The 57,671-nt window shown below is 67.6% G+C and carries 47 protein-coding genes (2 of these 47 only partly in view); 9 read left to right on the top strand and 38 right to left on the bottom strand.

The features are described 5' to 3' along the window. The 3 genes from ACPXCG_RS11280 to treY form a co-directional block, all read left to right on the top strand. Positions 1 to 378: the 3' end of an acyltransferase family protein gene (locus ACPXCG_RS11280; protein ID WP_425792001.1), read on the top strand. Its footprint begins 1,818 nt before the window's first position; 378 of the gene's 2,196 nt are visible here — the last part of the coding sequence; the start codon falls outside the window, past its left edge; it ends in the stop codon at positions 376 to 378. Positions 379 to 523: 145 nt separating this feature from the next. Further along, a complete protein-coding gene (glgX, locus tag ACPXCG_RS11275) occupies positions 524 to 2,971 on the top strand; it encodes a glycogen debranching protein GlgX (RefSeq protein ID WP_425791999.1) in 2,448 nt (815 codons plus the stop codon). 14 nt (positions 2,972 to 2,985) lie between these two features. Beyond that, complete coding sequence (gene treY, locus ACPXCG_RS11270) at positions 2,986 to 5,316, top strand: malto-oligosyltrehalose synthase (protein WP_425792113.1); 2,331 nt, start codon at positions 2,986 to 2,988, stop codon at positions 5,314 to 5,316. 21 nt (positions 5,317 to 5,337) lie between these two features. Here the strand turns inward: treY and ACPXCG_RS11265 are convergent, their stop codons facing one another. Genes ACPXCG_RS11265 through ACPXCG_RS11225 form a run of 9 tightly spaced genes read right to left on the bottom strand, consistent with a single transcriptional unit; the run spans position 5,338 to position 14,797 of the window. Beyond that, a complete protein-coding gene (locus ACPXCG_RS11265; protein WP_425791997.1) occupies positions 5,338 to 6,267 on the bottom strand; it encodes a hypothetical protein in 930 nt (309 codons plus the stop codon). 14 nt (positions 6,268 to 6,281) lie between these two features. Beyond that, positions 6,282 to 7,466, bottom strand: a complete 1,185-nt coding sequence (locus ACPXCG_RS11260) for an MlaD family protein (protein ID WP_425791995.1) — start codon at positions 7,464 to 7,466, stop codon at positions 6,282 to 6,284. Further along, positions 7,463 to 8,614, bottom strand: coding sequence for an MlaD family protein (locus ACPXCG_RS11255; protein WP_425791993.1), 1,152 nt, complete (start codon positions 8,612 to 8,614; stop codon positions 7,463 to 7,465). Before ACPXCG_RS11255 ends, ACPXCG_RS11260 begins: the two co-directional genes overlap by 4 nt. After that, entirely contained in the window at positions 8,611 to 9,726 is a 1,116-nt protein-coding gene (locus ACPXCG_RS11250; protein ID WP_425791991.1) for an MCE family protein, read from the bottom strand. Before ACPXCG_RS11250 ends, ACPXCG_RS11255 begins: the two co-directional genes overlap by 4 nt. After that, complete coding sequence (locus ACPXCG_RS11245) at positions 9,720 to 10,709, bottom strand: MCE family protein (protein ID WP_425791989.1); 990 nt, start codon at positions 10,707 to 10,709, stop codon at positions 9,720 to 9,722. Before ACPXCG_RS11245 ends, ACPXCG_RS11250 begins: the two co-directional genes overlap by 7 nt. Then, positions 10,706 to 11,740 carry an MlaD family protein gene (locus ACPXCG_RS11240; RefSeq protein ID WP_425791987.1) on the bottom strand — a complete coding sequence of 345 codons (1,035 nt, stop codon included), beginning with the start codon at positions 11,738 to 11,740 and terminating at the stop codon, positions 10,706 to 10,708. The genes ACPXCG_RS11245 and ACPXCG_RS11240 overlap by 4 nt, the downstream gene beginning before the upstream one ends. After that, positions 11,737 to 13,062, bottom strand: coding sequence for an MlaD family protein (locus ACPXCG_RS11235; protein ID WP_425791985.1), 1,326 nt, complete (start codon positions 13,060 to 13,062; stop codon positions 11,737 to 11,739). The genes ACPXCG_RS11240 and ACPXCG_RS11235 overlap by 4 nt, the downstream gene beginning before the upstream one ends. A gap of 12 nt (positions 13,063 to 13,074) precedes the next feature. Next, on the bottom strand, positions 13,075 to 13,941 hold the full coding sequence (locus ACPXCG_RS11230; RefSeq protein WP_425791983.1) for an MlaE family ABC transporter permease: 867 nt from the start codon (positions 13,939 to 13,941) through the stop codon (positions 13,075 to 13,077). 1 nt (position 13,942) lies between these two features. Continuing rightward, a complete protein-coding gene (locus ACPXCG_RS11225; protein ID WP_425791981.1) occupies positions 13,943 to 14,797 on the bottom strand; it encodes an MlaE family ABC transporter permease in 855 nt (284 codons plus the stop codon). A 372-nt stretch (positions 14,798 to 15,169) separates the two neighbouring features. On the opposite strand from ACPXCG_RS11225, the gene treZ reads away from it, so the two are divergent. Continuing rightward, positions 15,170 to 16,891, top strand: a complete 1,722-nt coding sequence (gene treZ / locus ACPXCG_RS11220; RefSeq protein ID WP_425792112.1) for a malto-oligosyltrehalose trehalohydrolase — start codon at positions 15,170 to 15,172, stop codon at positions 16,889 to 16,891. Positions 16,892 to 16,915: 24 nt separating this feature from the next. Here treZ and ilvA read toward each other — a convergent pair whose 3' ends face one another. Further along, complete coding sequence (gene ilvA, locus ACPXCG_RS11215; protein ID WP_425791979.1) at positions 16,916 to 18,301, bottom strand: threonine ammonia-lyase IlvA; 1,386 nt, start codon at positions 18,299 to 18,301, stop codon at positions 16,916 to 16,918. Positions 18,302 to 18,470: 169 nt separating this feature from the next. Here ilvA and ACPXCG_RS11210 point away from each other — a divergent pair, with 169 nt between their 5' ends. Both ACPXCG_RS11210 and ACPXCG_RS11205 read left to right on the top strand, forming a co-directional pair. After that, positions 18,471 to 19,499 carry an SMP-30/gluconolactonase/LRE family protein gene (locus ACPXCG_RS11210; protein ID WP_425791977.1) on the top strand — a complete coding sequence of 343 codons (1,029 nt, stop codon included), beginning with the start codon at positions 18,471 to 18,473 and terminating at the stop codon, positions 19,497 to 19,499. A gap of 153 nt (positions 19,500 to 19,652) precedes the next feature. Next, positions 19,653 to 20,666, top strand: a complete 1,014-nt coding sequence (locus ACPXCG_RS11205; protein ID WP_425791975.1) for an SMP-30/gluconolactonase/LRE family protein — start codon at positions 19,653 to 19,655, stop codon at positions 20,664 to 20,666. Positions 20,667 to 20,765: 99 nt separating this feature from the next. Here ACPXCG_RS11205 and ACPXCG_RS11200 read toward each other — a convergent pair whose 3' ends face one another. The 4 genes from ACPXCG_RS11200 to lspA all read right to left on the bottom strand — a co-directional run bounded on the left by ACPXCG_RS11200 (position 20,766) and on the right by lspA (position 26,398). Beyond that, positions 20,766 to 21,017, bottom strand: a complete 252-nt coding sequence (locus ACPXCG_RS11200; protein WP_425791973.1) for a hypothetical protein — start codon at positions 21,015 to 21,017, stop codon at positions 20,766 to 20,768. A gap of 127 nt (positions 21,018 to 21,144) precedes the next feature. Beyond that, complete coding sequence (gene dnaE, locus ACPXCG_RS11195; protein WP_425791971.1) at positions 21,145 to 24,684, bottom strand: DNA polymerase III subunit alpha; 3,540 nt, start codon at positions 24,682 to 24,684, stop codon at positions 21,145 to 21,147. Between the two features lie 141 nt (positions 24,685 to 24,825). Then, the gene (locus ACPXCG_RS11190; protein ID WP_425791969.1) at positions 24,826 to 25,752 is read right to left on the bottom strand and encodes an RluA family pseudouridine synthase; all 927 of its coding nucleotides are present in this window, start codon (positions 25,750 to 25,752) and stop codon (positions 24,826 to 24,828) included. Next, complete coding sequence (gene lspA / locus ACPXCG_RS11185) at positions 25,745 to 26,398, bottom strand: signal peptidase II (protein ID WP_425791967.1); 654 nt, start codon at positions 26,396 to 26,398, stop codon at positions 25,745 to 25,747. The genes ACPXCG_RS11190 and lspA overlap by 8 nt, the downstream gene beginning before the upstream one ends. On the opposite strand from lspA, the gene ACPXCG_RS11180 reads away from it, so the two are divergent. Next, the gene (locus ACPXCG_RS11180) at positions 26,390 to 27,424 is read left to right on the top strand and encodes a hypothetical protein (RefSeq protein WP_425791965.1); all 1,035 of its coding nucleotides are present in this window, start codon (positions 26,390 to 26,392) and stop codon (positions 27,422 to 27,424) included. The two genes, lspA and ACPXCG_RS11180, sit on opposite strands and share 9 nt — an antisense overlap. A 99-nt stretch (positions 27,425 to 27,523) precedes the next feature. On the opposite strand, the gene ACPXCG_RS11175 is transcribed toward ACPXCG_RS11180, so the two are convergent. Beyond that, positions 27,524 to 28,081: a hypothetical protein gene (locus ACPXCG_RS11175; RefSeq protein ID WP_425791963.1), complete on the bottom strand. Its 558-nt coding sequence runs from the start codon at positions 28,079 to 28,081 to the stop codon at positions 27,524 to 27,526. 214 nt (positions 28,082 to 28,295) lie between these two features. On the opposite strand from ACPXCG_RS11175, the gene ACPXCG_RS11170 reads away from it, so the two are divergent. Next, on the top strand, positions 28,296 to 29,228 hold the full coding sequence (locus tag ACPXCG_RS11170; RefSeq protein WP_425791961.1) for an asparaginase: 933 nt from the start codon (positions 28,296 to 28,298) through the stop codon (positions 29,226 to 29,228). A gap of 46 nt (positions 29,229 to 29,274) precedes the next feature. On the opposite strand, the gene ACPXCG_RS11165 is transcribed toward ACPXCG_RS11170, so the two are convergent. Both ACPXCG_RS11165 and ACPXCG_RS11160 read right to left on the bottom strand, forming a co-directional pair. After that, positions 29,275 to 30,735: a DNA polymerase IV gene (locus tag ACPXCG_RS11165; protein WP_425792111.1), complete on the bottom strand. Its 1,461-nt coding sequence runs from the start codon at positions 30,733 to 30,735 to the stop codon at positions 29,275 to 29,277. A 101-nt stretch (positions 30,736 to 30,836) separates the two neighbouring features. Beyond that, positions 30,837 to 31,283, bottom strand: coding sequence for a nitroreductase/quinone reductase family protein (locus ACPXCG_RS11160; RefSeq protein WP_425791959.1), 447 nt, complete (start codon positions 31,281 to 31,283; stop codon positions 30,837 to 30,839). Positions 31,284 to 31,395: 112 nt separating this feature from the next. On the opposite strand from ACPXCG_RS11160, the gene ACPXCG_RS11155 reads away from it, so the two are divergent. Next, positions 31,396 to 32,082: a TetR/AcrR family transcriptional regulator gene (locus ACPXCG_RS11155; protein ID WP_425791957.1), complete on the top strand. Its 687-nt coding sequence runs from the start codon at positions 31,396 to 31,398 to the stop codon at positions 32,080 to 32,082. 17 nt (positions 32,083 to 32,099) lie between these two features. Here ACPXCG_RS11155 and ACPXCG_RS11150 read toward each other — a convergent pair whose 3' ends face one another. The 21 genes from ACPXCG_RS11150 to ACPXCG_RS11050 all read right to left on the bottom strand — a co-directional run. Further along, complete coding sequence (locus ACPXCG_RS11150; RefSeq protein ID WP_425791955.1) at positions 32,100 to 32,597, bottom strand: MarR family winged helix-turn-helix transcriptional regulator; 498 nt, start codon at positions 32,595 to 32,597, stop codon at positions 32,100 to 32,102. A 267-nt stretch (positions 32,598 to 32,864) separates the two neighbouring features. Further along, a complete protein-coding gene (gene sigJ, locus ACPXCG_RS11145) occupies positions 32,865 to 33,782 on the bottom strand; it encodes an RNA polymerase sigma factor SigJ (RefSeq protein ID WP_425791953.1) in 918 nt (305 codons plus the stop codon). Then, on the bottom strand, positions 33,779 to 34,984 hold the full coding sequence (locus ACPXCG_RS11140) for an NAD(P)/FAD-dependent oxidoreductase (protein ID WP_425791951.1): 1,206 nt from the start codon (positions 34,982 to 34,984) through the stop codon (positions 33,779 to 33,781). Before ACPXCG_RS11140 ends, sigJ begins: the two co-directional genes overlap by 4 nt. Positions 34,985 to 35,069: 85 nt before the next feature. After that, positions 35,070 to 38,438, bottom strand: coding sequence for an isoleucine--tRNA ligase (gene ileS / locus ACPXCG_RS11135; protein ID WP_425791949.1), 3,369 nt, complete (start codon positions 38,436 to 38,438; stop codon positions 35,070 to 35,072). Positions 38,439 to 38,772: 334 nt separating this feature from the next. Then, a complete protein-coding gene (locus ACPXCG_RS11130; protein WP_425791947.1) occupies positions 38,773 to 39,555 on the bottom strand; it encodes a hypothetical protein in 783 nt (260 codons plus the stop codon). A 24-nt stretch (positions 39,556 to 39,579) separates the two neighbouring features. Continuing rightward, entirely contained in the window at positions 39,580 to 40,425 is an 846-nt protein-coding gene (locus ACPXCG_RS11125) for a DivIVA domain-containing protein (protein WP_425791945.1), read from the bottom strand. 322 nt (positions 40,426 to 40,747) lie between these two features. Further along, positions 40,748 to 41,068: a YggT family protein gene (locus ACPXCG_RS11120; RefSeq protein ID WP_164309288.1), complete on the bottom strand. Its 321-nt coding sequence runs from the start codon at positions 41,066 to 41,068 to the stop codon at positions 40,748 to 40,750. A gap of 276 nt (positions 41,069 to 41,344) precedes the next feature. Further along, positions 41,345 to 42,079 carry a cell division protein SepF gene (locus ACPXCG_RS11115; RefSeq protein ID WP_425791943.1) on the bottom strand — a complete coding sequence of 245 codons (735 nt, stop codon included), beginning with the start codon at positions 42,077 to 42,079 and terminating at the stop codon, positions 41,345 to 41,347. A 95-nt stretch (positions 42,080 to 42,174) separates the two neighbouring features. Next, positions 42,175 to 42,936, bottom strand: coding sequence for a YggS family pyridoxal phosphate enzyme (locus tag ACPXCG_RS11110; RefSeq protein WP_425791941.1), 762 nt, complete (start codon positions 42,934 to 42,936; stop codon positions 42,175 to 42,177). After that, positions 42,929 to 43,657, bottom strand: a complete 729-nt coding sequence (pgeF, locus tag ACPXCG_RS11105) for a peptidoglycan editing factor PgeF (RefSeq protein WP_425791939.1) — start codon at positions 43,655 to 43,657, stop codon at positions 42,929 to 42,931. Before pgeF ends, ACPXCG_RS11110 begins: the two co-directional genes overlap by 8 nt. An 8-nt stretch (positions 43,658 to 43,665) precedes the next feature. Then, on the bottom strand, positions 43,666 to 44,838 hold the full coding sequence (ftsZ, locus tag ACPXCG_RS11100) for a cell division protein FtsZ (RefSeq protein WP_425791937.1): 1,173 nt from the start codon (positions 44,836 to 44,838) through the stop codon (positions 43,666 to 43,668). A 220-nt stretch (positions 44,839 to 45,058) separates the two neighbouring features. Continuing rightward, the gene (locus ACPXCG_RS11095) at positions 45,059 to 45,766 is read right to left on the bottom strand and encodes a cell division protein FtsQ/DivIB (RefSeq protein WP_425791935.1); all 708 of its coding nucleotides are present in this window, start codon (positions 45,764 to 45,766) and stop codon (positions 45,059 to 45,061) included. Next, positions 45,763 to 47,373, bottom strand: a complete 1,611-nt coding sequence (gene murC / locus ACPXCG_RS11090; RefSeq protein ID WP_425791933.1) for a UDP-N-acetylmuramate--L-alanine ligase — start codon at positions 47,371 to 47,373, stop codon at positions 45,763 to 45,765. Before murC ends, ACPXCG_RS11095 begins: the two co-directional genes overlap by 4 nt. A 73-nt stretch (positions 47,374 to 47,446) precedes the next feature. Next, positions 47,447 to 48,643 (bottom strand): undecaprenyldiphospho-muramoylpentapeptide beta-N-acetylglucosaminyltransferase, encoded by a 1,197-nt coding sequence (murG, locus tag ACPXCG_RS11085; RefSeq protein ID WP_425791931.1) that lies wholly within the window; start codon positions 48,641 to 48,643, stop codon positions 47,447 to 47,449. Positions 48,644 to 48,709: 66 nt separating this feature from the next. Continuing rightward, complete coding sequence (gene ftsW, locus ACPXCG_RS11080; protein ID WP_425791929.1) at positions 48,710 to 50,401, bottom strand: putative lipid II flippase FtsW; 1,692 nt, start codon at positions 50,399 to 50,401, stop codon at positions 48,710 to 48,712. Next, entirely contained in the window at positions 50,398 to 51,990 is a 1,593-nt protein-coding gene (gene murD, locus ACPXCG_RS11075) for a UDP-N-acetylmuramoyl-L-alanine--D-glutamate ligase (protein ID WP_425791927.1), read from the bottom strand. The genes ftsW and murD overlap by 4 nt, the downstream gene beginning before the upstream one ends. After that, positions 51,983 to 53,077, bottom strand: a complete 1,095-nt coding sequence (gene mraY, locus ACPXCG_RS11070) for a phospho-N-acetylmuramoyl-pentapeptide-transferase (RefSeq protein WP_425791925.1) — start codon at positions 53,075 to 53,077, stop codon at positions 51,983 to 51,985. Before mraY ends, murD begins: the two co-directional genes overlap by 8 nt. A gap of 37 nt (positions 53,078 to 53,114) precedes the next feature. Next, complete coding sequence (locus tag ACPXCG_RS11065; RefSeq protein ID WP_425791923.1) at positions 53,115 to 53,675, bottom strand: UDP-N-acetylmuramoyl-tripeptide--D-alanyl-D-alanine ligase; 561 nt, start codon at positions 53,673 to 53,675, stop codon at positions 53,115 to 53,117. Then, positions 53,672 to 55,300, bottom strand: a complete 1,629-nt coding sequence (locus ACPXCG_RS11060; RefSeq protein ID WP_425791921.1) for a UDP-N-acetylmuramoyl-L-alanyl-D-glutamate--2,6-diaminopimelate ligase — start codon at positions 55,298 to 55,300, stop codon at positions 53,672 to 53,674. Before ACPXCG_RS11060 ends, ACPXCG_RS11065 begins: the two co-directional genes overlap by 4 nt. Positions 55,301 to 55,461: 161 nt before the next feature. Then, positions 55,462 to 57,387, bottom strand: a complete 1,926-nt coding sequence (locus ACPXCG_RS11055; RefSeq protein WP_425791919.1) for a peptidoglycan D,D-transpeptidase FtsI family protein — start codon at positions 57,385 to 57,387, stop codon at positions 55,462 to 55,464. A 21-nt stretch (positions 57,388 to 57,408) separates the two neighbouring features. Beyond that, positions 57,409 to 57,671: the final stretch of a hypothetical protein gene (locus ACPXCG_RS11050; protein ID WP_425791917.1), read on the bottom strand. It continues 646 nt past the right edge of the window; the window shows 263 of its 909 coding nt (coding positions 647-909); the start codon falls outside the window, past its right edge; its stop codon occupies positions 57,409 to 57,411.

Genomic DNA, 57,671 nt, shown 5'->3' with positions numbered 1-57,671 from the left:
TTCGACGATTTCATCGCCGCGGGCATCCAGGTGTTCGGTATCCGCGATACGCCCTGGCCACACAACGCCGCGGGTCTGATCGACACGCCGACGTGTCTCGCCGACGGCGGGTCGGCCACGAGTTGCGCGACTCGACGGGCCGCAGCGCTGGCTCCCGAGGACCCGGCGAAGGCGTTGTCGGCGACCAGGCCGATGTTCCACGCTCTCGACCTCTCCAACGGGGTCTGCGATCCGGAGTTGTGCCCAGCGATCGTCGGCAACGTGGTCGTCTACAAGGACTGGCATCATCTCAGCGCGACCTTTGTCCGCAGCCTGACCGATGAGTTGGGCCGACAGATGGCGGCAGCGGCACCGTGGACGGGCCAGTCGCCCCGGTGACCCCCTCGCCCGTTGACCCCCTCGCCCGTTGACCCCCTCGCCCGTTGACCCCCTCGCCCGTTGACGCTGTGTGACGTCGACGGTCACACATCGTAGGCGTGCTCTCCGAGATGAACCCGGGGCCGTTGACGGCTAGTGTCGTCTCATGGAATCGCCGAAGGTCGCAGTGACTGAGTCACCGGCCCCCGATGCCGGAGGTTCGCCCCCCGCCCAGTCCGCGGAGGTCACCAACGTTCCCGATCCGTTCGACTTCGCGGCACCACCGGACGACCGGGAACCCTTCATCGTCTGGCCGGGCAGCGCGTATCCGCTCGGCGCGACGTATGACGGTGTGGGGACCAACTTTTCGTTGTTCTCCGAGGTCGCGACCGCGGTCGATCTGTGTCTCGTCGACGACGCCGGGACGGAACGTCGGATCCGCCTGGAGGAGGTCGACGGATACTGCTGGCACTGCTACCTCCCCAACGTCGGACCGGGTCAGTTCTACGGCTTCCGGGTGCACGGTCCCTACGATCCCGTGCAAGGCCTCCGCTGCGATCCGAGCAAGCTGCTGCTCGACCCTTATGGGAAGGCGTTCCACGGCGAGTTCGACGGGGATGCGTCGCTGTTCTCGTACCCCATGGTCGACGAAGAGTCGGCGGAGGTGTCCGCCGACGACGGGACCGCCCAAGCAGACGTCGACTCGACGGCCGGCGGCACCGTCACGGCGCCGCGCGGCGATTCCGCGACCGGGCCCACCAGAACACCGGACACCGACACCGACGACACCGAGACTGCGGCCGAATCGGTCGCCGACACCGAGTCGTCGCTGACCCTCACCACCCGCGCGCCGACCGACATGCCGCAACTCGACTCGCTGGGCCACTCCATGGTCTCCGTGGTGATCAATCCGTATTTCGACTGGCAGAGCGACCGATCGCCGCGCCGGCCGTATCACCAGACGGTCATCTACGAGGCCCACGTGAAGGGGATGACCGCCACTCATCCGGATGTTCCGGAACATCTGCGCGGAACGTATGCGGGGCTGTGTCACCCCGTGATCATCGATCATCTGCAGTCACTGGGGGTCACCGCGATCGAGCTCATGCCGGTCCACCAGTTCATGCAGGATTTCGTCCTGCACGACAAGGGCCTCCGGAACTACTGGGGGTACAACACCTTCGGGTTCCTCGCACCCCACGTCGAATATGCGTCAAAGGCCGATCAGCCGGCAAGCGCGGTCACCGAGTTCAAGGCGATGGTCCGCGCATTCCACAAGGCGGACATCGAGGTGATCCTCGACGTGGTCTACAACCACACGGCCGAGGGCAACCATCTCGGCCCGACGGTATCGTTCCGCGGGATCGACAACGCGGCCTACTACCGGCTCGTCGACGGCAACCCCGAGATGTACATGGATTACACGGGAACCGGGAACAGCCTCAACGGGCGCCACCCGCACACGCTGCAGCTGATCATGGATTCGCTGCGGTACTGGGTACTCGAGATGCATGTGGACGGCTTCCGTTTCGACCTCGCTTCCACCCTCGCCCGTGAGCTGCATGACGTGGACCGGCTGTCGGCGTTCTTCGATCTGGTGCAACAGGATCCGGTGGTGAGCCAGGTCAAGCTCATCGCGGAGCCCTGGGATGTCGGCGAGGGCGGCTACCAGGTCGGCAACTTCCCGCCGCTGTGGACCGAATGGAACGGCAAATACCGCGACACCGTCCGGGACTACTGGCGAGGCGAACCGGCCACCCTCGGAGAGTTCGCGTCGCGGCTGACGGGTTCGTCCGATCTGTACGAGGCAACCGGCCGCCGCCCCCTGGCCAGCATCAACTTCGTCATCGCCCACGACGGCTTCACGTTGCGTGATCTCGTGTCCTACAACGAGAAACACAATATCACCAACGGCGAGGACAACCGGGACGGCGAGAGTCACAACCGATCCTGGAACTGCGGCGTCGAGGGCCCCACCGACGACCCGGACATCCTCACCCTCCGCGCACAGCAGCAGCGCAACATCCTGGCCACCCTGTTCCTCTCGCAGGGCACGCCCATGCTGGCGCACGGTGACGAGATGGGCCGGACGCAACAGGGCAACAACAACGTCTACTGCCAGGACTCCGAACTCTCGTGGATGGACTGGTCGCTCGCCGAGAAGAACGCCGACCTGCTCGACTTCACCCGCCGGGCCATCGCGCTGCGCCACGACCACCCTGTGCTGCGGCGCCGAAGGTTCTTCGCCGGCAAGCCGATTCGCTGGGGCGATCAGGCCCTCGACATCGTCTGGCTGACGCCGGCCGGTCAGGCAATGACCGCCGAGGACTGGGACAGCGGGTTCGGCAAGAGCCTGGCGGTGTTCCTCAACGGCGACGGCATCGAGGAGAAGAACGAACTCGGCGAGAAGGTCGTCGACGACAGCTTCCTCGTCTGCTTCAACGCGCACGACGGCGACATCGACTTCCACCTGCCACCGCCGTCGTGGGGCCTCGAGTGGAGCGGCGAACTCGACACCACCCACGCCACCGGCGCGACCGACCTCACCGCCGCGGCCGAGACGACCGTGACCGTCGGTGCCCGATCGGTCCTGGTCCTGCGTAAGACGGCGTGAGCACCGAACGGCAGATGTCGTCCGCCGGCACCCACCGCATCGGCGGACGACAAGAACCGGTCGCCACCTACCGGATTCAGCTCACCCCCGACCACGGCTTCGCCGAGGTGGTCGACATCCTCCCCCAGATCGCCGATCTGGGCGTGAGCCATCTCTATCTGTCGCCCATCGGGCGCGCGGTCGAGGGGTCCACCCACGGATACGACTGGGTGCCCCCACCCGGGGTCTCGACCGAACTGGGCGGGATCGACGGGTTGCGGGCACTGCGTCGCGCCGCCACCGGCCACGGACTGGGAGTGATCGTCGACATCGTGCCGAACCACACCGGCGTGGCCGACCCGGTACAGAACCCGTGGTTCAACGACCTGCTGCGATACGGTTCGGGGTCGCGCTATGCGACGTGGTTCGACGTCGACTTCTCCACCGACAACGGCACCGACGGCAAGATCGCGCTCCCGGTACTCGCCGCCGATGGCGACCTCTCGCCCCTTGCCGTCGACGACGGACATCTCCGCTACTACGACCATGTCTTCCCCACGGCTCCCGGCACCTCCGACGGCGCGCCGTCGGAGGTCCACGACCGTCAGCACTACCGGCTGGTCCCGTGGAACAGCGGATTGATCGGATACCGGCGGTTCTTCACCGTCAACGAACTCGCGGGACTGCGCCAAGAGGACCCAGAGGTCTATGCGGCCTCCCATCGATGGCTGTTCGACCTCGTCGACGAGGATCTCATCGACGGCGTCCGCGTGGACCACCCCGACGGGCTCTGGGATCCACAGGCCTATCTGCGGCGCCTGCGGGGCGACGTCGGCGATCGTCGGTTGATCTACATCGAGAAGATTCTCGCATCGGATGAGGAGCTGGAGCCCACCCTGCCGGTGGAGGGAACCACCGGCTACGAGCAGATGCGCGCGATCGACGCCGTCTTCACCGCACCGACCGGGATCATCGAGCTCGACGAGGTCCACGAGAACATCACGGCCACGACCGGGGATTCGGCGTGGCTGCAAGCGACCGAACGAGAACGCAAACTGTTCACCGTCGGTCAGATGTTCCCGACCGAGCACCGACGGCTGGTCCGGGCGATCACCCACTCGGATCCGTCCGCCGACGTCGACGCGATAGCCGAGGCGACGGCCGAATTGATCGCCGAGATCGGTGTCTACCGCGCCGACTACCCGTCCCTGCGGCCCCGGCTCGTCGACACCGCAGCCCAGATTGCCCGTCGTGCACCAGCTCTCACGTCCGCACTCGAATTCGTCGTCCAATCCACCGCTAGCCCCGGGGCGGCCACGTCTCGGCTCGCCCAGACCTGCGGCGCGGTGACCGCCAAGAGTGTCGAAGACAGCCTGTTCTATCGCACGGCCCGACTCGTTTCCGCTCAGGAGGTCGGGGGCGACCCGGCCAACCCGGCGATGTCGCTGCGAGAGTTCCATACCCGCAATGCCCGGCGGGCACGTGACTGGCCGTGGGCGATGACCGCGACGTCGACGCACGACACCAAACGCGGCGAAGACGTGCGGGCCCGCATCGCCCTGCTCGCCCAGGTGCCGGAGCGGTGGTCTCTGCTGGTCCGCCGGATCTGGTCTGCCACGCCGCCACCGGACGACCTGACCGGATACTTTCTGCTCCAGAACATCTTCGGGGTCTGGCCCGTCTCCGGAGCCGTCGACGACACCCTGCGGACACGTCTGCGCGCCTACGCCCAGAAGGCGTCCCGTGAGGCCGGCCTCCGCACCACCTGGACCGACGTCGACGAAGAGTTCGAGAGCGCTCTCAGCTCCTGGGTGGACGCCATCACCACCGGTGATGGCGCGGACGCGATCGGGACACTTGTCGGCGAGATCTCGACGAGTTGGCAGGCCGAGGCGATGGCACGCAAGGCGATCGCACTGCTGGGTCCAGGCGTCGGGGACATCTATCAGGGCACCCAGTGGTGGGACGACTCCCTCGTGGATCCCGACAACCGTCGGCCGGTGGACTACTCGCAGCCCGCGGACCATCCCAAGACCGCACTGATCCGCGTCGCCCTACGGGCACGTGCCGATCATCCGACCGCGTTCGGCGCGGGAGGTACCTACGCTCCGCTAGCGGCCGAGGGCCCGCGCGCGGATCACGTGATCGCCTTCGTCCGGGGAGCCGGCGAGGACCACCCGCGGGTCGTCGTGGTGACCGCGCGCTTCACCCACAGTATGTCCGCGTTCGACCGATCCGCGACCTCGGTGGTCCTGCCGCCGGGGGCGTGGACCGACGCCGTGACCGGCGAAACCCTGGACGGCGCCGCGGATCTCGCACAGTTGCTCGCATCCGGACCTGTCGCGATACTCACCCGCGCAGGGTGACCGCGCCTCGAGCGGTGCTGATCACCCAGCTGGGGCAGGCGCCTGAGGGGCGGGCGCCTGAGGGGCGGGCGCCTGGGGGGTGGCCGGAGCGGCCGGCTGACCGGACTGATTCTGTTCGCCCTGGGGCGCGCCGATACCGGCCTGAGCGCCGTCGAGCTTGGCGACCAGCCACTTGCCGTCCTCTTTGTGCAGGTCCAGCCAGATAAGCATCAGTTCCTTGCCGCCCGACGGCGCCAGTGTGCTCGTACCACTGACCTCCATCAGCACACTCGTCTTCGCGGAGTCGGTGTCGAAACTGGTGACCGACACCGACTTCACGGTCGGGGTCGCCTTAACGTTCAGATCCTTGACGGCCTTGGTCCCGTCGGACTGCTGCTGCTCCAGATGTTGACGGAACTCACCGGTGGACAAGGGGCCGAGTAGCTCCTTCATGTTCCCGATGTTGTCGGTGTTCATCGTGCTGACCAACTTGACCGAGAACTCCTCCGACGCCGCCTTGCTGTCGTCGAAGGCGGCGAGTTCCTGCCGCTGGTGATAGTAGCCCCAGCCCAGCAGTACGACCCCGACGACCACGGCGATCACAACGACCGTGGCCAGGACCTTCACCAGCCCACGGGTCGTGAAGGTCAGCGAGATCTCGCGTCCGCCAGACGATTTCGGGCGTTCGGGATCGGCGGCCGCGTCGGCGGCCGTGGTCACCGAGGCCGCGGTCACCGAGGCCGCGGTGCCGGAGCGTCGGCCCGCGGTCCGAGCGGATTTCGTCTGTGGACGCGGCGCCTTCGGTGCCGGCTCGGCCGGCTCGTCGGCGCTGTCGGCCACCTTGCCATCGGCGTCGAGATCCGCGTCGTCCCGCGGCGTGGGGTCGGTGTGGGCGGCGTCCTCGGGACGGGGTGATCCGAACTCTGTCGAGTCATCATTCGGTCCGTCGGAGTTGTTGTCCTGCTTGGTCATTCCTTCTCTTCACATCACTTGTCGAGCGGCACTGTCCGCGCATTCGGGTCATAGCCGGGCGGCGGACCGGCGGTGTCGTCGCCCGGGGGTCGAGGTGCGTTCGCCGATCCGCGAACCTGTTGCCGCGGGTCTTCGGTCACACAGTACAGATTGGTGGGCACGGTCAGTTCCAAGATCTTCGTCGGTCGCACCGGGGTGACGGCGTAGTTGCAACTCGGACGAGGGAAGATCGAGCCGAACGCCCACCACGCGCCACCGTGGAACATCGAGAGGCTCTTGACCCCGGCGTCGCGGATCGACGGGAGTAGATTCGCGATCGCGGGTGCCCGCAGCGCACCCTGCCGCGCCACGTCCACGAATTGCTGGAGCACGTCGGACACCGGGTCCCGGATCTGGTTCAGGGAGCCGGTCAGACTCGTCAGTTGCGACGGCCCTCGATCGAGCAGGGTGCGGATCTCCTTGTCGGACGCCACCGCCGCGTTCACGATGGTGCTCAACGAGGAGACCGTGGTCCCCAGATCCGGCTGGATGTTCGCGGTGGTCTTCAGGATCGTGCCGGTGTCGGAGATCAGCTTCTTCGTCTGCGGCAGGACGAGTGCCAGATCCGCGAAGATGGTGCCGCCCGAGACGAACAGTGCGCGCAGGTCGTTGTCGTCGGAGCCGTCCGAGCCGAGTGCCACCTCGAGGTTGTCGACCGCCGACCGCAGCTTGACCGGATCGATCTGCTCCACGACGTTGAGGGACGCCTCCAGCGTCTCGGGGAACGGTGCCGTCACCCGGGTCTGGTTCACCTGGATGACGTCGCCGTCGGCGAAATACGGACCGTCGGCGGTGGCCGGTTCGAAGTCGACGTACTGTTCACCCGCCGCCGAGAGACCGAGCGCGGCGACGACCGCGTTGCGGTTGATCTTGACGTCGTCGCTGATCTTGACCGTCACGTCGACCTGTTTCGGCTGCACACGGATCGACTCCACCTCACCGACCCGGGCGCCACGCAGCATGACGCCGGAGGTGTCCTGGAGTCCACCGGAACTCGTGAAGTGCACGGTCATCTCATACGTGCCCTTGAACGGATCCCAGCGGAGCGTGCCGAACGACAGGTACGCCAGCCCGACGAGCATCACCAGGATCAGCCCGATGTTCCCGACGAGAACCGAGTGCCCGCGCACCCATGTGAACGGTCCGGACACGACTCTCATCCGCAGCACCCCCGCGTTCCGGTGAGGCGCGCCAGCAGTCGGGTCAACGTCTGCTGCAACGCTCTCGAGCCCTCGTCCACGTCCTGCAACTCGGGCAGGCGACTCGCCGAGTCGAACCCTGCGCCGGGATTGAGGTAGTAGACCTTCGCCGACAGTGCCGCGGCACTACCGGGCGTCGACTTGACCCACTTGGGAGTCAGCGTGGCCAGATTGTCCGAGAGCGGACCGAGGACGCTCGCGGCGCCGCGCAGACCCTTCAGCGCGGTCGACAGGTGTCCGATGAGCTCGACGAGATTGTCCTGGTCGGAGTTCAGGAAGTCGTTGGTCGCCGCGGTCACCCGGTTGGTCTTGTCCAGGGTCGTCAGGATCTGACCGATCTGGCCGTTCACCGCGTTGACCGCGGGTGCGAGTTTGTTGATCGACGCCATGATCTGGGCTCGTCCGTCGGCGAGCTGACCGGTCAACACCTGCATGTTCCGCATCGACTCGTCGACCTCGGTGGAGTTCTTGTTGAACTTGGTGATCGCAGTGGTGAGGCCCTCGATCGAACCGGACAGCTCATCCGGATGCGCCGACACCGCGCTGCTCAACTCCGTCAGGATCCCCTGCAGTGAGCTCAGGGATCCGCTGTCGACCAGACCCGAGGTGCTCACGAGTAGATCCTCGACGGTCGCGGCGGCGGAAGTCGGCCCGTCGAGGTTGTCGCCGTCGCCGAGATACCCCGACGGCGCGCCCTTCGGGGGCAGGAGTGCGACGAACACGTCGCCGAGCGGAGTCGCCTGCCGCAGTTCGGCACCGGTACCGGTCGGCAGCTTGGACTCCTTGCTGACGTTCATGGTGACCACCGCCGAGTAGTCCTGCGCGACTATGTCGGTGACCTGCCCCACGTCGGTTCCGTAGAGCTTGACCTTCGCGCGCGTCGGCAGGTTGAGCGCATTGTCGAACTTCGCGGTCAAACGAATCGAGTCTCCGATGCCGCCGGGAGCGGGCAACGGGATCTGTTCGACGGTGAGGCCTGGTACCACGCCGCAGCCCGACATCGACACGACCGCGGCCACGAGCAGCATCATCAGGGCTCCCCGCGAGGCCCGTCGGCCGCGGCCATCGGCGCGCTGGACTCGGAAGGGTCCGATGCCATCTCGGGTCATTTCGTCAGCTCCAACATCGCCGAGAACACACCGAGGTCCGGCCCGAAATCCTTGAGCTGGCCAGTGCGGCATCCGTTCTTCTGGAGGTTGATGGCCTGGCAGAAGGTCGACAACGCCTCGGTGTCGATCAACGACTTGTCGAGCAGCACCTGTGCGCGCCAGGCCCCCTGCTCGGCCGAGACCGAGTTGCTGAGGTTCTGGAACAGTAATGGTCCCAGGTCGATCGTCTCCACCACCTGCCGAGAGAAGTCACTGAGGTTCTCGGCCAGCGCGGCGAGGCGGCCGGTCGACGACCCGATCGCTCCCGCATTGTTCCGCAGGAACGCGGTGGTGTTCTGCAACGCGACGTTCAGGTCGCCCAGCGTCGCCTGCAGACCCGGCGCCTGCGTGCGGAGCATCTGCGCGACGTCGTTGATGGAGTTGGAGAACGCGGTCATCTTCGGATAGTTGGACACCAGCGTGGAGGTCAGTCCCTGCACGGTCTTGATGATCTCCATCAGCGCACCACCGTTTCCGGATGCCACCTCCGAGGCCTTGCTGAGTTGGTTGAACGCCTCACGCATCCGTTCGCCGTTGCCACTGGTGATGCCGGAGGTGATGTCGACCAGGTCGGCGACCGGTCCCTCACCGGGCTGATCACCCGACAGCGACTTGACCAGCCCGTCGATCGAGTCGAACAGTTCGCCGGTCGAGACCGGGCTCTTCGTCTGCTGGATCACCGAGCCGTCGGTGAGCTTGTCACCCTCGGAGTAGGCCGGGGACAGCTCGATGTGCCGGGTTGTCACGATGGACGTGTTGACGATGGCCGCGGTCGCGTTGGCGGGCACCGGGACATCCTTGTCGACGGTGAAGGTCACCTTCACCCGGTTGCCCTGCTGCTGCACACCGGTCACCTGGCCGACCGGCATCCCGAGCACCGAGACGTCGTTGCTCGTATAGAGGCCGGCCACGTCATCGAAGTATGCGGTGACCTGAATGGCCGAGCCGAACGCCGCGGTCCACTTCGCCGGGATGAGCGAACAGCCGGACAGGCCCAGCACCACCAGGAGCGCCAGGGCGACCATCGACAACGGTCGGCGCAGGCCGGAGACTCCACGTGCGGAGATCAGCATCCGTCCACCACCCTTGCCAGACACAGCCAGTTGTCCGGGAAGATCCCCCAGGGAAGATAGCCATTCGCGTACGGACCGTCGCCGATGATGTTGTTGGTGAGTCGCGCGGTGACCGGGAGCACCTCGAGCAGCTTGCGCAGGTTGGCGCGATTCTTCTCCAGTCCCTGTGACATCGTGTTGAGGTTTGCCATGATCGGCGCGAACTGGTCGCCGTTCTCACGGGCCACTGCTCGCGCCTGCTCGGTGAGCTGGGCGATCCCGTCGAGCATCCTCGTCACCAAGGCCTCACGCGCGGTGATCTTCTCGGCGAGCTGACGACCCTGGCCCACGATGATCGACAACTGTGTCTGACTGTCGTCGACGATCCCCGTCACCGACTTCGTGTCGCTGACGAGTTGATTGATCTGATCCCGGCGGTTGGTTATCACCTTCGACATCGCCGTCAGCGAGTCGAGCGTCGGCTTGGTCACCGCAGGAGCACCGGCGAGCTGCCGGTTGAGGGTACGCAGGCTGTCGGCGAAGCTCTCGTCGTCGATCCCGGCGATGATCGGGGTGCCTTGTTCGATGGTCTTCTGCAGATCGTAGGGGACGCTCGTCTGCGCGATCCGCCCGTCGGCGGCCTGGGTGGGCGAATCCCCCAGCGACACATCGACATATCGCTGCCCGAGCAGCGTGGACATCTTGATCTCGGCAGAACCGTTCGATGTGACGTTCACGTCGCCATCGACCTTCATCGTGACGGTCACGTGGTTCCCGTCGAGTTCGGTCGAGCTCACCTCGCCCTTGTCGATGCCGGCCACCCGGACCTTGTCCCCGGGTCGGATACCACCCGCCTGGGCGAACTCACCGGTGTAGGTCTTCTTTCCGAGGTGCGCCTGCGCGAGACTGGTGACGCCCAGCACCAGCAGCACGATCACCACGGCGCCGGCCAGCCCGTACCAGAAGCGCCGGTGGCCGTCGAAGTGTCTGCGCCACCTGTTCATCGACACACCTCCGAATGCTTGGTGCCACCGATCTTGTTGATGATGCCGGGCGGCAAGAGCACGTCTCCGATCGCGATGTCGAGGTCGCAGGCGTAGATGTTCAGGTAGTCGCCCTGACCGAGGACCAGCGGGAAGTGACCGAGGAAGATCGGCAGCTGGCCCGCCATCCGGTCGAGCTTGGCGCCGTTGGCGATGAGGGTGGAGGTAGCCGCTCGCGCGTCGGTCGCCGCGGCCGACAGCGAGCTGCGACTCTGGCCGAGCACGTCCGCGAATCCGCTTGCGGTCTGCCCGATCTGGGACACCGACTTACCGAAGGCGGCCGAGTTGGCGTTGAGATTCTCGATCAGCCCCGAGATGCTGTCGATCACCGTGCCGACCTGGCCGCCCTGCTTGGCCAGGTCACGCATGACCGCGCTCAGGTTGTTGATGATCGACCCGATCACGACATCGCGATCGGCCATGTCCGAGGCGAGCTGCCCCACCTCGGCGACGGTGTAGCTCAGCGACACCTTGTTGCCCTGGAAGGCCTGGATCAGGCCCTCCGACAGTGCATTCACCTGTTCGGGTTTCAGGGTCTCGAACACCGGCTGGAATCCGGCGAGCAGTCGGGTCACGTCGAACGAGTCCTCGGACGGCTGTCGGAGAGATGACCCGGCCGTCAGCGGCGCGCTGTCGGCTCCCTTCACCAACGTGAGAGACAGGTACCGCTGACCGATGAGGTTCTGATAGCGGATCGCCGCCTGGGTGTTGGTGAACATGGGCTGATCGGTCTGGACGTCGAAGGTGACCCGGGCACGACCGTCGTCGAGGGAGATGTCGTGGACCCGGCCCACCCGCACGCCGGCCATCCGGACGTCGTCGCCGGTCGCGAGCCCGGAGGCATCGTTGAAATAGGTGGTGAAGGAGTTCGTGTTCCCCGGCAGCGACCGCTCCAGGGTGGACCAGATGATGTACGTCAGGAGCATCGCGACGATCGCGAACACCGTGAAGCCGATCAGTGGTTTGCGGATGCTGGACTGCCCGTGGCTCATCGACCGCCTCCCTGCTGTCCGTCCGGGTTCCCCGGCCTGATCGAGCTCGACTGGACCAGCGGCCCGAGCATCAATGTGTCCGCGGCACCCGGCTTGCGCTTGAGCGCCGTGCCGAGGGTCTTGTCGTCCGACGAGGTGGTCACCGATCCTGCGGCGGACGCGTTGCGGCGCATGCCGTCCGAAGGATAGATCATCAACGGACCGGAACTCGTCGGCCCAGTGCCGGTGCCCGGGCCCACACACCCCGGGGCGCGCGTCTGGCCGTAGGGGCCACCGTTGTAGACAGGGCAGTTCTGTCGTGTGTACCGCTGATACGCACCGAAGCTCACACCGATGTTGAGCTGCGCATGACCGTTGACACCGGTGAACACGGTCAGCGCCTTGGCCGCGAGATTGTTCAGCGCCGACAGCGACTGCGGCAACGCGTCCGGCTCCAGCACGGCGGCACCGACCATCGTGTTGAGATCACGCACCACCCGCTTGCCCCGATCACCGTTGGCCGCGAAGAGCGCCTGCGTCTCGTCCAGGACGCCCTCGCCGGCGGACAGGAGGGCGGTGAGATCCTGCTGTTTCTCGGCGATGGTCATCGCCGGGATCACACTGCGGCCCAAGGTGTCCAGCAACTGCGGCGTCGACTGGGAGAGTCCCTTGACGGCGTTGTTGAAGTTGTCGAAACCCGACGGCGCACCCGGCGGGAACTGGGCGTTGATGGTGCGCCAGTAGTTGTCCAGCAGCGGGACGAAGGCGCCGAACACCGCACCGCCGCCCTTCAGCGCATCCGAGATGGTCCCGAGGACCGAGGCGAGATCCTCCGGCGGTACGGCCTGCAGCAGGGTCCGCAGTTCGTTCTGCGCATCCTGCAACCGGATCGTCGGCAGGGTCTCGTCGGCCGGGATCGTGGCGTCCGAGGACAGACCCTGGCCGCTCGGCTGTCCGGGCGCGACCAGTTCGACGGAGTTGACGCCGAACAGGTTCGACGGCACCGTCCGTGCGGTGACGTTGCTGGGGATGCCCGTCGCCTGGTCGGGATCGATGTCGATGCCGACGTTCTTGTACTGGAGGTTGCCCGGCCCGACGTCGCCGCTGAGATCGATGGACTTCACCGCCCCGACGATCAGTCCGTTGTAACGGACATCGGCGTCGGTGAGCAACCCGTCGCCCACGTCGGTCAGTTTGGCGGTGACCGGGACCGTCGAGGTGAAAGTGCCCTGATACCGCAGGAAGAGCAGGACGAACAAGATGACGAGGGCGACGAGGAACGCGAGTCCGCGCAGTACGTACTGCAGCAGCGAGGGATTGCGGCCGTCGGTGGCGATGTCCATCGAATGCTCCCCCTAACCCGAGATCTTTATTCCGGGCGAGGTACCCCAGAACACGAGTGTCAGGACCAGGTTGGCGAAAACGATGACGATGATCGCCATGCGGATCGCGTGGCCGGCGGCCACCCCCACACCTTCAGGACCCCCGGAGGCGAAATAGCCGTAATAGCACTGGATGAACGTGGTCAGCAGGACGAAGACGACCACCTTGACGAACGAGGCGACCATGTCGGTGGAGACCAGGAACTGGTTGAAGTAGTAGGTATAGGTACCGGCGCCCTGGCCGCTCTGCAACTGGAACATGACCTGGCAGGCCAGGTAGTTCGCGGCCAGCGACACCGCATACAGCGGCACGATCGCCAGAACGGCCGCCGACATCCGGGTGGTGACGAGGTAGGGCAGCGGGCGGATGGCGATGGATTCGAGCGCGTCGATCTCCTCGCTGATCCGCATCGATCCGAGCTGCGCGGTGAATCGGCATCCCGACTGGGCGGTGAACGCGGTGGCCGCAAGCAGTGGCGCGATCTCACGGGTGGTGGCGAAGGCCGACAGGCCGCCGGTGACCGGAGACATGCCGAGCAGGTTGAGGGCGGTGTATCCCTCGATGCCCACGGTGGCCCCGCCCATGACGCCGAGGATCACCATCACGCCGACCGTGCCGCCGCCGACGACGATCGCACCATTGCCCCAGGCGACATCCGACAGCAGGCGCCAGACCTCTTTGCGGTAGTGGGTGAAGGCGATCGGGACCGCGCCGATCGACTTGACCAGGAAGGTGATGAGGTGGCCCATCGCGGCGAGCATTCCGCGTGGGCCCCGGTAGATCGCCTTGGCCGCCTCGAGCGGCCGGAGCGCGGGGGGCACATACCGTGATGCGGTCATCTCACACCACCTTCGCCGGAACGAGGATGGCGAACAGCTGGGTCAAGGCGACATTCACGGTGAACAACAGCAGCACGGAGTTGACCACCGCGGCGTTGACCGAGTTGGCCACACCAGCCGGACCGCCCTTGGTGGTCAGTCCGCGATCACAGGCGACCACCGCGACGATGGCACCGAAGATCACCGCCTTGATGATCGCGAAGGCGAGGTCGGAGGTGGATGCGAAGGACGCGAATGTGCCGGTGTAGCTACCGGGCGTACCGCCCTGGAAGTAGACGTTGAAGACGTATCCGGTGATGAACCCGACGAAGCAGACGAAGCCGCACAGCAGGAAGCTCACCACCATGGTGGCCAGCAGGCGCGGGGAGATCAGGCGCTGGATCGGGTTGACCCCCATCACCTTCATCGCGTCTATCTCGTCGCGGATGGTTCGTGAGCCGAGGTCGGCGGCGATGGCCGAGCCGACCGCGCCGGCCAGCAGCAGCGACGTCACCAGTGGCGCGCCCTGCCGGATCACCCCCAGGCCGGTCGCCGCGCCTGAGAACGAGGTCGCGCCGATCTGACCGGCGATGTTGGACACCTGGATCGAGACGATCACCCCGATCGGGATCGCGACCAGCAGCGTCGGAAACACCGAGGTGCTCGACATGAACGCGCATTGGCGGATGAACTCACCGAATGGGAACCGGCGCTTGACGATGTCGACGATGAGGACCCTGAAGACCTCGACGAACATGCCCATCTGCCGACCGAAGGTGTCGAACGAGGCCATGACGTGGTCGCGGAACCACCGGCGCACTCCACCCGAGCCCGCATGTGTTGCCTCCCCGTTCGAGGTCACCGCGTCAGTACTCAATCCCCTACCCTCGCGTGTCGGCTGCCCCCGTCGCCGGGTTCAGTCAGATGTGTCGATCGAGCGGCCGACGCGGCCACCATCCCGCACACCATGTCGATGCGGGCCCCCTGGTGGGCCGACCCCCGCTGGTAAATATATCTGATATCTCCAATCCGTCTGTGTCACGGGTCACACTACCGACATCTGCGCCTGTCACAGCGGCGACATACCTTGTGTTTCGTGACCGATAAGTCGAAAGCTCCCGACACCATAACTGGGACGACCGACCAACGTGAGGACATATCGAGCTTTCCGATCCCGGCGCGGCCTTTCGTCCCGCCGCCCACGGTGGTCGACATCCGGGTCTGGGCCCCGCGTGCACACAGCGTCGTGATGCTCGCCGACGCCGGCGATGGCCAGGTCGAGTTCCCGATGCGCCGAGACCCGACGGCAGCGGGGCACGACGCGGCGCAGTGGTGGGTTCCGGCGGTCGAAGGCCACACGGCGGATCTGGCGGAACTGCGGTATCGCTTTGTCGTCGACGACGACGAGCCGGTCCCCGATCCGCGTTCGGTCCGACTGCCCGACGGCGTCCACGGCAGCTCGGCGCTGCATCGTCTCGACGAGTCGTCGTGGTCCGACGACGACTGGCCCGGCATCGACGTCCGCGGGTCCGTGCTCTACGAGCTGCACGTCGGAACCTTCACCGCCGAAGGCACATTCGATGCCGCGATCGGGCAGCTCGACCACCTGGTGAGCCTCGGTGTCGACGTCGTCGAGGTCATGCCGGTCAACGCGTTCAACGGGACCCACGGCTGGGGCTACGACGGTGTCGCGTGGTACGCGGTGCACGAACCCTACGGCGGCCCGGACGGCTTCGCCCGATTCGTCGACGCATGTCACCGGCGCGGTCTCGGCGTGGTGCTCGACGTCGTATACAACCATCTCGGGCCGTCGGGCAACCATCTCCCCCGGTTCGGCCCGTACCTCACCGAGGGAACCAACAGCTGGGGCTCCGCGCTGAACCTGTCGGAGCCGAATTCGGACGAGGTCCGTACCTACATCATCGCCAACGCGCTGCGCTGGCTGCGCGACTTCCACGTCGACGGGTTACGTCTCGACGCCGTCCACGCGCTGATCGATCACCGGGCTGTCCATCTGCTCGAGGAACTGGCCATCGCGACCGATGCGCTCGCCGTCGAACTCCGCCGGCCACTGACACTGATCGCGGAGAGCGACCTCAACGATCCGCGACTGATCTTGCCCCGCGAACTCGGCGGCTACGGACTCGGCGCGCAGTGGGACGACGACGTCCACCACGCGATCCACACCGCGGTGTCCGGTGAGCGGCAGGGTTACTACGCCGATTTCGGCAGCCTCGAGGCACTGTCGAAGGTGCTGCGGGGCGGGTTCTTCCACGACGGCACCTATTCCTCGTTCCGCCGACGCCATCATGGTCGTCCGATACCGACCGATCTGGTCGCCGCGGAGGCGCTGGTGGCCTACACGTGCAATCACGACCAGATCGGCAATCGGGCCGTCGGCGACCGGCCGTCGGCCTATCTCACCGGCGGCCGGCTCGCCATCAAGGCGGCACTCGTGTTGCTCTCGCCATTCACCCCGATGTTGTTCATGGGCGAGGAGTGGGCGGCCCGGACGCCGTTCGCATTCTTCACCTCACACCCCGAGCCGGAGCTCGGTCGAGCGACGGCGGACGGCAGGCGCGCGGAGTTCGCCGACCACGGCTGGGACACTGCGGAGATCCCGGATCCCCAGGACCCGGAGACGTTCCGGTCGTCGAAGCTCGACTGGTCCGAGCTGGACCGGCCGGCCCATCGTCGGATGTTCGACTTCTACCGCGAGCTGATCGGACTGCGCAAGCGCGAAGAGGATCTCCGTCACGGCGATTTCTCCTCGGTCACAACATCATTCGATGAAACAACGGGCTGGTTTGCGATGTTCCGCGGCGGATGGTGCGTGGTCTGCGTCCTGAATGGAACCGAGACGACCGTACCGGTCGACGTGACGCCCGAGCTCTGGTGGGAGGAACCCACGATCGCGGACGGAGTGCTGCGCAGCAGTGGGCACAACGTGGTGATCGGCCGGCTCCGGTGACCGGTCAGGTCAGGTCAGGTCAGGTCAGGTCAGGTAATCGTAGGCCGGGGTACCGGGTTCGAGTCGCTCGCAATGCAGCCGTGAGTGCGCCATCCGGTCCATCAGACCGACGAGACCCTCGGGTTCACCGAGCTCCACACCGACCAGCGCGGCCCCGGTCTCCCGGTTGTTCCGCTTGACGTACTCGAACAGCGTGATGTCGTCGTCGGGGCCGAGCACGTCGTCGAGGAACCTCCGCAACGCCCCGGGCTCCTGCGGGAAATCCACCAGGAAGTAGTGCTTGAGCCCCTTGTGGACGAGTGAACGTTCGATGATCTCGCCGTACCGGGACACGTCGTTGTTGCCGCCGGAGATCAGGCACACCACGGTGGCGTCGGCGGGCAGTTCCAGAGCGGACAGTCCGGTCACGGCAAGTGCACCGGCAGGCTCGGCGATGATGCCCTCGTTCTGATACAGCGCGAGCATGGTCGAGCAGATGGCCCCCTCGTCGACGTGCGTGATGTGCGTTGCGCCCGGGCGGGGTCGGTACCGGACACCGTCCTCGAGCACGCCGACCTGTGGTTTCGGCGCGATGCCGGGCAGGCTCGGGTGCTCGGTGATGGTCGCGTCGAGATCCGCCATCACCCGGTGGCCGATGCTGCCGATGCGCTTGACCGCCGCGCCGTCGACGAAAGGATCGATGGTGTCGAGGGTGACGGGACCACCGGCCGCCAGCGCCGCGGTCAGCGAGACGGCGCCGGTCGGCTCCACCCCCACGATCGCGACGTCGTCGCTGAGCGACCGGAAATAGGTCGCGATCCCGGCGAGACAGCCACCGCCACCGACGGGCGCGACCACCACGTCGGGCACCGTCCCGAGTTGCTCGACGATCTCGTAGGCGATGGTCCCCTGCCCCGCGGCGGTACGTGGATCGTCGAACGCGTGGATCCAGGACGCACCGGTGCGCATGACGTCCGACTGCGCCGCGGCCGCCGCCGCGTCGTAGGTCTCGCCGACGGCGATCAGATCGACGAAGTCTCCACCGTGCCAACGGATTCGGTCACGCTTCTGCTTCGGAGTGGTGGTCGGCACGTAGATCCGTCCGGGCACCTTCATGGACCGGCACGCATAGGCGACACCCTGTGCGTGATTGCCGGCACTCGCCGCGACCACGCCGCGGGCGAGTTCCTGCTCGGAGAGTTGGGCCATCACGTTGTAGGCGCCGCGAATCTTGTACGAGCGCACCGTCTGCAGGTCCTCACGCTTGAGGAAGACCCGGGCCCCGGCGTCTGCCGAGATCCGCGGTGATTCCTCGAGTGGCGTGCGGGCGACAGCCTCGGCGATCCGCGCGACCGACGCCGTGATGGCGTCCGCGGTCAACGTCGGGCCGTGCTGATGAACCGGTGCCTCCTGCGTACTCACGCCCTCCATGCTCTCACCCGGCGCGATGATGGCGCATCGGGAGGTCCAGCGCAGGCAGATCGGAAATGGTCGACGGGGACCCACCGCGGGCATACACTCCACAGAGGTCAACGAACCAGTCGTCCCCGAGATTGCGCGTGATCGACCGGCGGGCGGCGTCCAACCTCGGGAGGCCGAGATGTTCCGACGCTCCACATCGTCCGATTGCGCCGACGACACTGCGCCGGCAGCGCCCCCGAGATCAGGGCGACGCACCGCGCGACGACGACTGATCGCCACCTCCTCGGTGATCACACTCGCCGCCGGGCTGTTCACCGCGCTGTCGGCGGCCCCGGCCTCGGCGGCGCCGGTGTGCGCGGGCGCCGGGCAGGCGCCGCGCCTCGTCGGCTCGGTCCCCGGGGCAGCACTCGAAGGATTGACCGTCGACGCCGGTGGCCGGCTCTATACGACCGATCTGGTCTCGGGAAGGGTCTTCCGGCTGTCGGCGCCGGGCGCACGGCCGGTGCCGATCGCGCGCGTCCCCGAAGGCGGCGCCGGCGCACTGGCGTGGGCTCGGGACGGCGCATTGCTCGTCGGCTACGGCGCCGATCCCCGCGTCGTTGTCGGGGACTCGCTCCGGCACGCGGGCATCGCGCGTCTGAACGTGGCCAACCTGGCTCTCCGCCCCTGGGTACGCGGCTTCTCGGCCACCAACGGGATGGATACGGCAGCGAGCGGAATCGTCTATGCCACCAATGATTTCGGCAACCTGATCGGGCGTGCCTATCCCAACGGCGCAGTGCAGGCCGACTGGGGTTCGCTGCCCAGCGCCAACGGCGCGGTCCTCGGAAAGGGCGACCGGTGGCTGTACGTGTCCCGCACCTTTGTGAATCCGGGCGTCAGCCGCATCTCGACCGCCAACCCTCGCGTGGTGCAGAGCCTGCTCGATCTGGGCGGGAACATCACCGCAGGCCCGGATGGGTTGACACTGGATTCCAAGGAGCGGCCGGTGGTTCCGTTCAACGGGGCCGGCCAGATCGTCCGGATCACCTCACCGGGACGCTACTGCGTTCTCGGTTCGGGAATCCCCACATCCAGTGTGCTGTCCTACGGTCGGGGAAACCGCGGCTTCGCTGCGGGCCATCTCTACCGGGCGGGCTTCGACGGACGGATCTACGAGATCCCGGGCGGATTCGATCGGGGCGCCACGGCGGCGGTCCCGAGCTGAGCGGCGCCCTCGTCGGGCAGTCCGGGTCCTCGGAGGGAATCCTGGTTCGCTCGACGGCACCACGGTGTGCACACACTCCACGGAGGTCGACGAATCAGCCGTCCACCGGAACCTTGTGTGGGCGGACGTCCCCGAGATCACTGAGAGGCTGACATGTTCCGACGGAGCCGCTTCGATGATGCCGTCAACTCACGGGTACACCCCGGCGCGAGGACCCATCGTCGACGCCTGGTCGTGGCGGCATCGGTGGTGGCACTCTCGGCGGGCCTGCTCACCGCGGTGTCCGCGGTCCCGGCCTCGGCCGCGCCGATCTGCGCCGGAGCCGGTCAGGCGCCACGACTGGTCGGTACCGTGCCGGGCGCCGCACTCAAAGGTCTCACCGTCGATGCCGGCGGACGGCTTTACACGACAGACCTGGTCTCCGGCCGAGTATTCCGTCTCTCCGCGCCCGGCGCACCGGCGGTCCCGATCGCTCATGTCCCCGACGGAGGCGCCGACGCACTGGCCTGGGCACCCGACGGCGCGTTGCTGGTCGGCTATGGTTCCGATCCGCGCGTCTTCGTCGGGGACGCACTGCGACCCGGCGGCATCGCGCGTATGAATGTCGGCAACCTGTCGATCCGTCCGTGGGTACGGGGGCTATCGGCCGCCGACGGCATTGATGTCGGCGCAAACGGAACGGTTTACGCCACCAACGATTTCGGCAATCTCGTCGGCCGCGTCCACCCTGGCGGCGCCGTACAGGCGGCCTGGGGAACGGTGCCGAGCGCCAACGGCGCGGTTCTCGGACGCGACGACCATTGGCTGTATGTTTCCCGTACCTGGGTCAATCCGGGCGTCAGCCGCATCTCCACGGCCAACCCGCGGGTGATACAGAGCCTGTTGGACCTCGGCGCGAACACGATGGCGGGTCCGGCCGGCCTGACACTTGATTCCCGGGGGCGTCCGGTGGTGGCGTTCGGCGGGGCCGGACAGATCGTCCGGATCACCTCGCCGGGACGCTACTGCGTCCTCGGATCCGGCATCGCATCGTCCATCGTGGTGTCGTACGGCCGTGGCATCCGCGGATTCTCGGCGGGACATCTCTACCGGGCCGGCTTCGATGGCCGTATCTATGAGATACCGGGCGGATTCGATCGGGGTGCGGCTGCGGCCATCCCCGGCTGAACGGGTTCTCGTCGCGAATCCGGCTTCTATCGGCGGGAATGCGGTTGCTGTCGCGGGATTTCCGGTTGCTGTCAACGGGAATGCGGTTGCTGTCGGCGGCTAGCGGTGCCGGCGTGATTGCCAGAAGCGCTCGGTCCACCACACGGTGAGCAGCGCAATTGCCGAGGCCCAGGCGATGGCCTGGACCGAACCGGTGATCGCGAGGGCGAGCACCCCGACGACGACGGCGGCCAGCAGGGCGTGCAGCTTGTAGAGCGGCCACCTGGTGCCGGCGATCTCCACCGACCGTGCCGATATCCGCGACCGGGCCGGACGCACCTCGACCAGCGCGGAGATGTTCGCTGAGGTCATGGGTCACTCCTCGGTCAGGCGGAGATGGCGGATGTTCGTTGCCACTGACCCAAGTGTAACGCAGTTGGAACTAAATTGTTCGGGGCACCGAAAACTCTGGTTCGGATGTGCACTTTCACGCGGCCCGTCAGCCCAGACAACTCGGTCCGAGCAGCGCCTTGAGATCGCCCATCAGCGCGGAACTCGGGCTGACGCGCAACGTCTCCGTGAGCCGCAGGATCGTCGACCGCTGCTCACTGACGAGCGTGACGTGCACATCCGCGGTACCGGGGTGTCGCGTGAGGACCTGCTTGAGCGCCTGCACCCGGTCGGGGGTGCATGTCCGTGCACTGAGCGTGAGCGACACCGGTTTCGCCGTTCCCACCACCGCCAGGTCGGGTACCGCGAGATCGTTGGCGCTGATCATCGTGCTGTCGTCGCGTCTGTTGACCCGCGCTTTGATCAGCACGATGTTGTCCGCGACGATGTCGAGCCCGTAGACCTGGAACGACCGTGGGAAGAAGTAGACCTCGACACCACCGACCATGTCTTCGAGGGTGACGACCGCGTACGGCTCGCCCTTCTTGTTCACGCGACGGTTGACCGACGAGATGATGCCGCCGATGGTGATCTGCGCACCATCACCGACCGTGCCCTCGAGGAGCGCGGTGATCGATGTGTCGGTCTGGGCCGCGATGGCGTGCGCCACCCCGGCCAGCGGGTGATCGGAGACGTAGAGCCCCAGCATCTCCCGTTCCAGCGCCAGTTTGTGCTTGGAATCCCATTCCTCGTCGGGCACCTTGACGGCGAAGACCTCGGACATCGTGTCGTCGGCCCCACCGGCGTCGCCGAAGAGGTCGAACTGTCCGATCGCCTCGGCCTTCTTGGTGCCGATGACGGATTCCACCGCGTCGCCGTGGACGAGGAAGAGCCCCTTGCGCGGATGACTCAACGAGTCGAACGCACCGGCCTTGATGAGCGACTCGGTGACCTTCTTGTTGCATGCGGTGACGTCGATCTTGCCGAGGTAATCGGAGAAGCTGGTGAACTTGCCCTTCTCCTCACGCGCGGCGAGGATCGCCGAGACCACGCCCGTACCGACGTTGCGCACCGCCGCGAGACCGAAGCGGATGTCGCCGCCGACGGCCGCGAAGTTGCGCTGCGATTCGTTGACGTCCGGCGGTAACACCGTGATACCGAGCTTGCGGCAATCGGACAGGTAGATGGCCGCCTTGTCCTTGTCGTCGCCGACCGAGGTGAGCAGACCGGCCATGTACTCGGCCTTGTAGTTCGCCTTCAGGTACGCCGTCCAGAAAGAGACCAGGCCGTAGCCCGCGGCGTGCGACTTGTTGAACGCGTATCCGGCGAACGGCAGAATCGTGTCCCACAGCGCCTTGATCGCCGCCGACGAGAAGCCGTTGGACTTCATGCCCTCTTCGAAGCCCTCGAACTCGGCGGCGAGGACCTCGGCCTTCTTCTTACCCATCGCGCGACGCAGGATGTCGGCTCGACCGAGCGAATATCCGGCCACCTTCTGTGCGATCTGCATGATCTGCTCTTGGTAGACGATCAGGCCGTAGGTGTCGGCGAGGATCTCCTTGAGCGGCACCTCGAGTTCCGGGTGGATCGGGCGGACCTGCTGCCGCCCGTTCTTGCGGTCGGCATAGTCGTTGTGGGCGTTCATGCCCATCGGACCGGGCCGGTACAGCGCGAGCACGGCCACGATGTCCTCGAAGCCGGTGGGCTGCATACGCTTCAGCAGTTCGCGCATCGCGCCGCCGTCGAGCTGGAACACGCCGAGGGTGTCGCCGCGGGCGAGGAGCTCGTAGGTCTTGGGATCGTCGAGCGGGGCAGCGTCGAGATCGAGGTCGACACCGCGGTTGGTCTTGATGTTCTCGATCGCGTCACCGATGACGGTGAGGTTGCGCAGACCCAGGAAGTCCATCTTGAGCAGACCGATGGCCTCGCACGATGGATAGTCCCAGCCGGTGATGATGGCGCCGTCCTGCGCACGTTTCCAGACCGGGATCGCGTCGGTCAGCGGCTCCGACGACATGATCACCGCGCAGGCGTGCACGCCTGCGTTGCGGATCAGGCCTTCGAGCCCCAGTGCGGTGTCGTAGATCCGCTTGACGTCGGGGTCGGTCTCGATCAGTGACCGCACCTCGGACGCCTCGTTGAACCGCTCGTGGTCGGGATCGGTGATGCCCGACACCGAGATGTCCTTGGCCATGATCGGCGGGGGCAACGCCTTGGTGATCTTGTCGGCGATGGCGAAGCCGGGCTGACCGAACTGGACGCGGGCCGAGTCCTTGATCGCGGCCTTCGTCTTGATGGTGCCGAAGGTGATGACCTGGGCGACCTTGTCGCTACCCCACCGCTCCGTCGCGTAGCGGACCATGTCACCGCGACGGCGATCGTCGAAGTCGATGTCGATGTCGGGCATGGACACGCGCTCGGGATTCAGGAACCGCTCGAACAGCAGACCGTGCGGGATGGGATCGATGTTGGTGATCCCCAACGCATATGCGACCAGCGAGCCCGCCGCCGAGCCGCGGCCCGGCCCGACCCGGATGCCGACCTCCTGGGCGTGCCGGATGAGGTCGCCGACCACCAGGAAGTAGGCGGGAAAGCCCATCTCGATGATCACGTCGAGTTCGTAGTCGGCGCGGCGCGCGTACTCGTCCGGGACGGATTCCGGATCGAAGCGGCTCTTCAGGCCCTTCGCGACCTCACGGCGCAGCCACGTCTGCTGCGTCTCGCCCTCGGGCACCGGGAAGACCGGCATCCGGTCGCGATGCTCGAAGACGTCGGCGTAACTCTCCACCTTCTCGGCGATCTCGAGCGTGGTGTCACACGCACCGGGCACCTGCGCATCCCACAGCTCGCGCATCTCCGCGGCCGATTTCAGGAAGTAGCCGTCGCCGCCGAACCTGAACCGCGTCGGATCCGACAGCGTCTTGCCGGTCTGGACACACAACAGGGCCTCGTGGCTGGTCGACTGGTCGCGGGTGACGTAGTGGCAGTCGTTGGTGACCACCGGCTTGATCCCCAGCCGGCGACCGATGTCGAGCAGGCCCTCACGCACCCGCCGCTCGATCTCCAGTCCGTGCTCCATCAACTCCAGGTAGAAGTTGTCCTTGCCGAAGATCTCCTGCCACTTCGCCGCGGCCTCGAGGGCCTCGCGCTCATGCCCGAGACGCAACCGGGTCTGCACCTCGCCGGACGGGCAGCCCGTCGTCGCGATGATCCCGTCCGCGTACTCCGCGATCAGCTCGGCATCCATCCGCGACCACTTGCCCAGCTGTCCCTCGATGGAGGCCAGCGACGACAGCTTGAAGAGGTTCCGTAGCCCGGTCGCGTTGCGCGCCATCATCGTCATGTGCGTGTATGCGCCGCTGCCGGAGACGTCGTCGCTCTTCTGGTCCCGGTTGCCCCACAGGACTCGTTTGGTGTCGAACCGCGACGCGGGTGCGATGTAGGCCTCGATACCGATGATCGGGGTGATGTCGTGCTTGACCGCGGCGTTGTAGAACTCGCTGGCCCCGAACATGTTCCCGTGGTCGGTCATGCCGATCGCGGGCATCCCGAGGCGTTGGGCCTCCGCGAACAGCGGCGACACCTTGGCGGCACCGTCGAGCATCGAATACTCGGTGTGGTTGTGCAGGTGAACGAACGAATCGGCCACGAATCCCTCTCACCTCGACAGCTGTCACGACGACGACCACTTTAGGCGCGTCGTCCGACAGTCTTCGCGGGGCGCGCCCGACTGTGACAGATGGGGCGATCGGCTCGGTGTGTCGGTCCGGCGTGTCGGACCGAGGGACCGTCAAGTGTCGCGCAGGACGTCCAGGGCGTGCTGCAGATCGGCCGGATACGGACTGGTGAATTCCACCCGCCGGCCGTCGGCAGGATGCGCGAACGCCAGCGAACGCGCATGCAGCCACTGCCGCTGCAGACCGAGCCGCTCGGCCAGCACCGGATCGGCGCCATAGGTCAGGTCGCCGCAACATGGATGGTGCAGCGCCGAGAAGTGGACCCGGATCTGGTGCGTCCGACCGGTCTCGAGATGGATGTCCAGCAGCGACGCTGATGCGTGCATCTCGAGCGTGTCGTAGTGGGTGACACTCGGTTTGCCGCTGGCGGTCACCGCGAACTTCCAGTCACTGCCCCGATGACGGCCGATCGGTGCGTCGATCGTGCCGGTCGGCGGATCGAGGTGTCCCTGCACCAGCGTGTGATAGCCCTTGTCGACGTCGCGTTCCTTGAACGCACGCTTGAGCAGCGAGTACGCCCGTTCGGACACCGCAAGGACCATCACGCCCGACGTCCCGACGTCGAGTCGGGACACGATCCCCTGACGTTCGGATGCCCCCGACGTCGAGATCCGGTAGCCGGCCGCCTCGAGCGCGCCGACCACGGTGGGTCCGCTCCATCCCTGTGACGGGTGCGCGGCCACCCCGACCGGCTTGTCGACGACGATGATGTCGGAGTCGTGGTAGATGACGTCGAGATCCTCGACCGGCGTGGGTTCGACCCTCAGGGGTTGTGCCGGTTCGGGCAGCGTCACATCGAGCCAGCTGCCGGCGGCCAGCTTGTGCGATTTGCCGACGGCCACCCCTTCGACGGTGATGTCACCGGCCTCGGCGAGCGCTGCGGCGACCGTGCGCGACAACCCGAGGATGCGGGCGACCCCGGCGTCGAGCCGCATGCCGTCGACCCCGTCGGGAACCGGCATCGACCTCGATTCACGCATCGGCGTCCTCCGCCGACACCGGCTCACCGTGCCCGGCCCGGCGCGCCGCCCAGCCGGTCCGCGATCCGTCGTACTCGAAGCCCAGCAGCGACAACGCGACGAGCAGGATCGCGCCGCACACCACCGCCGAATCCGCGACGTTGAAGACCGGCCACCAGCCGACCGACACGAAGTCGACGACGTGCCCGCGCAACGGGCCGGGCGCGCGGAAGATGCGGTCGGCCAGATTTCCCATCGCACCGCCGAGCACCAGGCCGAGCCCGACGATCCACCACGCCGATCGCAGACGACTGCTGTAGCGGATGATCCCCAGCACCACCACGAGCGCCACGACGGTCAGCACCCAGGTGTATCCCGACGCCATCGAGAAGGCCGCGCCGCTGTTGCGCACCAGGCGCAGCGTGATGGCGTCACCGACGATGTGCACCGGCTGTGCCGGGTCGAGATGCGCCACGGCCAGCGTCTTCGTCAGCAGGTCGAGGCCGATGACCCCGAGGGCGATGGCGAGCAGCACCCACACCATCGTGGGTCGACCACCACCGGTGACACCGTCGCCCGGGCCGTCCGACCCGACCCCGGCGGGCGGCGTCCCGGCCACGCCGTCGGCGCCACCGCCGTCCACCGGACCGGGTGTCGCTTGACTCATGACTCCATCATCCACCTCACCATCATCCACGAGGCCTGCAATACCCTGGCTGCCGTGTTCCTCTCCCGCGTCGTCACATCAGGTTCGGGGTGGCATGTACGGCCACCGAGTCGATGCGCAGGCATCGCCGTCGCGGCGCTGTTGGTCGTCGCCCTCGCCGGCTGTGGTTCCGATGACCAGGCCGGCGACACGTCCTCCACCGCGGCGCAGGCAGGCTGCTCGGACGACTCGACGTCGGGCCGAGAGGGCGTCAACCTCCTGCCGATCCCGCCGGCGAAGGTGACCTTGCTCGACGCGGGCGGCGCCGACAGGCGCACCGCCGCTGCAGCTCCCGATCGGACCAGTCCGCAGCGGTCGACCATGGTGACCACCTCGTCGGTGCTCTCGCCCGGCGACACCAAGACCCAGACCGTCGAGATGCCGCTGCAGGCACGCTTCCACTGCACCGACTCCACCGACCTCGAGATGACGCTGGGCCACGTGACGTCGCCGGAACCGGTCCTCGCCGACCAGTTGCGGGCGGTCGAGAACTCCCGGGCGGGTCTGGCCATCGGTCCAGGTTCGATGCCGATCTCGCTGCGCCTGCTCCCGGCCGAGGATGCCGGTCCCGAGGCGCGCAGCGCCGTCGAACAGTCCTTCGTCCAGGCCCTCCAGCTCTCGGTACCCGTCCCCACCGAACCGATCGGCCCCGGTGCGCGCTGGCGCGTCGAGCGCATCATCAGTGGGGCCGCGACGGTGACACAGCACATCGACGCGACCCTGAAGTCGTGGGACGGCAATCGGATGGTGGTCGACGTCGGCGTCGACGAGACTCCGGTCAACTCGGTATTCGCCATTCCCGGCAGTGATCAGACCCTGTCCATCACCCGCTTCTCCAACGGCGGCACCGGACAGGTAACCATCGACCTCACCCGTGGGCTGCCGGTGGCCGGCTCCATCGAGCTCTCCGGCGCGCGGGCCCTGGTCGGCAGCGACCCCAGCCGGCCGCTGATACAGCAGACCGGACTCTCCGTCCGGTGGCGCTGACCGGACGACCACGGCCGCCGGACCCGACAGAAACGGGCCGGTGACACGCGCAGCTGCTCGTGTCACCGGCCCGTCACTTCTGTCGAGCGACGCTCCGGGTCAGTTGGGCGCCTTCGATGTCGAGGCGCCACCTGACGACTTGCACATCGGGGTGGTGACGTTGTTCGCCGTGATCAGCGGACAGACCGTGTCACTCGACAACATCCACCGTCCGTCGGTGTAGACGATCCCCGCGTCCAGCTTGGTCGGGGGGTTGTCGGGCAGCTTGACCTGGACCTTCACGGTGGCCTTGTTGGGGCCGGCCGGGATCACCGGCGGGAAGATCTCATAGGTGACGTCCGGGTTGTCCTGCTTGGCCTTGACCAGCTTGTCGAAGACCGTCGGGTCGGCCGAGGAACCCTCGACCAGCTCGGTCTTCTCCGAGTTCGGCACGTTCGGGTCCAGCGCCTTGGTGAGCATCGCATTCAGCGTCGCCACCGATGGCCGCTGATTCGGGTTGGTCACGTCGTCCGCACTGCTCCCTCCGGCGTCCGCCGAGCTCGCCGCCGACGACACGGTCGGCACGTCCGGCACGTCGCTGTCGTCGCTGCCACAGGCCGCAACCGATGCGACCGACGCCGCGATCAACGCGGCGGTCACGATCTTCGGAAACTTCACCGATCTCCCTCACTGTCGTTCGTCACGCCTGCAGCGGACTCTCCCCCGCTGCAGGTCCTGGCAGATCCTGGTCGGCTCATCCCCCTCCGAGCCGCCAAAACTCACACCACTATGCCAAATGGACGACGAGGGCCCCAACATCCGAGCCGGGAACCGTCGCGGTCGGATCGCCAACGGTTGACGCGACGCGCAGGTTCCATCGACGCTGAACACCATGGCGAACACCCGCACCGTCCTGATCACCACCGGCGGCACGATCGCGGCGCTGACCACCGCCGACGGCGCCGTACCGAGCCTGGCGGCAACCGATCTGCGGCCCGATAACGGCGACATCACGGCCATCGATCTGATGTCGGTGGACAGTTCGGCGATGACCATCTCCGATCAGTTCGCGATCGTCGCGGCGATCGTGGACGCGCTGACCGATCCGACGGTGGCCGGTGTGGTGGTCACGCATGGCACCGACACGGTCGAGGAGACGTCATATCTCACCGACCTCTTCCTCACCGACGACCGGCCCGTGGTGTTCACGGGTGCGCAGCGACCCGCCGACGCGCCTGCGCCGGACGGTCCGGACAACATCGCCGCGGCGTTGCGGGCGATCACCGATCCGACATCGCGAGGCCGCGGGGTCCTGATCGCGATCGGCGGCGAGATCCGTTCGGCACGTGGCATCTTCAAGTCCTCGACGACTGATCTGGCGGCGTTCGACAATGTGCACGACGCATTACCGCGACGGCCGATCGGACGCCGGGTGCCGCGGAGGCGGCACGCCCGCGTGGACGCGTTCACGCTCTATCCGGGCGTGGCGCCGGGCATCATCGCGGCCGCCGTCTCCCAGCAGACGTCGGGCATCGTGCTGGCGGCCACCGGATCGGGCAACACCCACCCGGACATCACCGCCGAGGTGTCCGCCGCGGTTCGCGCGGGCGTCGTCGTGGTGGTGACCAGTCGGGTGCCTTTCGGGGCCGTCGTACCCGCCTACGGCGGGGGCGGCGGGGCCGTGGACCTCGCCCGCGCCGGCGCCATCGTGTCGCGCTGGCTGCGCGCCCCACAGGCGCGGATCGCACTGCTCGCGCTGATCTCGGCGGGAGCAGACCCGAACGAGATCCGCGACTTCTTCGATGCCGTCGAACCGCCGGGATGACGTGCACGCCCCGGCGGACGAACCGGCCACCCTACAGAACGGACGGTCAGTCGGCGTCGTCGCGCACTTCCGACGAGCCCAGATCGGGCCACGCGAGGCTGTCGAGCGGATCGGCGCGCCGCACCGCGGGATCGTCGCTGGCGAAGGTCACCGCACGGCCCGGTCCGGTCGCGCGCGTCTCGAACCGGACAGTCACCACCCCGTGCCCGCTCCCCTGTACCCACCCGTGGCCGTGGTCGGGGTGTGTCACGTCGGCGCCGGTCTCCCAGTGCTCGTGCGCCGCGGGGTCGTCGAGGGTCGTGTCGGAGCTGTCGTCGGTGAATCCGCCGGCGGGAACACCAGCGGCGGGGACGGCATCGGCGGGGACAGCCATCGGCCCGGAGGCCCCCGCCGCCACGAACGCGGCCTCGACATCCTCGGATTCGGCCGCCGTCGCGCCGGGCGCACCCCACTCCCCTTCCAGGTCAGCGAACAGTGAGAACTGTTGCACCGCAGTAAGTCCCGAATAACCAACGCCGACGAGCCGGATCGGTCCGATGCTGCGCGGGTCGAGGGCGAGTCGCTGCGCGGCCGAGACCAGCACCGACAGTTCGGTGGTGGCGGCCGGCAGCGTCATCGACCTCGTCAGCACCGACATGTCGGACCGCCTGAGCTTCAGCACCACCGTGCGGGCGCCACGCCCGTCGGACATCAGCCGCCGGTGCGCACCCTCGGCCGCGGCGTCGATGGCCGGGCGTAATTCGTCGAGCTCCACCAGGTCGCGGGGAAAGGTGGACTCGGCGCTGATCTGCTTGGCCGAGGCCCGTTCGGCGACCGGGCGGTCGTCGACGCCCTGCGCGAGCCTGTGCAGGGCGGGCCCGAGCGTCACCCCGAGCACCGAGGTGACCTCCACCTCGGACATCGCGGCGAAGTCGCCGATCGTCTCGATGCCGAGCCGCTGCAGCTTGTCGCCCGACACCGGCCCGATCCCCCACAACTTGCGGACCGGGAGCGAGTGCAGGAAGGCGAGTTCACGACTCGGCGGGATCGCCATCACCCCATCGGGTTTGGCGAGTCCGGAGGCGATCTTGGCGATCTGTTTACCACTGCCGAAGCCGACCGACGCCGCGATGCCCACAGTGTCACGGATCCGGCCCCGCAGACGTTCGGCGAATGCCGTGACCTCCTCGACCGAGGCCCCGGCGAGTTCCGCAGGCTCGCCGAACGCCTCATCGAAGGAGAGCATCTCGATCACCGGGATCGCGTCGCGGACCAGTCCGAAGATGCGGGCGCTCACCACGCGATAGACACCGCCCCGCGGTGGGAGCACCACCGCTCCGGCGCCGATCAGCCGCCGGGCCTGATGCATCGGCATCGCCGAGCGGGCGCCGAACGCCCTCGCCGCATAGCTGGCACCCGCCACCACGCCGCGGCCGCCCGTCCCGCCGACGAGCACCGGACGGCCCTGCAGCGTCGGTCGGGTCAGTTGTTCCACCGATGCGAAGAACGCGTCCATGTCCAGATGCATCACCCACCGCGCACTGCGCTCGGGATCGGGGCCCGCGGGCCCGGACGGTGATGGGACGGCGGACGCCACCCCCGCATCGTAGTTCGGACGGTCATCCGACCTCAGGACCGGATCTCGAACACCGGCAGATCGTCGAGGTGGGCGGCCAGTGTGGCGTCGTCGGGTTCGGTGCCCATGCCCTCCGGCAGGAACCGACCGACCTCCCACCCCCACTTGTCGAGGTAGGCGCGGATCATCGGTGCGCGGTCGGCGGTTGCCACCTCGACCAGGCGGACCGCGCGACGACTGCGACCGCGTCGCAGTTCGGCAGCATCGTTCGCCCGCACGTTACGTACCCACTGCGTGGTGCCACGCGGCGCCACCAGGTACTCGCGGCCGCCCAATCGCATCGGGTTCACCGGCACGCTCTGCGGCTTCCCGCTGACCCGCCCTGTCACGGTGAGGGTCCGCGCTCCCGCGAGATTCACCCCGTGATCGGCGAGCCAGCGCACGCTCTTGTTGAAGATGTTGTCGAAGCCCTTCGGGGCGCTGTAGTGCATCGCGGTCATGGTCTTCCCTTTCGAGGTCGTATTCGAGAGCACCGCTCTCGAATACTTAGTCTGCACGTCCTTGGGCAGCAAATCAAGAGCAGTGCTCTCTTTTTATGCGACACTTGTCCCCATGACAGGCCGAACACGCGCAGCCAACCGCGCCGCCATGGAATCGGAGATCCGCCGTCTGGGCCGGGAACACCTGCGCACCCACGGCGCGGCGGGCCTGTCGCTGCGCGCGATCGCCCGCGACATGGGCGTGGTGTCGTCGGCGGTGTACCGCTACGTCCCCAGCCGCGACGACCTCCTCACCCTGCTGCTCGTGGAGGCCTACTCCGATCTCGCGGACACGGTCGATGCAGCCATCGCCGTCGTCGACGAGACCCGCCCGCGCGATCGTCTGCGTGCCGCGACACGGGCACTGCGGCGATGGGCGGTCGACGATCCGTCCCGATGGGCGCTGCTCTACGGCAGCCCCGTTCCCGGGTACACGGCCCCGGCCGAGCAGACCGTCGGGCCGGGCACGCGGGTCGTCGGGACGCTCATCGCCGAGGTCGCACGCGCGCACGCAACCCGGGACCCTGCCGCCGCGAAGTCGGTGCCGCCGTCGGTGACGAGCGATTTCGACGCCATCCGAACGGAATTCGGCACCGATCTGCCCGACGACGCGATGCTCGCGGCGACCACCCTGTGGGCGACGACGATCGGCGGGATCAGCTTGGAGGTCTTCGGTCAGTACGGGTCCGACACCTTCGCCGAGCCGGAGGCCCTGTTCCTCGCGCAGGTCGAGCGCGCACTCGCACCGATCGGCGCGTGATCCGCCCGATGTGACCGTCAGGAGTCGACGATGATCGTCAGCACCCGACCGAACGTCGCATAGTCCTCACGCCCGACCTGTCGAATCCAGTCGCGCTCGACGGCGGCCAGCCGACGATGAAGGCGGCCGAGGGTCTCGACACCCCGTTCGGTCAGCTCGACGGGACGGGCCCGCCGATCATCGGGATCGGGCTGCTGCGTGACGAATCCCCGATCGGACAGATGGGCGACGTGCCGGCCGGCACCCTGTTTGGTCATCCCCAGTTCGGCAGCGAGATCAACCGTCCGCAGCGCACCCCTCTCGACCGCCTCCAGAATACGGAAGTGCGATGGGCGCAACCCATCCCAGTCGTCGCTCGGGAACGCGGCACGCAGTTCGCCGAGCGCTGCGCCAAGGAGCTCCGCGGCATGCCGGGGCATGTCGACCCCTGGTTCCGCGAACGCATGATGCGATTCATCGACCGCACACCCGCGTTGTTCGACGAGATCGAGTGCCTGCCGCTGTTGAGTGCGCACGACGACGCGTGCCCCATCCCCTGGCGTCCGACGACGAGTTCGTGGTCATCGACTGGGCCTTCTTCGCGCGCGGCCGGATGGGTTTCGACCTGAGTCAACACGTCCTCAGCGAGATCGAACTCCGGCGGATGTCCGCCGGCACCCTGACCGAGATACAGCGGGTGTGCCTGCCCGCTTGTCGAGGCGGACCGGCCGAGGGCGGCACCTCACCGCCGACCGCGTCGCCATGGTGGGCGACATGCTCGACGCGATCGGGATCTGACGCTGTCACCGCGAGATCCGGCGTGGTTCCCCGACCCCGAGCAGTTTGTCCGGATTACGGGTGGCGTAGATGTCGGCGACGAGACCGTCGACCACGTCGAGCACAAACACCCCTTGCAGCTCACCGCCGAAGAACAGCCGCATGCCGGGCAGACTGTTGAAGATCGCCGGCTCCACCCGGAACTCCTCGAGTGTCGGCCCGACGCTCGCGAATCCGGCCAGCAGACGGGCCACCGCAAGAGCCCCGCGGATCGGACGGCGCACCGCGCTGGCCTTGCCGTCACTGTCCGCGGTGAACACGACGTCCGGCGACAACATCGCCATCAGCGTCTCGATCTCACCGGACTCCGCCGCCATCATGAACGCATCGGCGATCTCGGCCGTGCGTGCGGCATCGACGGGCTCGAACCGCCGTCGCCGTGCCTGCACGTGCGCCCGCGCCCGGTGCGCGGCCTGCCGGACCGCCGCGTCGGATTTGCCGACCATCTCGGCGATCTCGTCGTGGCCGAACCCGAACACCTCTCGCAGCACGAACACGACCCGCTCGTCCGGGCTGAGGGTCTCGAGAACGACGAGCATGGCCGTGGAGACCGATTCCGCGAGCACGACATCCTCGGCGGCGTCGCGCTCATCGAGCAGGATCGGCTCCGGCAGCCACGGCCCCACGTACTGTTCCCGACGCCGCGACGACGCCCGCAGCGCGTTCAGTGCCTGGCGGGTCACCACCTTTGCGAGATAGCCCTTGGTGTCGTCGACGGAGCCGAGATCGACGACGGCCCACCGGAGATAGCTCTCCTGCAGCACGTCGTCGGCATCCGTCGCGGACCCCAGGATCTCGTACGCGACCGTGAACAACAGCGGCCGTAGTTCGGTGAACCGGCGGACATGCTCCTCGGAGTCGTGCTCATCGAGATCGGAGGTCACGCGACCACCTCGGCGCCACGGTCGCCTGTTTCGCGCGGTCGTCCGAACGACGGCATCGCACCCGGTCGACGTCCCTCCACGCGAAGTCCACAGATCACACTGCGGCAGACCACTTCCTTGATCGTCGCGGCGATCCGGCCCGATACGACGGCACGTGCGGGTGTGTCGTCGAGGTGCGTCGACTGGATCACGGCACCGTGCCGGCCGAGTGAGGTGCACTGCCCGACGAAGGCGAGTCGGACCGCGACCGGTTTGGCCCCGGCCAGCCGAGCGAGCACCGTGTCGGCGGCGTGCGGGCCCAACTGGTTCGCCGCCTGGCAGCTCATCCGGAACGGCATGCCCGACGGTGCCACGGAATCCCCCGCGCCCACGATCCGCGGGTCGTCGACACTCGTCAGCGTCTCGTCGGTGATGAGCCTGCCGATCGCGTCGGTCGACAGTCCGCTGGCCGCGGCCAGATCGGGCACACCGAACCCGGCCGCGACGATCGTCGTCGAGCTGCGCACGACTCGACGCTCACCGCGTTCCACGATGGTGACGGTATCCGGTCCGACGCTCGCGACGTGGCAATCCTCGAGGATCTCGATGCTCAGCTTCGCCAGCCGACGACGAGCCTGCTGCCGGGCACGGGCACCGAACGACGGTGCCAGGGTCGCACCGCATACGACCCGGACCGGCACACCTGCGTCTGCCAGTTCCGCGGCCATCTCGATGCCGGTCAGCCCACCACCGATCACGGTCGCGGGAGCGCGCGGATCCGTCCTGCCGATTCCGGCGAGGTGCGCCCGGAGTCGCTGCGCCGCTTCCCATTCCCCCAACGCGAAGCCGTACTCGGCAACCCCGTCGATCGCGTCGGCCGGGGTGCCCGACGACCCGATCGCATAAACGAGGTGGTCGTAGTCGAGGGCCGCGCCCGAAGCCAGTTCGACCCGTCGCCCCGCTGCGTCGATCCGGCCGGCCGTGTCGACGACGAGACGGACCCGCCCGTTGAGCACGTGCCGGAAGTCCTCGTCGGCCGTGCCCGTACCGGCCACCCACTGGTGCAACCGAATCCGGTGGACGAACCGGGGTCGCGGGTTGACCAGGACCACATCGGCGTCGTCCGCCGCACTGAGCCGGTTGGCGGCCATCGTCCCGGCGTAACCGCCGCCGAGGACGAGGATCTGCCGGCGACGCGACGCGCTCACCTGTGATGCACTCATGACTGCTCCTTTGTCGAAAGGTGGACAGTCTCAGGACACCGGCCGCCGCCGTCGCGTGACACGGAGTGACTCAGATCACACAGGGTTACGAGGTAGCCGCCTTCGTGATGTCTGCCGTCACCCCGTCGCCGAGGTCGATGGCACCGGGCCCACTCTCGGCATCGGCCACGTCGAACGCCACCGCCAGCACCTCGCCCGCGATCAGCTCGGCATGTGTGCCGGCCCAGGCCAGACGCCCCGCCGGCACGACGAGGCGGACGGTGATGCGATCGGACACGTCCAGGCCCAGGGTGCGGCGCGCATCCTGGAGTTCCCGGACACGATCCTTGGCCCAGCCCTCGGCCTCGAGTTCCGGCGTCACCGTCGTGTCCAGCACTACCAGCCCCCGCCCACCGGGCATCTCCGCGGTCGAATCGGGCTCGACCGCGACCAGCCGGCGGGTGTACTCGCCGTCGTGCAGCTCGATCCCGTCGGCGACGACAACCTCGGCGCCGTCCGCGCCGTTCTGAACCGTCCAGTTGCCGGCCTTGACCGCCTTGATCGCGCGCTGGACGTCCTTACCCAGGCGCGGTCCGGCTGCGCGGGCGTTGACCACGATCTCGTGCCGACCATAGGCGTCCGCATCGGTGGCCAGAGTCACCGACTTCACGTTCATCTCGTCGGCGATCAGGCCCTTGAAGGGCGCCAGCTGCTCGGCGGTGGGCGACGCGACGGTCAGCCCCGGCAGCGGCAGACGGACCCGGAGCTTGTTCGCCTTGCGCACACTCGACGCCACCGAACAGACCTCCTGCACCTCGTCCATCGCTGCGACGAGATCAGGGTCCGACGGCAGGTCGCCGGCCGACGGCCAGTCCGTCAGGTGCACCGAGCGACCGCCGGTCAGACCGCGCCAGATCGCCTCGGTCGCCAGCGGCAGCAGAGGTGCGGCGAGTCGGCTCGCCGCCTCCAGCACCGTGTACAGCGTGTCGAACGCATCGGGGTCCTCGTCCTGCCCGCCCCAGAACCGCGCACGCGAGCGACGCACGTACCAATTCGTCAATGACTCGACGAACTCGCGGAACGCATCGCATGCTCCCGACACGTCGTAGGTGTCGAGCGCCTCGGTCATGGTGTCGCGGGTGACCGCGAGCTTGGCCAAGATGTACCGGTCGAGCACGTTCGTGGAATCGGTGCGCCATGCGGCCGGCCGTTCGGCGTAGAGCTGCAGGAAGCTGTAGGCGTTCCAGAGCGGTAACAGCGCCTGACGCACGCCCTCCCGGATGCCGCGCTCGGTGACGACCAGATTGCCGCCACGCAGGATCGGGCTGGCCATCAGGAACCAGCGCATCGCATCGGAGCCGTCACGGTCGAAGACCTCGTTGACGTCCGGGTAGTTGCGCTTGGACTTCGACATCTTCTGTCCGTCGTCCCCGAGCACGATGCCGTGTGCGGCGACGGATTTGAATGCCGGACGATCGAACAGAGCCGTCGCCAGGACGTGCAGGTTGTAGAACCAGCCGCGGGTCTGCCCGTTGTACTCGACGATGAAGTCACCCGGATTGTGTGGCAACACACCCTGATCTGGATCTCCGTCGAACCACTCGGAGTTCTCGAACGGGTAGTGCACCTGGGCGAACGGCATCGAGCCGGACTCGAACCAGCAGTCGAACACCTCCGGGACGCGACGCATGGTCGACTTCCCGGACGGATCATCGGGATTCGGCCGGGTCAACTCGTCGACGTACGGACGATGGAGGTTGTCCGGCCGCGCACCGAAATCGCGCTCTAGGTCGTCGAGAGAGCCGTAGACGTCGATCCGCGGATGATCCGGATCGTCGGAGATCCACACCGGGATCGGCGCACCCCAGAAGCGATTGCGGCTGATGTTCCAGTCCCGCGCACCCTCGAGCCACTTGCCGAACTGACCGTCGCGGATGTGCTCCGGCGCCCAGGTGATCTGCTTGTTCAGCTCGAGCATCCGGTCCTTGATCGGGGTGACCGCGACGAACCACGACGGAACCGCCATGTAGATCAACGGCTTCCCCGACCGCCATGAGTGCGGGTACGAGTGCTCGATGGTGTCGTGACGCAGGATCTTTCCGACGGATTTCAGGTCCTTGATGATCGCCGGGTTGGCGTCGAACACCATCAGACCCTCGTATGGCGGCACCATGGCCGTGAACCGGCCACCCGGATCCAGCGGCTGCACGACCTCGATGCCGTTCGCCGTGGACAGGTCCATGTCCTCCTCGCCGAAGGCCGGCGCGAGATGCACGACACCCGTGCCGCTGTCGGTGGTGACATAGTCGCCGAGCAGCACCCGGTGTGCGTTCGGATGGCCGACGAAGAAGTCGAACGGCGGCGTGTACGACAGACCGGCCAGCTCGGCACCGCCGTAGCTGCCGACGATCTCCGGCTCAGGGATCTCCTTGGCGTAGCTACCCAGCAGCGCCTTCGCCAGCAGGTACTCCTGGCCGTCCGCGGACCTCACGTGCACGTATTCGACGTCGGGGTTGACCGCGATGGCGAGGTTCGACGGCAACGTCCACGGGGTGGTCGTCCAGATCAGCGCGTTCACACCGTCGAGTGCGGTCAGCGGCCCGTCGGTGACCACCAGTGGCATCCGCACTGTGACCGCCGGGTCCTGGCGCATGCGGTAGGCGTCGTCGAGCTTGGATTCCTGGTTGCTCAACGGTGTCTGCTCGTACCAGCTGTATGGCAGGACACGGTAACCCTGGTAGATCAGACCTTTGTCGTAGAGCCGCTTGAACGCCCACATCACCGACTCCATGAAGTCGAGATCCAGCGTCTTGTAGTCGTTGTCGAAGTCGACCCAGCGGGCCTGCCGGGTCACGTAATCGCGCCACTCGCCGGTGTAGCGCAGTACGGAGTCGCGACAGTAGTCGTTGAACCTCTCCATGCCCATCGTCTCGATCTCCGACTTGTCGGTGATCCCGAGCTGGCGTTCGGCCTCGAGTTCGGCCGGCAGACCGTGGGTGTCCCAGCCGAAGCGGCGCTCGACCTTCTTGCCGCGCATGGTCTGGTACCGCGGTACCAGATCCTTGACGTACCCGGTCAGCAGATGACCGTAATGCGGGAGTCCGTTGGCGAACGGCGGCCCGTCATAGAAGACGAACTCCTCGGCGTCGGCACGATTGGCGATCGACGCCGCGAATGTCTGGTCGGCCTCCCAGTACGCGAGGACGCGCTCCTCGACGTCCGGGAAGGACGGTGTGCTGCGTGCGGTGTCGGTAGCGCTCCCGGCGTCGGTAGCACTCGACCCGCTCGCTGCGCTCCCGGCGTCGGCAGCACTCGACCCGCTCGCTGCGCTCCCGGCGTCGGTAGCACTCGACCCGCTCGCTGCGCTCCCGGCGTCGGTCGTCATGTCGGCGACCGGATAGACACGCGCTCCGGCGGGACGGTCGGATTGTGGTGCGGCGTCGGTCGGGTCGTTGCTGTGGACCGTGTCGGTCATCGGTCGGTCTCCTCGTGCCTGGCATGCGTATGACTGCTCTTGGCACGGGGACGCATATCAGGTCGTCGACGACCACCCGATCCGCGCGGTACCACCCCGCTTGCGCCACCGGTCCTGATCGAAGCCGGTTCGGCGCCTCTCTCCGGTCCGCGGTCACACCGCGCACCCACGGCTGTGTCGGGCCGCTCCCGCCCGGGTCTACCAAGTGCGCCGTGACGGCGCCCTGTTCTTCCGGGTGCTCCCCGGTGATTGCCGGATCAACGCAGCATCGAGTGTAGCCGCGGAACCGGCGTGCAGACCAATCGTTTGTCGAGGGGCCGTCGGTGACCCGCGGTCATTCCGGCGGGGGCCGCCAGTTCGGGTCCAGCGGATCGAATTTCTGTGTGCGGGACTCACGCGGGTGCGACCGATCCTCGTCCCCGGTCTCCCACCCCTCCGAAGGCTGGTGCCCCGGCGGGCGCTGTTGCGGTCCACTCGGCGCCGACGGGCGGCGCTGCTGAGGAGGAAACGACTCGGTGGCCGGATCGTCGGGGGCCGCGTGGGTTCCCGGCGCCCCGCGCCCGGGCGGCGGGAACTGCCTCTCATACGATCCCGGTCCGCGCGGAGGCGGCGAAGGGGTCTGATCCGCGGGACGCGGCGCAGTCACGCCGGCGTCACCGCCGTAGCCACCGACCGAACGCAGATAGTCGTCGTAGGTGCCCTCGCGGCCGGCCCGAGGCACGGACTCACCCTGGTGCGGCTCCGGCGGTCGCGGTGCGGACCGTGTGCCGCCGGCATCGGCTGTCGGTGTATCGGATGCGCGCTGGGGCGCGTCGCTCGCGACTCCGGATCGGGGCTCGGTCGGCGCCGACCTCGTCCGCGTATCCGAGGCCCCCTCATGACGTCCGCCGGCATCCTCATTCGCCACGGACAACGAACCATCATCGGCCGCAACGAAATCGCTGATGGACGGCTCCTCGTTGCGACGACCCGACCCGACGATGTCGGCGATCAGCAATCCGAGGCCTACCAAACACACGATGATGCACGCGATGGCGAGCCACACGGTACCGGTGATCAGGCCGAGCACCAGTAGCACAAACCCGACCAGCGTTGCCGCCAGGGCCAGCGTCAGCACGAACTACTCCCTGCTACTCGCCGACTAACTCGGTGAGTAACTGGTGAAACCGCCGTTACCCGGATCCGAAGAGAAGGAATCGGCACGTCCACCCTCGACGGGTGCCGCACTTCCTCGCTGCTGCAACTCCTCGAGCTGGGACTCCAGGTAGGTCTTGAGACGGGTCCGGTACTCGCGCTCGTACACCTTCAGCTGTTCGATCCGGCCCTCGAGCACGGTCCGCTGCTGGTTGATGGTGCCCATGATCTCGCTGTGCTTGCGCTCTGCATCGCTCTGCAGGGCGTCGGCACGCTCCTGTGCCTGGCGTACCTGCGCCTCCGAACGCGTCTGCGCGTCGGCGAGGATGGCCTCCGACCGCTGTCGCGCATCGGTGAGCAGCCCGTCCGCCTTGGCCTGCGCTTCCGACACCATCGTGTCGGCACGCGTTCGCGCATCCGTGACCAGCGAATCGGCCTCCTGCCGCGAGGTCGAGGTCAGGCGGTCCGCGGTGTCCTGGGCGAGCGCGAGCACGCGGGCGGCACGGACGTTCGCGTCGTCCCCGCCGAACTCTTGCTTGGGTGCAGCGCTCTGCTGTGGTGCCTGCTGTTCCGGCGCGGCGGCGAAGACCTGCGTGCGCTCCTCTGCGGCCGGTGCGGACGACGCGGCGGCCGCGGCCGCTCCGGCGGCGGGCGCCGACGAACGTGCATCAGCCAGATCGCCTTCGAGCTCCTCGACCCTCTGTTTCAGGTCGCCGTTCTCCTCGATGAGACGGGCCAGTTCGGCCTCGACAAAGTCGAGGAACTGATCGACTTCATCCTCGTTGTAGCCGCGTTTACCGATAGGCGGTTTGCTGAACGCGACGTTGTGCACATCAGCTGGAGTCAGCCGCATGTCGGTTCCCCTCATTTGTCGGTCGAGATCATCTTTGTCAGTCGAGATGTGGGTCGGGATCAAGCTCTGTTCAGTTGGCAGCACACCCAGTCTGCACAGTCTTTGCTACAGGCTGTCACTGTTTATTCATACCAGTCCAATTGGTAACTGGCGTCAAATCCTGTCACACGAGAACCGTTCGTAGCAGGAGATCGATGCGCTCTTGCAATGAAACGGTCACTCGATGATGACATCCAACCGTAAACCACCGAAGGTGTGCAGTCATCGACCAGGTTCGGCCCGTCGGCGACGGCCCGGAGTCGATCACAACAAACCCCCCAGCTCACGCCAATCCTGCCAGGGCGGCCGCCGAGCTCCGGCTGAGTGAACTGACGATCTGCATGGCGATCAACACCACGATCATCACGATCATGAGCGAGAGGTCGAGGCGCACCGGCCCCAGCGGGATCGGCGGGAGGATCCTCCGCAATGCCCGGATCGGGGGATCCGTCGTGGTGAACACGATCTCGATGATCACCACCGCGAACCCCGTGGGCCGCCATTCACGTGCGAAGGTCCGCACCAGTTCGACGACAAGTCGCGCGAGGAGGAGCAGCCAGTAGATGAACAGCAGGTAATAGAGAACCTGGAACAGAATCGTCACCACACCAGGTTGCCTGATATGTCCCACCGGTGCTGAATCGGCCCGCTCCCTACGCTCCCGGCGCCGGTGCTGAATCGGCCCGCTCCCTACGCTCCCGGCGCCGGTGCTGAATCGGCCCGCTCGCCACGCTCCCGGCGCCGGCGCCGAATCAGCCCGCTCGCCACGCTCCCGGCGCCGGCGCCGAATCGGCCCGCTCGCTACGCTCCCGGCGCCGGACACGACAACGGCCCTCCCACATCGCCATGATGCAGAGAGGGCCGCTGCCCGAACGTGTGCTCAGCTGTGGTTGTAGAACCCGGTCTCGGCGATCTTGCGCCGATCCTCGGGCGAGACGTCGACGTCGGCAGGCGACAGGAGGAAGACTTTCGTCGCCACCTTGTCGAAGGAGCCGCGCAGGGCGAACGCCAGACCCGCGGCGAAATCGACGAGTCGCTTCGCGTCGTCGTTGCTCATGTCGACGAGATCCATGATGACCGGGTTCCCGTCGCGGAAACGCTCACCGATCGTGCGGGCCTCCCCGTAGTCCGACGGGCGGAGGGTGGTGATCTTCTGCAGCGGACCATCGGCGAAGACGCGCTCGAGTTCACGCTCGTCGGTGTTCATCGGTGCGCGCGGCACACCGGCCGCCCGCATGCCCGATCGCTGCAATGGTTCGAGCCGCTGCGGACGCATCCGCTCGACCTGCTCGCCGGCGTGCCGACCACCGGCGTAGGCATATTCCGGGACGGGCTCGTATCCGCCGCCGTCGTAGGAATTCATCTCGTACCCGTTCCCCCCGAAGCCCTGCTGATCGAATTCCGCCGGAAAGCGGCGATCGTCGACGTACGCGAAGTCGACGTCGCGCGGACCCTCGCGGAAGCCGGGTTCGCGATAAGCGGACTCACCGTAGTAGTCGTCGCGATAGGCGCGTCCGCCGCGCACCGGACCACCCGGTTCCTCCAGGTAGTCGTCCTCGTATTCACCTGGAGGCACCATGCCGAAATATGCTTTGAACTTCTGCATCGTGGTCATAGCTGGCCTCTCTGTCGTCCAACGCTGCCGGGGGAAGCAGTGGGTGGTGCAGTTGTCGATCTGTGTGCTCGTTGGTTCTCATGTGACCAATGTGATTACTGAGAGACTAACGGTCGAGGTCCCATGATCGCGGTACCGACACGCACGCATGTCGAACCGTGCGCCACCGCGGATTCCAGGTCACCCGACATCCCGGCGGACAGTGCGCGGGCCTCCGGATGATCGGCGAGGAAGCCCTCGCGGATCTCGGCAGCCCGTGACATCCAATGGTCGACCGAACCCTCGAGCGGCGCGATCACCATGAGGCCGGCCAGAAATAGTCCGGGCGCGGTCCGGACACGCTCGGCCAGCTCCGGCAGATCGTCGACCAGTGCGCCACCCCGATGCGGATCCCCGTCGAGGCTCACCTGCAACAGAATGCCCAGCCGCTCGGACCGCTCGCCCGCATCCACCGCCGCCTGCGCCCCCCGAGAGAGGGCGTCGACCACCTTGTCCCGATCCACAGAATGCACCGAACGGGCCCACGCGGCAACAGTTTTCGCTTTCTTGGACTGGACAGAACCGATCATGTCGAAGACCGCGGCCGGATCACCGGGCCGACCATCCGTCGGGTCGTCCGCAGCGAGCTCGGCCAGCTTGCGGCTCGCCTCCGGTTCCCGCGACTCACCGAAGCACCGCACGCCGAGGCCGAGCAGCCGCCGCACGTCGTCGGCCGGGAAGTACTTGGTCACCACCATCAACTCGACGTCGCCGCGTTTCCGGCCGGCCGCGGCGACCGCAGCATCGAGACGCTCGCGCGCAGCCGAATATCGTTCGGCCAGTTCGCGTGTCCGCGCGTCAATCACCTCGTCAGCCATCGGCACCCTCGGCGGGCCGGGAGTCCATCCAGATCACCGAGGCGAGCCGGCCGGTCGGCGCGCCACGACGATGACTGAACAGTTCAGGGTCCGCGACAGTGCTCCGCGGATCCGCGGCCACCGCACCCACACCTGCGGCGAGGAGTTGACGGCGCAGTCCCGCGCGCAGGTCCAGACCCGTTGTGCCCTTGGCGGTCACACAGGCGCTGCCGGGGAGATGTTCTTCGACGTCGCGCTGCATGTGCGGCGGCACCTCGTAGTCGGCCCCGGCGGCTGCCGGCCCGAGCAGGACGCCGATCCGCTCCGGCCGGGCGCCGAGTTCGATCATCGCGCGCAATGTCGCCGGCACGATCCCGATGCGTGCACCAACTCGTCCGGCGTGCACGCCTGCGATCACGCCGGCCTCGTCGTCGGAGAGCAGTACCGGCACACAGTCCGCGGACAACACAGCCAGCGCCAGGTCGGTCTCCGTGGTGACCAATGCGTCGGTCGCCGGCACCGGCTCGTCCACCGGACCGGTCACCACGGTGACATTGCGACTGTGGATCTGTTCCATCCACACGATCCGTCCTGCCGCCAGTCCGATCTGCTCGGCGAGTCGAGTCCGGTTCTCGGCAACGGCTTTCGGGTCATCGCCGACATGATCGCCCAGGTTGAACGAATCGTAAGGCGCCACCGAAGCGCCACCGGACCGGCTGGTGACCACGCGGCGAACCCGCACGGGCGAGCTCAGCGCTTCATGAACGACGGCACATCGACGTCGTCGTCGTCGAGGGTGACGTTGTTGCGCCGCGGACGCTCCTGCGCCTCGACGAACGGGTCGCCGGTGCCGGCCGGCATCTTGCCGAACAGCGGGTCGTTGTCCTGTGAGTTGGCCGCGACCGCACCCGCCTGTCCGGAACCGACGGTCGACTTGCCCGTCGCGGCGGCCGGGATCTCGGTGCGCTTACGCGGTGCGCCACTGTCGAATCCGGCCGCGATGACGGTCACGCGAACCTCGTCGCCGAGGTTGTCGTCGATCACGGTGCCGAAGATGATGTTGGCGTCCTCGTGGGCGGCCTCTTGCACCTGTGTCGCCGCGTTGTGGATCTCGAACAGACCGAGATCACTGCCGCCTGCGATCGAGATGAGCACGCCGCGAGCACCTTCCATCGATGCCTCGAGGAGTGGCGAGTTGATCGCCGCCTCGGCCGCCTTCTTCGCGCGTTCCTCGCCGCGCGAGGACCCGATGCCCATCAGGGCGCTGCCCGCGTCGCTCATCACACCCTTGACGTCGGCGAAGTCGACGTTGATCAGCCCCGGGGTGGTGATCAGATCGGTGATGCCCTGAACACCGTTGAGCAGCACCTCATCTGCGCTGCGGAACGCATCCATCAGACTGACCTGCGCGTCGCCGAGCTGTAGGAGCCGATCGTTGGGGATGACGATGAGGGTGTCGCAGGATTCCCGGAGCGCCGTGATACCCGCCTCCGCCTGCCCGCCGCGGCGCTTGCCCTCGAAGGAGAAGGGCCGCGTGACGACACCCACCGTCAGTGCGCCGAGTTTGCGGGCGATCGACGCCACGACCGGCGCACCGCCGGTTCCGGTGCCGCCGCCCTCACCGGCGGTCACGAACACCATGTCGGCGCCCTTGAGGAGTTCCTCGATCTCGTCGCGGGCATCCTCGGCCGCGCGACGCCCGACCTCCGGGTCGGCGCCGGCACCGAGCCCACGGGTCGAGTCCCGACCGACGTCGAGTTTGACGTCGGCGTCGCTCATCAACAGGGCCTGGGCATCGGTGTTGATGGCAATGAACTCAACACCTTTCAGTCCCTGTTCGATCATTCGGTTGACGGCATTGACACCGCCGCCGCCGATGCCGACGACCTTGATCACGGCCAGGTAGTTGTGCGGTGGCGTCATGTGCCCGCCTTCCTCGTTCGATCCGAAACCCTAAACCTGAACCATAGATTTAGAGTTATGTCAAGTAGATGGATGATGGGGATGACGTTAGGCACCGAATGGCGCGGTAACCAGCAAGCGTGCGGCGTGTCGCGAAGTTGGACCGCATTTTTCATGGATGTCACGTGCCGACGACCACCACGGACGTCGACACGGCGTCGCCGGCGCGGACGCCGCGTGGTCACTTGTAGGCAGGGAACTCCGGGCTCGACACGTTGTACGTGGTCGCCGGGCGCGTCAGGAGGGCGCTGAGGGTCCGGGCCTTCTCCGCCCCTTGCCCACTGTCGCCCCAGACGACGGTCTTGTTGCCCTTGAGGGTGAACTCGATGTCGACGGGCGACGAGGCCGCCACCTTGACGACCTGTCGCCCGATCGATTCCGGCAACCCGGAGACGGCAGCGAGCGCGGCGGTCGTCGTCGGGTCGCCGGGGCCCGGATTGGGTGTCGAGAACTCCGGCAACCGGTTCATCTCTGGCGGTACACCGGTTGTGGTGTCGAAGGTCAGATATCCGACGCCGGAACGATCGAGAACATGGACCTTCTGCCCGTCGGTCACCTTCACCACCGGTTGCCGCTCGACGACGGTGATGGTCAGCGACGACGGATAGCTCCGCTGTACCCGCACCGATTCGACCGAGGGGATCGCCGCGATCCGCTGCGCGACCGCGTGCGTGTCCACCTGCAACAGCGGTGTCCCGTCGGCCACCTGGGCCGCGCCGACGATCTGGTCGGTCGGGACCGCCCGATTGTCGTGGACGTCGGTGGACCGGACCGACATCAGTGGGGTGAAGTACGCGATCAGACCGAGACCGACCACCACCACGATCACCAGGACCGTGCCCAGCAGGAGCCGGGAGCGACGCGAGGTCCCCCGCACCCGCGGACTCACGGTTGCGACCCCGGGGTTCCGGCACCGTCCGTGTCTGCACCGTTCGCTCCGGCACCGTTCGCTCCGGCACCGTCCGCGACTGCGGTGACAGCGTGGTGGGCACCGCGGTCCCGCAACGCCTCGAGAATCTCCGGTCCCTGCATGGTGATGTCACCGGCGCCGAGTGTCAGCACCAGGTCGCCGGGGCATGCCACCGATGCAACTGTCCGCGCGAGCGCGGACAGATCGGGCTGGAAGATGACCGGTCGGGTCACCCGATCGGCGATGCTGGCACCGCTGATCCCCGGGATCGGCTCTTCGCGTGCGCCGTAGACATCGGCCACGACGACCTGGTCGGCGAGATCGAGCGCCGCGGCGAAATCGACCGCGAAATCACGGGTACGCGAGAACAGATGCGGCTGGAACACCGCGATGACCCGACCCGTCCCCCGTACGTCGGTGTCGGCCGCAACGCTCTCGACCGCGAGCCGTGCGGCGGTCAACACCGCCCGGACCTCGGTCGGGTGGTGCGCGTAGTCGTCGAAGACGTCCACATCGCCTGTTCGGCCGCGGAATTCGAAACGGCGGTGAACGCCACCGAAAGCCTCGACACCGTCGATGACACCCGCCAGCGCGCCACCGGCGCGCACACAGGCGACGACAGCTCCGATCGCGTTGAGCGCCATGTGTTCGCCGGGGACGGTCAACAGCATGGTGCGCTCGACGGACGGATCGGCGATCGGCGCGTCGAACCGCACCTGCGCCACCCCACCGGAGCCCCGCGCCGACCAGGAGAGCAGCGTCGCGACCTGCTTCGCGGCAGGTGCGAGGTCCGCATGCCGACCCGCGCCGTAGCCGAACACCGACACTCCCCGTTCCGTCAGTCGCTGTGCGCATCGACCGGCCAGAGCCGCCGAGCCCTCGTCGTCGAGACACACGATGAGCGATCCGCCGGGGGCGATGCGATCGGCGAACTCGTCGAACACGTCGACGTACGCCTCGCGGGTCCCGAAGTGATCGAGATGGTCGACCTCGATGTTGGTGACCACCACAACGTCCGGGGTGTACTCGAGCAGGGACCCATCACTCTCATCGGCCTCGGCGACGAAGATGCCGCCACTGCCGTGATGGGCATTGGTGCCGGATTCGTTGAGCTCGCCACCCACCGCGAACGACGGGTCGACACCACAATGCTGCAGCGCGACAACGGCGATCGAGGTGGTGGAGGTCTTGCCATGGGTTCCGGCCACGAGCAGGGTGCGGTATCCCGCCATCAGATCCGCCAGGATCCGGGGCCGCAGCAGGACCGGGATGCCCCGCGACCGAGCCGCGACGAGTTCGGGATTGGTCTTGGGGATCGCCGCATGCGTGGTCACGACCACCGACGGACCGCCCGGCAGCTGATCGAGAGCGGACGGATCATGACCGACCTGGATGCGGGCTCCGCGGGTGCGCAGCGCGAGGATGCCCCGGCTGTTCTTCGCGTCGGAACCGGACACCTGACCGCCGCGGGCGAGCAGGATCCGGGCGAGCCCGCTCATCCCCGCGCCGCCGATACCCACCATGTGCACCCGGCGAAGGCGTTCGGGGAGTTCACCGATGGGACCATTCACGGAATCGCCGTTCATCGTCCCACCGCCCCGGTGCCACGGCCCTGACCACGCATACCGTCATCGTGGCCTACGCCACGCACGTCAATTGTCATTGCTCGGATCCCGATCCCGGTGAGCGAAACGCGGAACGGAGCCGCCGTCGTCGGCCGCCCCCACGGTGGGCCGCCGCCAGGTCCAGCGCCGCCGACGCGACCGCGTCCGCGGCGTCACGATGACCTGAGCCGGTCGCGGCCACCGACATCCCGGCCAACCGGTCCCGGTCGGCGAGCATCGCGGGGACCTCCCGGGCCACCCAGTCCGCGGTCAGCTCGGCGTCGTCGACGATGATGCCGCCGCCGGCCTCGACCACCGGGAGCGCATTGAGGCGCTGTTCGCCGTTGCCGTGCGGGAGCGGGACATAGATCGCCGGCAGACCGGTGGCCGAGATCTCGGCCACCGTCATCGCACCCGATCGGCACATGACGAGGTCGGCCGCGGCGTAGGCCAGGTCCATCCGCTTGAGGTACCCGACCCCTCGATACGGGGGCGCACCGGGAGGCGACTGCGGATCGATCGTGTGCTTCGGGCCGAACGCATGCAGCACACCGATGCCTGCGGTCCCCAGCGCACCCGCTGCGCCTGAGACGGCGTCGTTGAGTCGTTGCGCACCTTGCGATCCCCCGAACACCAGCAACGTTGGCGCGTCCTCGTCGAGGCCGAAATAGTGGCGCGCCTTGGCACGTAGTGCCGGACGGTCGAGTTCGGTGATCACGCCGCGTACCGGGATACCGACCACGTCGGCATCGAGCCCGGAACCGGACACGGCCGCCAGTACCCGGTCCGCGAACCGCGCGCCGACCTTGTTCGCGATCCCGGCGCTCGCATTGGCCTCGTGGATGACGATCGGCAGCCGATGACGTCCGCGGACCCGCATCTGCGCCGCGAAGTACGCCGGCAGGGCGACATAGCCGCCGAAACCGACCACGACGTCGGCGCCGACCGACGACAGGACCGACCGGGTCGCGGTCACCGCGTGGATGAGACGTGCAGGCGTCTTGGCCAGTTCCATCCCCGGCTTCCGGGGCAGCGGGACCGGCGGGATCAGCTCCAGGGGGTACCCGCGCTCGGGCACCAGGGTGGTCTCGAGGCCACGGGTGGTACCCAGGGCCGTCACCCGTGCGGTCGGGTCCAGACGGGTCACCGCATCCGCGACGGCGAGCGCGGGTTCGATGTGCCCGGCGGTCCCACCGCCGGCGACCACGACCGACAGCGGCCGATCCGACGACCGACCTCGCTCAGAACTCACCCGTGCCCAACTCCATTCCGCATCGTCGGCCGCCGCGTACCGGCTGCCGTGCGGTCTCGACCGTCTTCAGTGCCGTGACCAGGTGGAACGGCCCGCCGGCCGCCACTGGTGGGTCGACCCGGCCCGCCCGGCGTCGGATGCCCCACCCCCACCGCGGTTCGAACGCGGCGGGACCGGAGCGCCACGGCGGGTACCCGTTCCCGAATACCCCGTACGGTAGTCGACCCGGACAGCGGCCGTGCGTGGTGTCCGGGCGGTCGGGGCCGGGCGCCGCACGGGCTCGCGGCCCACGGCCTCGGTGGGCGTGCCGTGCCGCAGACGTGCCCAACGCGAGGGGGCCGCGGGCGCCGGGACACGAGCCCGATCCGGGCGTCGCTGATCGAGCCGATCACGCAGGGCATCGGCACGCGTCGGGCGATACGGCACCGGCGCGGGCAGACGCAGCCAGCGACCGAGACGACCCGGTTCGCCGGTACTCAGGGCGGCCACGGCCTCCGGCTCGTGCCGCGCGGCACTGGCCAGCAGTCCGAGCATGGCCAACACGGTCAGTGTCGAGGTACCGCCCGCAGACAGCAGCGGCAGCTGGATACCGGTGACCGGCAGCAGCCCGATGACGTAGCCGATGTTGATGAAGGCCTGGGCGGTGATCAGGACGGTGATGGTGCCGGTCATCAGTCGCAGGAACGGATCCACGGACCGCACGGCGATCCGGAATCCGATGAACGCCAGGATCGCGAACAGGATCACCACGAGCAGGCCACCGATCAACCCCAGTTCTTCGCCGATGATGGCGAAGATGAAGTCGTTGTGCGCGTTCGGGAGATAGTTCCACTTCGCCCGGCTCTGCCCGAGGCCGACCCCGAACACCCCGCCGTTGGCGAGCGCGTAGGTGGCCTGGCGAGCCTGATACCCGGCACCCTGAGGGTCGTCGATGCTGCCGAGGAAGCTGAGCACGCGCTGGGATCGGTAACCCTCGACCAGTGCCAGCAGCACCGCGATCGCGGTGCCGACTGCTGCGAACGTGAGGAACACCTTCACCGGCAGGCCCGCGAACCACAGCATCGCGCCGACGATGATGGCGATCGTGATGGTGGTGGACAGATTCGGCTCGAGGATGATCAGCAGGCAGACCAGCATCGCCACCGGGACGAGCGGGATCAGGAGCTCTTTCAAGGATGCGTTGTCCCGGCGCCGGGAGGCGAGCAGATGGGCGCCCCAGACGCAGAGTGCCACCTTCACCAACTCCGACGGCTGCACCGACAATCCGCCGATCACGAACCACCGCCGAGCACCCTGGCTCAGGGTGCCGATGCCGGGGATCAGCACCAACGCGAGCAGGACCGTGGTGACGACCATCAGCGGTGCCGCGGCCCGACGCAGGAGCCGCACCGGCAGCCGGAGCATGACGTAGAAGCCCACCAGACCCAGCAGGGCGAAGATCATCTGGGTGGCGAACAGCCCGTACGACGACCCGTCCTTGGAGTAGCCCTCCACCGAGGAGGCCGACAACACCATCACCAGACCGAACACGGTCAGCAGGAACGCGATCGTCAGGATCAGGTGATACGACGCGAGGGGTCGCGACAGGAGGTTGCGCACCGCCTCGACCACCGCAGCCGGCCAACTGGTGCTCGCCGACGACGAGTCCTTCTTACCGGTGGTCGGTTGGGTGCTGGTTCGTTGTTTGCCGGTCTGATTCGTGCTGGTCTCCTTCGCCGTGCGGGACGACCGCCCCGGTACCTCCGTCGAGGAGCTCATCGAGACGTTCCGCTCACGTCGGCCGCTCCCGGCAGGGACCGCGCGGCCGTCGCGAACGCGTCACCGCGTCTGCCGTACCCCGCGAACATGTCCAGGGAGGCGGCCGCCGGGGCGAGCAGCACCGCGTCGGGGCGATCGTCGGCGGTCCGGGCCAGATGCGCGGCCACCTCGACCGCCCGCTCCATCACCGCGACAGCGGCTCGGTCGGAATCGGTGTCGTCGGATCCGACCGCCGCCGAAGGCGGTTCGGTCGGGGCGCTCAGTCCGGCGGGCAGTTCTTTCCCGAGGTGTGGGGTCGCGTGCTGAACAGTCACGCGCCCATCGTCCCCTGTGAATACTGTGACTGTTGGGACTTCTGGGGCGTGTCGCGAGATCGCGTCGACGATCAGCTCACGATCGCGGCCGATCGCGACCACCCCGGCGAGTCGCTCCCGCGTGTGGCGGATCATGTCGTCGACCCGGGCACCCTTGAGCAGCCCCCCGGCAACCAGCACCACCCGCCGATGACCCGCGATCGCGGCCTCGGCAGCGTGCGGATTGGTTGCCTTCGAGTCGTCGATGTAGTCGAGATCCTCGACGCGGGCCACCACCTCGCCGCGATGGGCGGCGGGCCGGAAGTCGCGCAGCGCCTCGGCGACCGCGTCGGGTGAGATCCCGGCCGCGAGCGCGAGTGCCGCTGCCGCCAGTGCATCGGCGGTCCCCGACGGGCCGGACGGGTGAATCGCCGCGGTCTCGACGATCGGCCGCGACGACCCCGGCGGCCCGAAGGCACGGTCGACCATCCGGGAGTCGGCCACCCCGAGCTCGCCGTCCCCCGGCGCGCTCAGCGTGAAGCCGACCCGGCGACCGGCGACCGGCAGCGATGATGCCGCGCGATCATCGAGGCCGACCACCCCGACGGCACCGCGCAGTGCGACACCCTTGGCCTCGGCGTATGCATCGAACGAGCCGTGCCAGTCGAGATGGTCGTCGGCGATGTTGAGCACCACGCCCGCATCGGGGGCCACCGAGGGAGCCCAGTGCAGCTGGAACGACGACAGCTCGGCGCAGAGGATATCCACCCGCGGTGTCTGCCGCATCGCATCGAGCGCGGGCAGGCCGATGTTGCCGCAGGCCGCCGCTGAACGACCCGCGCCGATGACGATGTCCGTGAGCATCGACGTCGTCGTCGTCTTCCCGTTGGTTCCGGTGACGACCAGCCAGGTGCGGGGCCCGCCGAGCATCCCGGCGCGGTCGACGCGCCAGGCGAGTTCGACCTCGCCCCAGATCGGCAGTCCCGCCTCGACCGCGCGGACGATGAGTGGATGTGCCGGCGAGAATCCGGGCGACGCGATGACCAGGCCGGTCTCCCCTGGCCATGCGCTGTCATCGTCGAGCAGCGACGCAGTGCCGACCAGCCGCGCGCCGAGATCGGACAGGTCGTCGTCGCCGGGATCGTCCGGACCGAACCGGGCGTCGGCGACCGTGACGCGCGCTCCGGCGTCGAGCAGGTACCGGGCTGCCGACCGGCCGGCGGTTCCGGCACCGGCGACCAGCACCGTCGTCCCCGACAGTGCGGTCACGTCGAGGTCGGGCCGCCGATCAGCCACTGACGGCCAGGAACTCGCTGTAGAACAAGGACAGGCCCAGTGCGCAGGCGATGGCCGTGAGCAGCCAGAACCTGATGATCACCGTCGTCTCGGCCCAGCCACCCAGTTCAAAATGGTGGTGGAACGGGGCCATTCGGAACACTCGTCGACCCGTGGTCCGGAAGAATGCGATCTGGATCACCACCGAGATGATCTCGGCGACGAACAGCGCGCCGATCACGACCGCGAGGAGTTCGGTTCGGGTGGTGATGGACAGGCCGGCCAGCAGGCCGCCGAGCGCCAGTGACCCGGTGTCACCCATGAAGATCTTGGCCGGGGCCGCGTTCCACCACAGGAATCCGAGGCACGCACCCCCGCCGGCGACTGCGATCAGCGCGAGATCCAGGGGATCCCGGACCACGTAACATCCCGGCGTGATCTCCGCGGTCGCCTTCGGTCCGCCTGCGCAGGCATTGCGGTACTGCCAGAAGGTGACCAGGACATACGATCCCATCACCATGGCCATCGAACCCGCGGCGAGGCCGTCGAGGCCGTCGGTGAAGTTCACCGCGTTCGACCACGCCGCCACCACGAGCCAGCAGAAGACCACGAAGACGATCGACCACATCGAGATGGCGTCGATGTCGCGGACGTAGGACAGATGGGTGCTCGCAGGCGTGTACCCGGCGTCGTTGCGGAACTGCAGCACGAGCACGCCGAAGAGGATGGCGGCAGCGAACTGCCCGATCGACTTGGCGGTCTTGTTGAGCCCGAGGTTCCGGTGCTTGCGGATCTTGATGATGTCGTCGAGGAACCCGACACCTCCGAGCGCGGTGGCCAGACCCAGGACGAGCAACCCCGACGCGGTGACCCCTGTTCCGCCGGTGAACAGGCCGACGATGTGGGACCCGAGATAGCCCGCCCACAACGCGGCCAGGATCGCCACGCCACCCATCGACGGGGTACCGCGTTTGGTCTGGTGGCTCTGCGGGCCCTCGACCCGGATCTCCTGCCCGAAGCCCTGCCGGGTGAAGAGGCGGATGAGGAACGGCGTGAGAAGGATCGACACCGCGAGCGCGATGCCACCCGCGATCAGGATCTGTGTCACCGCGTCATCCCTGTCTGCACTGTCACCCTCGTCGCCCTCACTCGTTCGTCCCCGTCGTCGACATGCTCGATGGCCCGTCCCCCATACCTTCGTGCGCGATGTTCTCGCGTTCGGTTGTCTCGTCTTCCGCGCCGTCGCCCGAGATGTCGTCGCGCACCGGCCAGAGGGTCGCGAGTTCGGCGATCCCGGGTTCCTCCGCGGCCAGCAGGACCACATCGCCCGGACCGGGACGCCAGTCGTCGGAGGTCAGCAGGTCGCGTGCCTCATCGACCGTCGCGACCATCCGGACCTCGTCACCCCATGAGCCTTCCATGACCGTGCCCTGGTGCAGGGCACGCACGGCGCGCGACTGCCCCACACACAGCGTCTTGTCGACCGCGAGGCGGACGATCTGACGACCGAGTCGATCGTGTTCGACGACACGTTCGTTCTCCGTGAGTCCGTCGCCGACGGCGAGCTCACCGAGGATCGCCCAGGTGCGCGGCCGCTCGGCCCCCGCCGAGGGGGTCGCGCCCGCCTCCGCCAGTCTGCGCAGCATGACCCGCACCTCGTCGATGTGGACCGACGACGCCACGAGAACCGTAGGTGGCGTCGTCACTTCTCGTCCTCCCCGATGGCCGGCGGTGCGATCGACGAATCGAGGGCGGCCCCGGCGACCAGGCGGTCGTCGAAAGGATGCTTGACACCGTCGATCTCCTGGCCGGTCTCGTGTCCCTTGCCCGCGATGAGCACGGTGTCGCCCGGTGCCGCCCAGGCGATGGCCGCCGCGATGGCCTCGGCCCGATCCCCGATCTCGCGTACGTCGTGAACATCTCCGTCGAGCTTTGCGGCCCGTGCACCGCCGAGAATCTCGGCGCGGATCGCGGCTGCGTCCTCGGTGCGCGGATTGTCGTCGGTGACGATCACGAGTTCGGCACCGCGAACGGCGATCTCACCCATGATGGGCCGCTTGCCCACATCACGGTCGCCGCCGGCCCCGACCACCACTGCGATGCGCCCCCGGGTCTGCTCGCGCAGCGTGGCGATCACCGCCTCGAGCGCCGCGGGTTTGTGCGCATAGTCGACGACGACAAGGAACTCCTGCCCACGGTCGATACGCTCGAGCCGGCCCGGGACCGCGACGCCGGAGATCGCGCCGATCGCCGCCGACGAGGTGACACCGGCACCGACCGCGATCGCCACCGCCGTCAAGGCATTGGCCACGTTGTAGCGGCCCGGCAGTGGCACCACCATGTCCTGGTCGCCGCCGCCGGGCACCGTCACCGTCACGTGCTGGGCGCCGTCAGCGCCCACTGTCGACGGACCTGCATGCCAGTGCGCCGGCACGGTTCCGGTCGACACGGTCATCGGGGGCGACTGCTTGTCCGAACGGGCGATCTCGACCATCCGGCGACCCCACTCGTCGTCAACGCAGATGATCGGTCGCACCGCGTGTGTCGGCGACGACGGTGCGAACAACCGCGCCTTGGCGTCGAAGTAGGCCCGCATCGAATGGTGGAAATCCAGGTGGTCCTGCGACAGGTTCGTGAACGCCCCGATCGCGAACTGGGCGCCGTCGACCCGGCCCAGCGCGAGAGCATGGCTGGACACCTCCATCACGACGGCGTCGACGCCGCGCTCGAGCATGGTTGCCAGCATCGCCTGCAGGGTCGGGGCCTCGGGTGTGGTGAGCGCGCTGGGCTGGGCGACTCCGTTGATGCGAGTCTGCACCGTGCCCATCAGGCCCACCGAGTGCCCCGCGGCGAGCAGAGCCGCCTCGACCATGTAGGCGGTCGTGGTCTTGCCCGAGGTGCCAGTGATCCCGATCAGCTTCAGCCGGAGCGACGGGTAGCCGAAGATCCGGGCGCTCACCGGGCCGAGAACCTCTCGCGGATTCGGATGGATGAGCACCGCGCACGTCGCATCGGAGCCGAGGACCTTTGTCAGCTCCGCACGACCTGCCGGATCGGTGAGCACGGCCGTGGCGCCCGCCGCGACCGCCTGATCGGCGAACCGGGCACCGTGTGTACGGCCGCCGGGCAGTGCCGCGAACAGATCACCCGGAACCACGTCCTGGGCCCGCAACGTCACCCCGGTGACCTCGGTGTCGGCGGATGCCGAACCGACGAGGTCCACCCGAGCCCCGGTGGCCGCGGACAAGACCGACACCGCGGTCGGTGCCACGGTGGTCGGCCGAAGCATTCCCCCGGCAGGCTTCGCCCGGGTACGGCGAGTCGACGCCATCTGTGCCTCCCGCCTCCCTCGCTGTTCAACTCAGGCGACCCGGGTCGGGCTCGCCGGAACGCACTCACGATACCGTCAGCGCGATCGCTGTCCGTTACGGGTGACTGTGGACACGCACGGATTCGACATCGGTGCGCCGTTCATCGCCTGACCACCTCGGGTCAGGGCGCCTCCAGGGTCAGGCGCGGCGCCGCTCCCGACAGGGGCACCCGGTCACGCTGCAGCAACCACGACGCGATCGTCCCGAACATCGGTGCCGCCGACTGCCCGCCGCTGCCATCCGAGCTGCGTTTCGGGTTGTCCAGCATGATGCCGACCACGTATCGGGGATTGTCGGCCGGAGCGATACCCGCGAAGGTGATGTTGTAGTTCGAGTTCGAGTAGCAGCCGCAACTCGGATCGACCTGTTGGGCGGTGCCCGTCTTTCCCGATATCTGATAGCCCGCGACCGCACCCGTGTAGCCGGTCCCCTGTTGCACGCCCATCGGATCCTTCTGCATCACCGCCCGGAACATGTTCCGGACCGACTCAGCAGTCTGCGGGCTGACCACGCGGACGCCGTCCGGGCGAGCCAGGTCACCGACATCCTGACCGTCCCGCTTCTCGGACTCCAGGATGCGCGGCGGGACCCGCACACCATTGTTCGCGATGGCCTGATACATCCCGGTCATCTGCAGCAGGGTCATCGACAGTCCCTGCCCGATGGGCAGATTCGCGAACGAACCGCCCGACCATTGACTCAGCGCAGGCACTTCGCCGGCGCTCTCCGCGGGCAGTCCCACGCCGGTGCGCTGCCCGAGGCCGAATCTGTCGACCATGTCGGCGTACCGTTTCTCCCCGACCTTCCGGGCCAGCATGAGGGTTCCGACATTCGACGACTTACCGAAGATCCCGGTCGTGGTGTAGGGCTCGACACCGTGTGACCAGGCGTCGTTGACCGTCACTCCCGCCATGTTGATGCTGCCCGGCACGTGGTGGACCTCGGTCGGCGTGGTCACGCCGTACTCGATCGCTGCCGATGCCGCGATGATCTTGTTGACCGAGCCCGGCTCGAACGGCGACGTGACCGCCCGGTTGCCGAGATCGGCATTCTGCTGATCTCCCAACGGCTGCGAGGCGTTGAACGTGTTGTCGTTGGCCATCGCGACCACTTCGCCCGTCTTGGCGTCGAGGACCACCGCCGAGGCGTTCTTGGCACCCGAAGCAGCCTTGGCCGCCGACACCTGGCTCTGCACGAACCACTGGACGTCCGAGTCGATGGTGAGGCGAACGGTCGCGCCGTTGAGGGCCGGATGCACGTTGCGAGTGCTGCCCGGGATGATCGCGCCGTCGGACCCGCGATCGTAGGTCTTGGAACCGTTGGTGCCTGCGAGTTGCGAATCGAGTGAGGCCTCGAGACCGACCAGACCGTTGCCGTCGTAGTTCACGTCGCCGATGATGTTGGCGCCCAACGACCCTCCCGGATAGAGCCGGATACTCTGCGGGTCGGCCCCGACCTCTGGGAACTCGTCGGTGATCTTGTTCGCCACCTCCGGACTGACCGACCGCGCCAGATAGACGAAGGTGTCGTCGCTCTTGAGCTTCGACAGCAGGTCCTGCTCGCTGATCGAACCACCGAGGGCCGAGGACACGCCTTTTGCGATCTCGCCGAGACGGTCGTCCACATCCGGTAGCGCGGCGTCCTTCTGGTGCGCCTCACCGATCGTCTTGCGCACCGACTTGGGCAGGAAGGTCAGCGATCGCGCTTCGTCGGTGTAGGCGAGCGGGCGACCATTGCGATCGAGGATCGCTCCGCGTTTCGCGGTGAGGATCTGGGTGTACTCGCGTTGTTGGGCCGCCTGGGCCGAGATCGACGATGCCTCCACGGTGTGCACCACGATCATCCGGATCGCCACCGCCAGCACCGCGAGGATCACCAGCGCCCCGGCGATCCGGCTGCGGCCCAGAAATGTCTCCGGTCGTTGCGGACCGCCGGCTCCGGACCCGGCACCGCCGCGACCACCTCCGGAACCACCGGAACCTCCGCGGCCACCGCGACCCCGACCGGACGAACCCGCGTCGAAACGCTGGAAGACGGCACGTGTCATGGTTGCCAATTGTCCACGCTGTTAGCGGGATTCCGTCGAATTTGCGCCCGGCGCGTTCTGGTTCGTCGGCAAGACGTTGGGTGCGGGGCGGGTCGCTGGCGCCGCGGGTGCGGCTGGTGCGGCTGGTGCGGCCGAGTCCGTCGTCGCTGCGGACCCCTCAGGGGTCACGGACGATGACGCGCCGGGTGCCGGCGCCGTGCTGGGGGCAGGCGTGGGCGCGGTGGTGGGCGTCTGCGCGGGAGTACCATCTGAAGTCGAACCCTGTTGTGTACCTGAGGATTCCG

Origin of the sequence: Gordonia sp. DT218, from assembly GCF_049847105.1 — a bacterium.
Classification (GTDB): domain Bacteria; phylum Actinomycetota; class Actinomycetes; order Mycobacteriales; family Mycobacteriaceae; genus Gordonia.
This window is presented reverse-complemented; position numbering and strand designations above follow the sequence as displayed.

Coding starts and splice junctions, on each gene's coding strand:
- glgX (WP_425791999.1), top strand. CDS start 524: ATGGAATCGCCGAAGGTCGCAGTGACTGAGTCACCGGCCCCCGATGCC.
- treY (WP_425792113.1), top strand. CDS start 2,986: ATGTCGTCCGCCGGCACCCACCGCATCGGCGGACGACAAGAACCGGTC.
- ACPXCG_RS11265 (WP_425791997.1), bottom strand. CDS start 6,267: ATGACCAAGCAGGACAACAACTCCGACGGACCGAATGATGACTCGACA.
- ACPXCG_RS11260 (WP_425791995.1), bottom strand. CDS start 7,466: ATGAGAGTCGTGTCCGGACCGTTCACATGGGTGCGCGGGCACTCGGTT.
- ACPXCG_RS11255 (WP_425791993.1), bottom strand. CDS start 8,614: ATGACCCGAGATGGCATCGGACCCTTCCGAGTCCAGCGCGCCGATGGC.
- ACPXCG_RS11250 (WP_425791991.1), bottom strand. CDS start 9,726: ATGCTGATCTCCGCACGTGGAGTCTCCGGCCTGCGCCGACCGTTGTCG.
- ACPXCG_RS11245 (WP_425791989.1), bottom strand. CDS start 10,709: ATGAACAGGTGGCGCAGACACTTCGACGGCCACCGGCGCTTCTGGTAC.
- ACPXCG_RS11240 (WP_425791987.1), bottom strand. CDS start 11,740: ATGAGCCACGGGCAGTCCAGCATCCGCAAACCACTGATCGGCTTCACG.
- ACPXCG_RS11235 (WP_425791985.1), bottom strand. CDS start 13,062: ATGGACATCGCCACCGACGGCCGCAATCCCTCGCTGCTGCAGTACGTA.
- ACPXCG_RS11230 (WP_425791983.1), bottom strand. CDS start 13,941: ATGACCGCATCACGGTATGTGCCCCCCGCGCTCCGGCCGCTCGAGGCG.
- treZ (WP_425792112.1), top strand. CDS start 15,170: ATGCTCGCCGACGCCGGCGATGGCCAGGTCGAGTTCCCGATGCGCCGA.
- ilvA (WP_425791979.1), bottom strand. CDS start 18,301: ATGGAGGGCGTGAGTACGCAGGAGGCACCGGTTCATCAGCACGGCCCG.
- ACPXCG_RS11210 (WP_425791977.1), top strand. CDS start 18,471: ATGTTCCGACGCTCCACATCGTCCGATTGCGCCGACGACACTGCGCCG.
- ACPXCG_RS11205 (WP_425791975.1), top strand. CDS start 19,653: ATGTTCCGACGGAGCCGCTTCGATGATGCCGTCAACTCACGGGTACAC.
- ACPXCG_RS11200 (WP_425791973.1), bottom strand. CDS start 21,017: ATGACCTCAGCGAACATCTCCGCGCTGGTCGAGGTGCGTCCGGCCCGG.
- ACPXCG_RS11190 (WP_425791969.1), bottom strand. CDS start 25,752: ATGCGTGAATCGAGGTCGATGCCGGTTCCCGACGGGGTCGACGGCATG.
- lspA (WP_425791967.1), bottom strand. CDS start 26,398: ATGAGTCAAGCGACACCCGGTCCGGTGGACGGCGGTGGCGCCGACGGC.
- ACPXCG_RS11170 (WP_425791961.1), top strand. CDS start 28,296: ATGGCGAACACCCGCACCGTCCTGATCACCACCGGCGGCACGATCGCG.
- ACPXCG_RS11165 (WP_425792111.1), bottom strand. CDS start 30,735: ATGCATCTGGACATGGACGCGTTCTTCGCATCGGTGGAACAACTGACC.
- ACPXCG_RS11160 (WP_425791959.1), bottom strand. CDS start 31,283: ATGACCGCGATGCACTACAGCGCCCCGAAGGGCTTCGACAACATCTTC.
- ACPXCG_RS11155 (WP_425791957.1), top strand. CDS start 31,396: ATGACAGGCCGAACACGCGCAGCCAACCGCGCCGCCATGGAATCGGAG.
- ACPXCG_RS11140 (WP_425791951.1), bottom strand. CDS start 34,984: ATGAGTGCATCACAGGTGAGCGCGTCGCGTCGCCGGCAGATCCTCGTC.
- ileS (WP_425791949.1), bottom strand. CDS start 38,438: ATGACCGACACGGTCCACAGCAACGACCCGACCGACGCCGCACCACAA.
- ACPXCG_RS11125 (WP_425791945.1), bottom strand. CDS start 40,425: ATGCGGCTGACTCCAGCTGATGTGCACAACGTCGCGTTCAGCAAACCG.
- ACPXCG_RS11115 (WP_425791943.1), bottom strand. CDS start 42,079: ATGACCACGATGCAGAAGTTCAAAGCATATTTCGGCATGGTGCCTCCA.
- ACPXCG_RS11110 (WP_425791941.1), bottom strand. CDS start 42,936: ATGGCTGACGAGGTGATTGACGCGCGGACACGCGAACTGGCCGAACGA.
- ftsZ (WP_425791937.1), bottom strand. CDS start 44,838: ATGACGCCACCGCACAACTACCTGGCCGTGATCAAGGTCGTCGGCATC.
- murC (WP_425791933.1), bottom strand. CDS start 47,373: ATGAACGGCGATTCCGTGAATGGTCCCATCGGTGAACTCCCCGAACGC.
- ftsW (WP_425791929.1), bottom strand. CDS start 50,401: ATGAGCTCCTCGACGGAGGTACCGGGGCGGTCGTCCCGCACGGCGAAG.
- ACPXCG_RS11060 (WP_425791921.1), bottom strand. CDS start 55,300: ATGGCGTCGACTCGCCGTACCCGGGCGAAGCCTGCCGGGGGAATGCTT.
- ACPXCG_RS11055 (WP_425791919.1), bottom strand. CDS start 57,387: ATGACACGTGCCGTCTTCCAGCGTTTCGACGCGGGTTCGTCCGGTCGG.